General features: G+C 44.1%; 35 protein-coding genes, 2 tRNA genes and 1 pseudogene. 14 read left to right on the top strand and 24 right to left on the bottom strand.

Annotated elements, in window-relative coordinates; genetic code table 11:
• Positions 1-165: 165 nt before the first annotated feature.
• The 8 genes from HU824_RS13255 to HU824_RS13220 form a co-directional block, all read right to left on the bottom strand.
• Complete coding sequence (locus tag HU824_RS13255) at positions 166-1,002, bottom strand: LamG domain-containing protein (RefSeq protein WP_176469094.1); 837 nt, start codon at positions 1,000-1,002, stop codon at positions 166-168.
• 22 nt (positions 1,003-1,024) lie between these two features.
• On the bottom strand, positions 1,025-2,545 hold the full coding sequence (locus tag HU824_RS13250; protein ID WP_176469093.1) for a RagB/SusD family nutrient uptake outer membrane protein: 1,521 nt from the start codon (positions 2,543-2,545) through the stop codon (positions 1,025-1,027).
• A 19-nt stretch (positions 2,546-2,564) separates the two neighbouring features.
• Complete coding sequence (locus HU824_RS13245) at positions 2,565-5,567, bottom strand: TonB-dependent receptor (RefSeq protein ID WP_176469092.1); 3,003 nt, start codon at positions 5,565-5,567, stop codon at positions 2,565-2,567.
• 437 nt (positions 5,568-6,004) lie between these two features.
• A complete protein-coding gene (gene bglX, locus HU824_RS13240) occupies positions 6,005-8,296 on the bottom strand; it encodes a beta-glucosidase BglX (RefSeq protein WP_176469091.1) in 2,292 nt (763 codons plus the stop codon).
• A gap of 167 nt (positions 8,297-8,463) precedes the next feature.
• Positions 8,464-11,298, bottom strand: a complete 2,835-nt coding sequence (locus HU824_RS13235) for a triple tyrosine motif-containing protein (protein ID WP_176469090.1) — start codon at positions 11,296-11,298, stop codon at positions 8,464-8,466.
• A 118-nt stretch (positions 11,299-11,416) separates the two neighbouring features.
• The gene (locus HU824_RS13230; RefSeq protein ID WP_176469089.1) at positions 11,417-12,817 is read right to left on the bottom strand and encodes a DUF5723 family protein; all 1,401 of its coding nucleotides are present in this window, start codon (positions 12,815-12,817) and stop codon (positions 11,417-11,419) included.
• 231 nt (positions 12,818-13,048) lie between these two features.
• Positions 13,049-14,740 carry a S41 family peptidase gene (locus HU824_RS13225; RefSeq protein ID WP_176469088.1) on the bottom strand — a complete coding sequence of 564 codons (1,692 nt, stop codon included), beginning with the start codon at positions 14,738-14,740 and terminating at the stop codon, positions 13,049-13,051.
• Positions 14,741-14,762: 22 nt separating this feature from the next.
• Positions 14,763-15,746: an adenosine kinase gene (locus tag HU824_RS13220; protein ID WP_136011248.1), complete on the bottom strand. Its 984-nt coding sequence runs from the start codon at positions 15,744-15,746 to the stop codon at positions 14,763-14,765.
• Between the two features lie 81 nt (positions 15,747-15,827).
• On the opposite strand from HU824_RS13220, the gene HU824_RS13215 reads away from it, so the two are divergent.
• The 3 genes from HU824_RS13215 (at position 15,828) to HU824_RS13205 (ending at position 16,797) form a co-directional block, all read left to right on the top strand.
• Positions 15,828-15,901 (top strand) — tRNA-Asn (locus tag HU824_RS13215).
• 22 nt (positions 15,902-15,923) lie between these two features.
• Positions 15,924-15,997: transfer RNA gene (locus HU824_RS13210), tRNA-Asn, on the top strand.
• A 191-nt stretch (positions 15,998-16,188) separates the two neighbouring features.
• On the top strand, positions 16,189-16,797 hold the full coding sequence (locus HU824_RS13205) for an outer membrane beta-barrel protein (protein ID WP_217994202.1): 609 nt from the start codon (positions 16,189-16,191) through the stop codon (positions 16,795-16,797).
• A gap of 1 nt (position 16,798) precedes the next feature.
• On the opposite strand, the gene HU824_RS13200 is transcribed toward HU824_RS13205, so the two are convergent.
• The 3 genes from HU824_RS13200 to HU824_RS13190 form a co-directional block, all read right to left on the bottom strand.
• Positions 16,799-17,503, bottom strand: a complete 705-nt coding sequence (locus HU824_RS13200) for a ComF family protein (protein ID WP_176469087.1) — start codon at positions 17,501-17,503, stop codon at positions 16,799-16,801.
• 56 nt (positions 17,504-17,559) lie between these two features.
• Complete coding sequence (locus tag HU824_RS13195) at positions 17,560-18,033, bottom strand: hypothetical protein (protein WP_176469086.1); 474 nt, start codon at positions 18,031-18,033, stop codon at positions 17,560-17,562.
• Positions 18,034-18,325: 292 nt separating this feature from the next.
• On the bottom strand, positions 18,326-19,531 hold the full coding sequence (locus HU824_RS13190) for a hypothetical protein (protein WP_176469085.1): 1,206 nt from the start codon (positions 19,529-19,531) through the stop codon (positions 18,326-18,328).
• Positions 19,532-19,976: 445 nt separating this feature from the next.
• On the opposite strand from HU824_RS13190, the gene HU824_RS13185 reads away from it, so the two are divergent.
• The gene (locus HU824_RS13185) at positions 19,977-20,249 is read left to right on the top strand and encodes a hypothetical protein (RefSeq protein WP_347282812.1); all 273 of its coding nucleotides are present in this window, start codon (positions 19,977-19,979) and stop codon (positions 20,247-20,249) included.
• A 382-nt stretch (positions 20,250-20,631) separates the two neighbouring features.
• Here HU824_RS13185 and HU824_RS13180 read toward each other — a convergent pair whose 3' ends face one another.
• The 3 genes from HU824_RS13180 to mobV form a co-directional block, all read right to left on the bottom strand.
• A complete protein-coding gene (locus HU824_RS13180; protein WP_135959013.1) occupies positions 20,632-20,886 on the bottom strand; it encodes a hypothetical protein in 255 nt (84 codons plus the stop codon).
• An 11-nt stretch (positions 20,887-20,897) separates the two neighbouring features.
• Complete coding sequence (locus tag HU824_RS13175) at positions 20,898-21,572, bottom strand: hypothetical protein (RefSeq protein WP_176469084.1); 675 nt, start codon at positions 21,570-21,572, stop codon at positions 20,898-20,900.
• Positions 21,573-21,918: 346 nt separating this feature from the next.
• Positions 21,919-23,277 (bottom strand): MobV family relaxase, encoded by a 1,359-nt coding sequence (mobV, locus tag HU824_RS13170; protein WP_176469083.1) that lies wholly within the window; start codon positions 23,275-23,277, stop codon positions 21,919-21,921.
• A 33-nt stretch (positions 23,278-23,310) separates the two neighbouring features.
• On the opposite strand from mobV, the gene HU824_RS13165 reads away from it, so the two are divergent.
• The gene (locus tag HU824_RS13165; protein WP_176469082.1) at positions 23,311-23,688 is read left to right on the top strand and encodes a hypothetical protein; all 378 of its coding nucleotides are present in this window, start codon (positions 23,311-23,313) and stop codon (positions 23,686-23,688) included.
• On the opposite strand, the gene HU824_RS13160 is transcribed toward HU824_RS13165, so the two are convergent.
• The 10 genes and pseudogenes from HU824_RS13160 to HU824_RS13115 form a co-directional block, all read right to left on the bottom strand.
• Entirely contained in the window at positions 23,660-23,875 is a 216-nt protein-coding gene (locus HU824_RS13160; protein ID WP_176469081.1) for a hypothetical protein, read from the bottom strand. The two genes, HU824_RS13165 and HU824_RS13160, sit on opposite strands and share 29 nt — an antisense overlap.
• A gap of 290 nt (positions 23,876-24,165) precedes the next feature.
• Positions 24,166-24,549: a hypothetical protein gene (locus HU824_RS13155; RefSeq protein WP_176469080.1), complete on the bottom strand. Its 384-nt coding sequence runs from the start codon at positions 24,547-24,549 to the stop codon at positions 24,166-24,168.
• 21 nt (positions 24,550-24,570) lie between these two features.
• Positions 24,571-25,803, bottom strand: coding sequence for a site-specific integrase (locus HU824_RS13150; protein WP_176469079.1), 1,233 nt, complete (start codon positions 25,801-25,803; stop codon positions 24,571-24,573).
• A 434-nt stretch (positions 25,804-26,237) separates the two neighbouring features.
• Positions 26,238-26,510: pseudogene (locus tag HU824_RS13145) on the bottom strand (hypothetical protein); the annotation flags it as partial.
• A gap of 241 nt (positions 26,511-26,751) precedes the next feature.
• Entirely contained in the window at positions 26,752-28,215 is a 1,464-nt protein-coding gene (locus HU824_RS13140) for a PD40 domain-containing protein (protein ID WP_176469078.1), read from the bottom strand.
• An 11-nt stretch (positions 28,216-28,226) separates the two neighbouring features.
• Positions 28,227-29,702 carry a DUF6057 family protein gene (locus HU824_RS13135; RefSeq protein WP_176469077.1) on the bottom strand — a complete coding sequence of 492 codons (1,476 nt, stop codon included), beginning with the start codon at positions 29,700-29,702 and terminating at the stop codon, positions 28,227-28,229.
• Between the two features lie 72 nt (positions 29,703-29,774).
• Complete coding sequence (locus HU824_RS13130) at positions 29,775-31,406, bottom strand: RagB/SusD family nutrient uptake outer membrane protein (protein WP_136011087.1); 1,632 nt, start codon at positions 31,404-31,406, stop codon at positions 29,775-29,777.
• 26 nt (positions 31,407-31,432) lie between these two features.
• Positions 31,433-34,453 carry a TonB-dependent receptor gene (locus tag HU824_RS13125; RefSeq protein WP_255260521.1) on the bottom strand — a complete coding sequence of 1,007 codons (3,021 nt, stop codon included), beginning with the start codon at positions 34,451-34,453 and terminating at the stop codon, positions 31,433-31,435.
• Between the two features lie 423 nt (positions 34,454-34,876).
• On the bottom strand, positions 34,877-36,007 hold the full coding sequence (locus HU824_RS13120; protein ID WP_176469076.1) for a Gfo/Idh/MocA family protein: 1,131 nt from the start codon (positions 36,005-36,007) through the stop codon (positions 34,877-34,879).
• 42 nt (positions 36,008-36,049) lie between these two features.
• Positions 36,050-36,541 (bottom strand): 3'-5' exonuclease, encoded by a 492-nt coding sequence (locus tag HU824_RS13115; protein ID WP_176469075.1) that lies wholly within the window; start codon positions 36,539-36,541, stop codon positions 36,050-36,052.
• A 313-nt stretch (positions 36,542-36,854) separates the two neighbouring features.
• On the opposite strand from HU824_RS13115, the gene HU824_RS13110 reads away from it, so the two are divergent.
• The 9 genes from HU824_RS13110 to HU824_RS13070 all read left to right on the top strand — a co-directional run bounded on the left by HU824_RS13110 (position 36,855) and on the right by HU824_RS13070 (position 49,736).
• Positions 36,855-37,394, top strand: a complete 540-nt coding sequence (locus HU824_RS13110; protein ID WP_136011084.1) for an NUDIX domain-containing protein — start codon at positions 36,855-36,857, stop codon at positions 37,392-37,394.
• 104 nt (positions 37,395-37,498) lie between these two features.
• Positions 37,499-40,543, top strand: a complete 3,045-nt coding sequence (locus tag HU824_RS13105; protein WP_176469074.1) for a tetratricopeptide repeat protein — start codon at positions 37,499-37,501, stop codon at positions 40,541-40,543.
• Positions 40,544-40,584: 41 nt separating this feature from the next.
• Positions 40,585-42,216 (top strand): TonB-dependent receptor, encoded by a 1,632-nt coding sequence (locus HU824_RS13100; protein WP_176469073.1) that lies wholly within the window; start codon positions 40,585-40,587, stop codon positions 42,214-42,216.
• Between the two features lie 145 nt (positions 42,217-42,361).
• Positions 42,362-44,740 (top strand): type I DNA topoisomerase, encoded by a 2,379-nt coding sequence (topA, locus tag HU824_RS13095; RefSeq protein WP_176469072.1) that lies wholly within the window; start codon positions 42,362-42,364, stop codon positions 44,738-44,740.
• Between the two features lie 325 nt (positions 44,741-45,065).
• Positions 45,066-46,640: a lipopolysaccharide assembly protein LapB gene (locus HU824_RS13090; RefSeq protein ID WP_255260520.1), complete on the top strand. Its 1,575-nt coding sequence runs from the start codon at positions 45,066-45,068 to the stop codon at positions 46,638-46,640.
• A 162-nt stretch (positions 46,641-46,802) separates the two neighbouring features.
• Positions 46,803-47,162 carry a DUF3244 domain-containing protein gene (locus tag HU824_RS13085; protein WP_176469071.1) on the top strand — a complete coding sequence of 120 codons (360 nt, stop codon included), beginning with the start codon at positions 46,803-46,805 and terminating at the stop codon, positions 47,160-47,162.
• Between the two features lie 17 nt (positions 47,163-47,179).
• Positions 47,180-48,127, top strand: coding sequence for a glycosyltransferase (locus HU824_RS13080; protein WP_176469070.1), 948 nt, complete (start codon positions 47,180-47,182; stop codon positions 48,125-48,127).
• Positions 48,128-48,144: 17 nt separating this feature from the next.
• Complete coding sequence (locus HU824_RS13075) at positions 48,145-48,387, top strand: hypothetical protein (protein ID WP_176469068.1); 243 nt, start codon at positions 48,145-48,147, stop codon at positions 48,385-48,387.
• A 56-nt stretch (positions 48,388-48,443) separates the two neighbouring features.
• Positions 48,444-49,736 (top strand): radical SAM protein, encoded by a 1,293-nt coding sequence (locus tag HU824_RS13070; RefSeq protein ID WP_176469069.1) that lies wholly within the window; start codon positions 48,444-48,446, stop codon positions 49,734-49,736.
• Positions 49,737-49,857: the final 121 nt, after the last annotated feature.

The following is a 49,857-nucleotide window of genomic DNA, read 5'->3' as shown; positions in this document are numbered from 1 at the left end:
TGACAAAACGCACTTGAAAGACCTCTTCGACAAAACTAAATTTCAATATGACAAAGACCGTTTCGGACCAAATGGGCCAAATTTATTTAATGTTTAACTAGTCCCTATTTTTTATGGGACACTAATGATAATACTTTCATCTTAGCATCAGATTAAAGTGTAGCTTCATTCTTTTCCAGAGCAAATACTCTGAATTTCGGTTGCCGTCAACACCTTGTCATATAAGCGGAACTGATCAAGCTGACCGGGAAAGTTCTTTGCCCAGGTTTGTGCTCCTGCACCCGAAGTAAGACTCGGAGTAGTGCTGAACTGAAATGCACCAACAGCCAAAGAAGCGCCTACATTATTAAACTTCAATTTCCCACAATCAGGCAATTCTTTGGTAAAGACCCCCTCACCATTACGATAAACAGTAATGGTAGAAGTATTGCCATCATACACAAAAGCCAGATGCACCCATTCGCTACCAAAAATATCATCTATTTTTGTCTCAACCCATCTTTCATCATTCTCTTTTGCTGTCTGATTGAAGATATGAACCTTGAAAAATGCCTGAGTCTCGCTATTATTATTCTCCAAGAAGATGTCGAAGTTGCCCCAGAATTTAATAGAGTTAGGGATAGAGAACAAACCTTGCGCAGAAGTATTCTTAGTGGTTCTCATCCAAAAAGCTACAGTCAAATCACCGATAGTGGGTATGTTATTTTCCAAAATAGAAGGAGTTTTGGCCAAAATGTAAGCATTTTCAGCACCTTGATAGGCCATACCAGCGATTCCGTCTTCCACAAACTTGGCATTCCCGTTATCTGCTACCAAAAATCCCCATTCACCTTTATCCCGAATGTCCTCTTCATCAAAAGGAAGATACATCTTCAAAGGGGTAGTAGGTACTTTACCTGTACTCTCAGGGTAGTCGAAAGCAGGATGATCCATATCCTGAAAACAAGACTGCATACACAATGCAAACAGGCAAGAAGCCACAGATACTATATATTTTTTCATAAGCAGTTAGTACATTTATAGATTAATAATTGGGATTTTGAACCAATACACCATTCGACTTGTCGATTTCGTCTTGCGGAATGGGCAACAAAGCATGTCTGTCTTGATAACCGGTCTTGCCTGCCGCATGAAGTACCTCTTTAGCAATACCCCAACGAACCAAGTCGTAGAAGCGGTCAAATTCCATACCCAACTCAACACGTCTTTCATGACGAATGGCCTCACGCAGTTCATTCTGATTGTTGGTCGTCACTTCCGGTAGGATTCCGATATTATTGCCACGAGCACGAGCGCGCACCATCTCCAAATAGTTACGGGCAAAAGATAAATCACCCAATTCACAAGCAGCTTCGGAAGCCATTAATACCACATCAGCATAACGTATCAGACGAATATTTACCCAATATCCTCCCTTTGTAAATTTCAAACGCATCGCCGGGTCCGTATATGCCTTTTTGTTAAAGTATTTAGCTATAACATCAGCATTCGAAATAGGTTTCTCACCATAAGGCTTGTTAGCAGGTATGGACTCCGGATCGTCCTTGCCGTTGCGTATAAAATAAAGCAGGGTTTCGTCTTTTCTCGGATCTCCCTCTTCAAAAGCATCTGCCAATTCTTGAGTAGCGGTGTGTTGCCCCCAACCGAGATTCCACTCGCCTGCACCACGTACACCCTGAACGGAAGCAAACTGGCTTCCTATGTCATTAGAACCTGGTTGTGATTCTGTTGCCGTACATTGCAATTCAAAAACAGATTCACTACAGTTTTCACCTTTTTCCCGGAATATGTCTTCATAAGGTGTTTTCAGATTATACAAACCGGAGTTAATCACTTCTTCAGCAGCAGCCTTCATATTCCCCCAGTCGTTACGCATCATGTATGTGCGTGCATGAAGAGAACGGGCAGCTCCCCAAGTGAGACGACCTACATAAAGTTGCTCCCACGTTCTGGGCAGACTGTTTTCGGCTTCCGTAAGATCAGAATCTATTAATTCATATATCTTTGCCACAGAAGACTTTGGAACATTTGCCTCAGCTGCATCATAAACTTTAAAGTCAATCAAAGGCACTTCACCAAAAGCGCGTACAAGGTTGAAATAACAGAAAGCACGTACAAACAAAGCTTCCCCCTTATTGACGAGGTCACCTTCCGTCAATGACGGGTTCCGGCTCATTTCATCAAGCAAATCGTTTACCTTATGTATCAATGAATAGTTTTCATTCCAGTAGCTCTTAATCATCCCATTACTTGCCAAATATTCAAAGTCATCGAACATCTTGCCGGTGGCTGCTCCATCGGACAATGTACTTCCTTTCTCTGCGTCCTCAGAACGCATACCGTGGATTGCCAATGCAGTATTGCCGCTTGTCAAATGAAAACCGCGCAACTTGGCATACATATTAAAAACCTGTGTTTCATAAGTACCACCAGTCAAATCATCCTCTGTCTGTTGTCCAAGCGGTTTTCTATCAAACATATCCTCACACGAAGTTAGTGCAAAGCTTACCGCTAAAAATGCTATATAATAAAATATCTTCTTCATAGTCTGTCTTTATATAATTTTAGAAAGTCAAATTAAAACCAATCGTATAAACTGTAGGCATAGGATAGCCTCCACCATCAATACCAAACGAAATAGCACTTCCGCCCACTTCCGGAGTATATCCTCCATTACGGCTCCAAGTCTTGGGATTCTGCACATTAGTGTAAAGACGCAGTGACTGTACCTTGATACGATTCAACAGTCGTTTGTCAAAGTTATACCCCAATTCGACATTACGGATTCTGAAGAAACTGCCATCTTCGATGAAATACGTGGAAGCCTCCTGATTTATTTTGTGTGAAGGGTCGAGCAAGGGCTCCCAATTGGAAGTGCCCTCTCCATGCCAACGATTCAATTGCTCTGTGCGATAATTCAGTTGTGCATAGCTACTGCTTCCCCAATTACGGTAAATCTCGTTTCCATAAACACCCATCATGTCAACAGTCAAGTCCAGATTCTTCCAACCCAAATTAACATTAAAACCGTAAGTAAAATCAGGAGTAGGGTTACCTATCATTGTACGGTCATTATCAGTAATTTTGCCATTACCGTCAACATCAGCGAATTTCAAGTCACCCGGTGTTACCAAGCCAACCGAGTTAATCGGAGAGAAACGAATGTCGTCTTCGTTCTGATATACACCCTCAACCTTGTAACCATAGAAATAGCCAATCGGATAACCTTCGGAAACACGTGAGGGGCCACTGATAATATTATAGTCTTTGTTTACCAATGAAAGCACCTTGTTATCAATAGTGCTCAGATTAGCACCTAATCCATATCTCCAATCTTCCCCAATCTTGTCGTTCCAAGAAGCGCTGAGTTCAAAACCTCGGTTGCGAATCTCACCCACATTCTGTAATCCGGGAACAGTACCTGCAATCCCCGGAATGGAAGTCAACATATCTTTTGTTGTTTTGTTATAATAAACCGGAGAAAGCTGCAAACGATTATTGAACATGTGCATGTCAAAACCTACTTCCCATGAATAATTACGTTCCCATCCCAAAGTAGGCGAAATCAGTTTGTTAGGGCCTTTACCCGCAATGATATTGTCACCGAATACAGCTGATCCCGAACTAACAATGGTAGCGTATGCCGGATAACTGGAACCGGTATTCTGACTGCCCAACACACCCCAAGAGCCTTTCAACTTCAAGAAGTTAATTACATTCTGATTCTGCATAAACTTCTCTTCGGTCATTACCCAACCGGCACCGAAAGAGTAAAAGTTGTCCCAAGTATTACCTGTCTTATAGAAAACAGATGAGCCGTCCCTACGGAAAGAAGCATTAAATAAATAACGATTCTTGTAGTTATACAATGCTCTGAACAAATAAGACATGGTAAATCTGTCACTTTGAGAACCGCCATTAGTTGCCGTAGATACATCGTCGATGGTAGAGAGCCACCATCTGTCCGGGTCGTCGCCCACCAAAATGCCGTAGCCCGCAAGCTGACTGCGTCCACCACTCAAACTGGAAGACTCATTGTAATTGGTTGTAAGACCGGCAGTCAATGTCAATCCATGATTGCCAAACTGTCCGAGATAAGTCAACACATAGTCAGACTGTGCAGCAAGAGAAGTAGACTTGCTTTGGTTCACACTTTCTCTTTCAGTCAACCGTTCTTTCCCCCCCTCCACATCGGGATTATAAACATAAATCAGCGGAGAATATGAACGTCCCTGACTGGAAGCATAGTCCATAGAGAAAGTTGCTTTGAACGTAAGGTTCTTCAGAATATCTATCTCTCCGAACACATTACCTGCCACACGATAGTTTTCAGACTTGTTGTGAGCACCGCGCAGCTCTGTTTCAATGAGAGGATTCCACACTTGTGCACGCTGGAAGTCGGGCAGCGTATGTATCAGTCCCGATTCAAGGTCATGAGTAGGAGCAATAGGAGCAGCCTTCAAAGCACCATCCACACCCTTTGCATCAGGATACCTGGCACGAACTCCATTAAGCTGAAAACCAAAACGCAGGAAATCGGTTACGCTATATTCACTGTTCAAGTTTACGGTAAACTTATTGAGCTTTTCCGTTTTAATGGAACCTTCTTCCATGACGTAACCCAAACCCAAATAAAACTTGCTCTTATCCGTTGCACCCGTAATACTCACATTGTTATTGGTCAGAAAACCTGTCTGGAATATCTCATCCTGCCAATCAGTATTACCAGTCCATTGAGTATAATCATAAGGGTCGCTTCCTTGAGACATCAACTGCTCGTTGTACAGCATCTTAAACTCTTCGGCATTCGTCACACCTACACGGTCATAAATAACCTTCCAACCCACTGAAGAGTTGATGTTAACCATCGTCTTCCCTATTTTTGCTCTTTTAGTAGTAATGATGATTACACCATTGGCACCACGCACACCGAAAATAGCCAAAGAAGAAGGATCTTTCAAAATTTCCATAGATTCAATATCCACAGTGTTCAGATAATTGATATTGTCCGTAAACAGTCCATCTACCACATAAAGGGGTTTGAAACCGTTAATGGAGTTCGTACCGCGAACACGGATTTCAGGGTCTTGTCCTGCACGGCCCGTATTCACCACCTGTACACCGGCAACCTTACCCTGTATGGATGCCAGTGGATTGGTAGAAGGCTTAGATGCAATCTCATCCGCTTTCACAGTAACGATAGAGCCGGTCAAGTCGCGTTTCTTAGCACTACCATAGCCAACTACAACCACCTCATCAATGAGCTGGCTGTCTTCTTCCATCTTCACATTAATAGTTGAACGCCCATTTACGGCAATCTCCTGCTCACGCATACCTATATAACTAAAAATCAAGGTAGCATTAGATGCCACATCAATAATCTGATATTTACCATTCATATCAGTAATACTACCTTTACTCTCCTGCCCTTTTACACGAACAGAAGCACCGATAACAGTTTCGCCTGTCTTGTCCGTAACGACACCCGAAATCGTAATTTTGTTCTGTGCCATCGAAGTAATGGCAAACAATAACATCACACATGTAATTAGTAGATTTTTCTTCATTTTGTATTGATTTAAAATTCTTTTGCAAACATACCGGAGAAGTTTATGTACGTCAAAAAAAATAAACTACCATAAGAATACCACAGTTCACCGGAGGGGTACATCATTGCTACTACTGCATCACATAAACAACAGATTATAAAGAAGATAGAAGTACAATAAATATTTAGGTAGTATTCATATAATAGAGCAAGAAGATAGAAAAGAAAAGGAGTTCTTATCCTATTCTAAATAACTTTATCCCATTCAAGAACGTCATACCTTTCACTGTTTCAAATCCGACCACAAGATTTCCATAACCGATTGCAATTATACGATAGATTATATATCAAGCAAATACTGCAAAACGTTTGCAGTGAAGATGTAGACAATATGCAGCAACAATGCCATCTCAACGCAGTGGATCGAATGCTGCATATTGCCGCCTCGGGAATCAGTTAGAGTAACTTGAACGCTGCTTTCTTTATGTCCCGGCTACTTCTGCCAATCATCACCTCAAAGCCACCCGGCTCGCATACAAAATCAAGATTGTAGTTGTAGAACTTCAGCAATTCGGGGGTAATCTTGAAAGATACTTTTTTAGATTCTCCGGCTTTCAGGAAAATCTTCTCAAAGCCTTTCAACTCTTTCACCGGACGGGTTACACTTCCCACAAGGTCACGAATATAAAGTTGAACCACTTCTGCACCGTCTCTCTTGCCGGTATTGGTCACAGTCACGGTAGCAGTCAGTTCACCCTTATCCGTCATGCTAGTCTTGTCCAAAGCCACGTCGCTATAAGAGAATGTGGTATAGCTCAAGCCGAAACCGAAGGGATAAAGCGGTTCATTGTCTATGTCTATATAGTTGCTGCGGAATTTCTGGAACCATGCACCGTCGGCAAGAGGGCGGCCCGTATTCTTGTGGTTATAGAACAAAGGAATCTGTCCCACGCTCTTCGGGAAAGTCGTAGTCAGCTTCCCACTCGGATTCACATCACCAAACAGTACATCACCGATGGCAAAACCTGCCTCACTGCCCGCAAACCATACATTCAGAATGGCCGGCACGTTTGCCTGCTCCCAGTTCAGTACCAGCGGACGACCGGTAAACAGCACCAGTACCACAGGTTTTCCCGTTTTCAATAATTCCTGTAACAGTATGCGTTGGGTGTCCGTCATTTCAAGATTCGTGCGGCAACTGCTCTCTCCACTCATTTCCGAAGACTCACCGAGCGCAGCCACAATAACATCCGATTTGGCAGCCACGGCAAGAGCCTCGTCCAGCAACTCCTTGTCCGAACGATTGTCACGGTGTAAAGAACGTCCGAACATAGTGGCACGTTTCTCATATTCGGCATCACTCATCAAATTACAGCCTTTCGCAGTCAGTATTTCGGCTTTACCACCTGCTACCGCCTTCAAACCTTCAGCCAAAGAAGTTGCATTCTTCAATACGGCAGCCACACTCCAAGTACCCGGCATATTACTGCGGCTGTCTGCCAACGGACCTACCACAGCAATAGTGCCTTTTTTGGTCAGCGGAAGCACATTACCCTCGTTCTTCAGCAACACCAAACTCTCCGAAGCAATCTTACGCGCAACGGCACGATGCTCTTTGGTAAAGATTTGCTTCTTAGCACGCTTCACATCACAGTATTTATAAGGATTATCGAACAAGCCCAACTTGTACTTAGCTTCCAAAACACGGCGACAAGCCGCATTAATTGCTTCTTCTGTCACTTTTCCTTCTGTCAATGACTTTTTGAGCGTACCTACAAATGCATCGCTCACCATATCCATATCGACACCAGCATTCAGCGCCAACGCGGCAACAGTCCGCATATCGCCCATGCCATGGTCGGTCATTTCTGTAATTCCGGTATAATCTGTCACTACAAAACCGTCAAACCCCCACTGCTTACGCAGTACATCCGTCATCAACCACTTGTTTCCGGTAGCGGGAATGCCATCGACCTCATTGAAAGAGGCCATCGCACTGCCCACACCGGCATCAACCGCCGCTTGATAGGGCAACATGTATTCATTGAACATGCGCTGATGACTCATATCTACTGTATTATAATCACGTCCCGCCTCACCGGCACCATACAAGGCAAAATGCTTTACACAAGCCATGATTTCATCCTCGCGGCTCATGTCCTTTCCCTGATAACCACGTACCATGGCCTGCGCAATGGCTGCTCCCAGAAACGGGTCTTCACCGTTGCCCTCGGACACACGCCCCCAACGGGCATCACGGCAAATATCCACCATCGGACTGAATGTCCAGCAAATACCGTCGGCACTGGACTCAATGGCCGCAATACGCGCCGATTCTTCAACCGCCTTCATATCCCATGTACACGACAATCCCAAAGGAATGGGAAACACCGTTTCATATCCATGAATAACATCCATACCGAATAAGAGAGGAATACCCAAACGACTTTCTTCAACCGCCTGCTTCTGTACATCACGGATACGTTCCACACCTTTCAGATTGAAAAGCCCGCCCACTTCACCGGCACGAATACGTTTGGCCACATTACTACTTTTAGCCTGACCGGTCGTAATCTTACCGGTAACCGGCAGATTCAACTGACCTATTTTCTCTTCCAGGGTCATCTTCTTCATTAAATCGTCGATGAAACGATTCATATCGACCGGAGATTTCTGCGCATACGCACTAACGGCAGTAAACACCAACAAGACTAAGAATGATTGTAACTTGAAAAATAAATGCTTCATGTCTTTCATGCTTTTAATTTATAGAAATATTATCTTGCTGCAAATAAAAGGAAAGCATGCGACAATCTCCACATCCCGCACTACAATAAAAGTACATCCATCACTAAAAAACAAAAGAGGAAGTACAATACTAGTACTTCACCCATTAATATTTCGCTGTAAAACAGTTATTTAAAATTTATAAGAAAATCTGTCAGACTTTCTTCCGGAAGCAGATTGAATTTCTTGCGCAACCGGTATCTTGCAGCATCAACCCCACGCGTGGAAATGTTGAGCAACTTCGCTATCTCCTTTGTCGGCATATTCAAGCGGAGCAATGCGCAAAAGCGCAAATCTCCTGAAGTCAAATCAGTATATTGAAGTTTCAGATTACGGAAGAAATTCTCGTGTATACGGTCAAAATTAGCTTGAAACATTATCCAGTTCTCTTCATCAGACACTATATTATTGTTGACCAAAGCAAGAAGCTTATCCAAGTTCTTACGGCCATACTGCCCTGACAACTTTTGCCGCTGTATCTCTTCTTTCAAGGAATTCAGAAATTCCTGATGAGCGATATTTGTCATTACCACACTGGACAACTCCTTGCTTTTAAAACGCAAATCGGCCTCAAGCTGCTCCTTTTCCAACTCGATAATCTTCTTCTCCTGCCGTTCAAGCTCTGCCTGATGGACTACACGCTGCTGCTCAATCACACGGTCCTTCTTTTTCTTCACAAAACGATAAACAATATATTGCAGCAAGGCCAGCAGGCACAACCCTATCAGAATATAGCCTCCCACAGCCCAATAAGACAAATACCACGGAGACAAAATCTCAAAAGGCAACTCTACTGATGCCAAAACCCTGTCGGTATCATATATCTCCGCCCGAAAAACATAACTTCCATAAGGAAGACGGGCATACTTTTGCTGCAAATCGCGTCCACCGGATACCCATTGATCGGAATAGCCTTCCAACCGGTACCTCACCTTATAAGTATAATCGTTATAAACAGGATAGCACAATGTAAAACTCACCGTATTAAACTCATGTTCGACCTTGACTCCCGGTTGCACGACCAATGTCTTCCGCTTATCACTGAATTCCTCAGTAACCTGCATCTCTGAAATCCATAAAGAACGTTTGACCTGGGATTTATATAACGAGGAACTATCTGTTTCAATACGGGCAATGGCATTATTCAAGCAAAGATAGGAATGATTATTTCTCTTGTCATAAACCACGCTTCCCCGCTCTTCCACTGCCAGACCGTCAAACAAAAAATATGGAATCCGGAGTTCTATATTGAAAGTATTTATCGCACACTTCACCAAATACACAGTCCTGTCGCCCACAAACCAATAACAATCTCCGTTCGCATGACTCACAGTCTTTATTCCCTTCAATTCCACCAATTGTTCATTCATTGTTTCATAAGGAACAATCGAATCAGTCATATCTTCGTAAGTATAGAAATATTCCCCATTAGAAAAAACTACCCGGCCATTGATTTTGAACAAAGTGAAACTCCCACCTTTCACTTCTCCCAAACTCTCATACTTCCGTACATCCTTTACCTGCTTCATATCCGAATCAATCCGAAAGCGATACAAACCATTCCTCAAATGTTTCGCCCAAATATTCCCTTGATAGTCCACTTCCATATGGCGAATCATGTGGCTGAACCCGCGTAAGGACCGAGTAAAGCAATACTCTCCCGAAGCATTTTCCGTATATAAATTCAAAAGTGCATACGCTCCTTCCAACAAAAAAGATTGCTCCTTCGATTCAATCTTTTCCATACACATTCCTCCCTTTCCGTCAGATGCCAACTTCGATTTCAGCCCTGATATAAGGAAAGTCCCCTTGTTGTGCCCGCAGAAAATCTGTTTTCCCCATTCATCGACGAACCACGCTTGTTCTTCCAAACCCGGAACCAATTCTGCCTTTCCGTCCTTAAGCCAATAGAGTCCTTGATTAGAAGCAATATAAGCTTCATCTTCCCTTACCAGGACATCATATACCATGCCTATTTTACGAAATGGAGGTTCATAATAATAGATTAGAGAATTGTTGTGTATATAGGCAATACCTTCATCCAAAGCTGTCCATATATTGTTGTCATCATCACAATACAACTTCAAAACAGTATTGTTCTGTAGTTTATTGTCCGTATTGATCTTCCAAATCAGCTTCCCTCCTTTATCCAACGCATATATGCCATCGGATATCGTACCAACAACGTAGCAACTGTCCTTAGTCATCACCGCACGATTAATGGTATGCTTCTTGAACACGCCGTCACATTCAGTCTCCCATTTTTCGACCCTCCCATCCCGATAGAGAAAACCTCCCTGATTACGGGTAAGCATTAAAACCGCATCATCATAAGGAAAGCCGGCCAGGACATCACTATCTCCAAATTCCTTTCTGGGAATAAGTTCTTTCATTTCCCTACCGGAAAAGACATAAAGTCCACCGTCTATTCTTTGAGAATAAGAAGTATTTCCTACCTGAAACAAGTTCAGTGGAAGGTTCTTCATCCGAATACCTTCTACCGAATTTCCATCATAAAAAAAGAGAGAGCCGAATGATTGAAATACAATTTCTCCTTGGACGCAAGCAATATCCCAGATTTCGTCATTATGAAATGTAAAATCTTTCACTTCATTTTTCAGCGAGTGATATTCAAGGGTATCATAAGGAGTACGGATAAAATAACCGAACTCTTCGTAAGAGCCTACATAAATTTTTCCATCTTCACTGATATATATAGCACGCACAATTCCTTTTGTCGGTAATTCATACAGCCGCCAAGCACTTCCATCAAATTCCAACAACCCACTGTTATTGCCGAAATACATCACCCCTCTTTCGTCCTGAGCAATGGCCCAATTCTGAATACCGGCATTATAATCCGACACCGAATAGCTCCTCACTATAGGAGAAAAAGGTATGGGTGAAGCTTGTAGCAAACTACTGAAAACCAAAGACAAGAGAAACGTTATTGCAATTCTCATGAGTACTGTTTATAGGTATTTACCAGCAAAGATAAAGCTTTTTGCGTTTTCGTAAAAACAAAATCGCAGATTATCCCCCTTTATAGAAGAGACAACCTGCGACAACATATAACTCATTTTATAAGATTTCAGCTTTCTTCTGTTTTCCCAAAGGAATGGAAATACCCAAGTAAGCATTGACATTCTTCGTATTCTTGCCAAAGAACATATAATCTGTTCCTGCGAAGAAGGAACCCAGCTTCAATGCCAGACCGAAGGTTTTACCGGCTCCTTGAAGTACGGAATAGCTGGCAGCCACATTGAAAGCATTCGTCGGACGGATGCAGGCAGAGAAAGTCAGCTCATTCAAAGTTTTCGGCTTGGCAAAACGACCGGTATACAAGGCACCCACTACCAGCCAATCATTCAGCAAGGCATATTCAGCGCCAAGAACCATTGTAAAAGTCAATCCACGGGTACGGCTCTTCTCAGAAGCCTCCTCCGTCTTGAGCTTCAACATGTCATAGTTAAGAATCTCGCCGCTGTTCACAATATTCATGAACTCCTGCTGCGAGGCCGAGTCAAGAAAATCATAAGTCTGCTCTGCATCGGCTCGCGCTATACTGGTATTCGATTTAGACCATTTGATAAAACCCAAATCAAGAACTGAAGCAGAAAGTGTCAATTTATCCAGTAACTTGTAAGATACTCCCAAATCAACAGCCCCACCATATCCGGCAAAACCGAAACTGCCAAAATCGATTTCATCGATATAATCGCCATTCCCGTTCTCGGGAAGCTCCAACAGCTTTGACGAGTTCTCCAAAGTTGCATCCACTTGAATGGAAGCTTTACTCGTCGCTCCTGAAGAGCCGACAGAAGGAGTTTCCACATGAATCCGGTTGATGTTCAGCTTTAAGTTACCGATACCCAGCAGCATCTTCACCTTACCGCCTACAGCCAGCCGGTCTGTTATGTTCCTTGCAAAGCCAAGGCCGACTTCCGCATAGGAATTTATCTCAAGCTTCTGTCCATTAATGGTTTCGTTAATACCCAAATAGTCAGAAATATTGTCACCAAGCTCCCGGCTGCTCATGTTATTCATAAACTGGAACATGGTTTTCGGTATGGCAGCACCGATATCATTACGTAACCCCATATTGACTGACCAGAAGTTCTTTCCTTTATACCACCCGGCCGACAGAATGTCGGTACTCAAATTCACATTCAAGTTATTGGTAGCATCCAGTCGGTTCATAAAGTCATTGCTCATGAAATAGTCGCTATCATCACTATTCTCAATAATGTCCATAATATCCCTATACCCCAGAGAACCGGAGTTGACGGTAGCATTCAACGAACCTATCACGGGAATATTCAGATAACCATGTCCCGGCATCAAGGCCGGATTGAGTTGCATACGCTGGTTACTTCCTTCCATAAAGTAGGAAGTACGTAGGAACTGGGCTTGTCCGGAAAGAGAGAAGCAAAGCAACAATACCACAGACAGCCACACTTTCAGAGAATTCAATTGTTTCATAACCTTGTCAATATTTTCATTATCACCTGCAAAAATATAAAACAAGTTAACACCCAACAAACAACTTAACCGGATAGTCGTGTATAAAAAGCTGATACAGGGACTATCCGGTATAAATTAAGGAGCAAACAAAAGAATCCTCTTAAGAGCGTCCTTATACTATTTCATCATAAACATGCTCATTTGCCCTCGTAAGCAGTATTCAAAAAAAACGAGGCTGTCTCCTTATCTTTATTGCAAAGACATTGACGTCACTGCCGGAGCACTCAGCATTTCCTTGTATTTTACCGGAGCAGTCAGTATTTTCACAGCCTCTTTCAAGTCATCATCATCTTTCAGCTGCTGGATAATGCTTCCACGCTGGAAATAATAACGCTTGATGATTTCTACCGCAATCATGCTCTTGATGTCCTTGGAGAAATGGTCAAGGTCACGGTCCAGATTATGCGACAGTTTCTTCTCCAGCGCTTCAAACTCTTTCGAGGCATCAGTCAGATAGCCCTCGAATTCGGCCATCTCCTTCAGGTTCCTCAGCATCTTCTCTGTCTGCTGGTCGTATTTGAAGTCCGCCTTTTTCACCATCGCCTTGAATTCCGCATAATCGGCATCTGTAATTTCAAACTTCTCTGCTGAAGGGATAGTAGGATGTTTCAGGCAATAGTCCGTAGCATAATTGAAAATAAGATTGTCATTGACAAGATAGAACAGAATGTTGGGCAGCTTCTCCTGCTTCACCACAATATCCGGAGTCACGCCTCCGCCATCACGCACTTCACGTCCGGCAGCCGTATGAAACACGGTAGTAAGGCTGTCCGGAATACGTCCCACACTGCCATCCTCATTCCGGTGCTTGTAGTCGATAGCCTGCACACAACGGCCGCTGGGAATATAATATTTGGAAGTAGTCAGCTTCATGGTACCACCGTATGGCAACGGACGGGTGGTCTGCACCAATCCCTTACCGAATGTACGGTTACCAATAATGACAGCACGGTCGAGGTCTTGCAAGGAACCCGCAAGGATTTCTGACGAAGAAGCAGTTCCGCCATTGACCAGAACAGCCAAAGGAATTTCCAAATCCAGCGGTTCGCGCAATGTCTTGTAAGTGTTGCTGGCTTGCTTGATTTTGCCTTTTGTCGTCACAAGTGTTTTACCGCGAGGCAAAAAGAAGTTGGCAATCTCTATTGACTCATCCAACAAGCCGCCTCCATTATTCCGCAAGTCAATCACCAAAGAAGTAATGCCCCGCTTCTTCAAGTCCAGAAAAGCCTGCTTGAACTCTTTGGAAGGATTTCCCGAAAATGTACTAAGGTTGATATAGCCTATATTATTATCCAGTACCGTATAATAAGGTATGAACGGCAATTGGATGGAACGGCGCACAATGTCGAAATCCAACGGTTTCTCTGTACCGGGACGTTGCACTTTCAGCTTGAAGCTAGTGCCTACTTGTCCACGAAGCATCTCGCTGACCTCCTGGTTATTCTTTCCGGCAAGGTCTTTTCCGTCAATCTCCATCAAAATATCTCCAGCTTTCAGACCTACATCGGCAGCAGGCATATCCTCGTATGGCTCGGATATCATGGAACGTTTCAGTTTCGGGTTCCAGGTAATCACAGAGCCTATACCACCATAGGAATTCTTCAACATCTGTTCCAGTTCGCTTTGGTCATCTTCCGGATAATACTCCGTGTAGGGGTCGAGCGAGTAGAGCATGGCGTCAATGCCTTCACGGATAGTCTTGTTCGGATCAATCGTATCCACGTAAAACATATCCAACTCTTTCACAATAGAATTGAATATATCCAGATTCTTTGCTATTTGGAAACTGCGGCTATCACCACTCTTAAACCCCCAAAAACAAACGGCTCCCGCTGCAATCAGCAAAGCAACCATCCAGCGTATCTTTAAAATTCTTCTCATAATATGTCTATGTGATAATATGCTAATTAATTAATAAAATTTCTTCCTTGATTTTTTCCCATTGTGCAGCCTGAAGCTCCGTACCCACTACCTGTATCACATCTTTGGAAAGAAGGGAGCCTATCTTGCCACATTTCTCCAGCGAGTAGCCACACGTCAGTCCATACAAGAAACCGGCAGCGAAATAGTCACCCGCTCCTGTGGTGTCCACCACTTTCTCTACCGGAGCTGCTTGTACCTGTACCATCTCTGTCCCTTTACGAATCAGAGAGCCACGGGCACCCACTTTTACAATGGCTATGCTACACATTTTGGCAATGATACCCACAGCTTCCTCCGGTTCTTTACCCGTAAAGGCCTTTGCCTCTTCCTCATTGGCAAAAACAATATCCACATATTTATTGACCAACAGAGAGAAAAATTCATGGTCTCCTTCTACTATATTGTAGCTCGCCATGTCCAGACATACTTGTAAGCCGGCCTCCTTAGCCAGCTCAATGGCGCGGAGAATCATATCATGGTCTTGCACCAGATACCCTTCTATAAACAAGCAAGCATATCCTTTGAACATATCCAGCGAAAGATCTTCTGCCTTCAATGTAGAAGCCGCCCCCAAATAAGTGCCGAAAGTACGTTCCCCATCAGGAGAAATGAAAGTAGAGGCTACACCGGACGGAAGGGTAGTGGAAAGCAATAAATCCGCCTCTGTCCCATGCTTCAGCAGGCTATCTCGGAAAAAGTTACCATAAAAGTCATTGCTCACTTTTCCGATAAATCCCGTACCTGCACCAAGGCATGCCATTGCCCGAATTGCGTTTCCGGCAGAACCTCCGTTAGCCAGGTGCGTCTTCATCCGGCTGAAATACTCACTAATTTTCAGGAACTTATCTTCATCAATCAGCGTCATGCTTCCTTTCGGAAGCTGCATCTCCGTCAAAATATTATCATCCTCAATGATTACCAGCGCATCGACCAAAGCATTGCCCAGCCCAATTATTTTATCCATCTTCGATATTTTTTTTGCAAAGATATTGCATATTTCAAAATATCCTATTACTTTTGCAGCGCATTTGAGAAAAAACAACATTCTTCCTTAGCTCAGTCGGTTAGAGCATCTGACTGTTAATCAGAGGGTCCTTGGTTCAAGTCCAAGAGGAAGAGCGAGAAAAGCTTGAATGTATATTCTTCCTTAGCTCAGTCGGTTAGAGCATCTGACTGTTAATCAGAGGGTCCTTGGTTCAAGTCCAAGAGGAAGAGCAGAAAGGTTCGTCAATCAAGCGAACCTTTTTTGTTTTCTACATCGACCGCACTGAACGAACGGGAATTTTTCAGAAAAATCTTTCATTTTTCATGGAATTAACATACATTTGCAGAATACCCATAGGGAGTTTATCCCAACCTTCTGTCTTTATTTGCAGAACCATGAAGTTTAATTCCAAAATACGACTATGATAAGAACAACCCTATTCTTTTTAATCATCGGATTGACGGTATGTACATTTTGCAAAGCACAAGACATGCCCGTTCTGCCCCAAGAAAAGTTCCGGCACCACGAATTCTCCGTCGGCTATGGCTTCCTGCCCATTACCGATGCCAACAGCATAGCTGAGGAGTGCTTCGCTCCGGCACTGAGTTTCGGAGTCTATACACGCAAAAAGACGAACTACTACGGCGCCCTAAACATCAGCTACATCTATAGATTCAACCGCAAAATAAGTCTGGGAATAACCGGAGGAATAACCGGCAACAAAGGGACAGCCGGCAGCTTTTACGAAGCTTTGGATGAAAACATCAAAGACAACCGAAGGTATCTGTATGTTCTTCCCACCTTCCGGTGGCACTGGTTTACCCGACCCAAATTCTCTCTCTATTCCTTAGCAGGTCTCGGTGCCTACTTCCTCCGGAACAGTTTTGGCGAAGAAGTCTTTCACAAGACAAAATTCGCTTATCAATTCAGCTATCTAGGCATCGAATACGGAAGTCGGTTTGCTTTCTTCACAGAATTCGGAGTAGGATATACCGGGACAGTCGCAGCAGGCGGCCGCTATCGGTTCTGACTCATGAGGCCGCCACCGCCAGTGTCAATACACTGATGCGCACACCTTCCACTTCCTTGAGCGCATCGGCACAAGCCGTAGTGGTGGCACCGGTAGTCAACACGTCATCTATAATCAGCACATGCTTCCCTGCAAAAGCGTCAGCACGACGCAGGCAGAAGATACCATCCACATTCTCCCAACGTTCATAAGAGGATTTACGGGTCTGCGTTTCCGTATGCCTCATACGTGCAACAGAAGCAGTATCCATGGGAATACCGGTGACAACGGAAACGCCGCGGGCTATACATTCGCTCTGATTGTACCCGCGCATTTTCCGCTTACGCGGATGCAGAGGAACAGGGACTATGACATCCACATCACTGAAGAAGCCGATAGCCGACAACTCCGCTGCCATAAACCGCCCCATCACTTCGCCAAGGTCTTTCCTCCCTCCATATTTCAACTGATGGAGAATGCGGCGGAAATCACTCCCTTTATGGTAAAAGAAACAAGATGTGGCATGTTCCAGAGGTATCTTCCCCCAGAACATACGTTCCACCGGATTGTCCTTACGAAGATGATAGTTTGTCCGAGGCATATCCATATTGCACTTCATGCAGATGCCCTCTTCACCCTCTTGCAAGATAGCACCACACACGGCACACTGACGCGGGAAGAAGAGATGGACAAAAGAAAAGAACCAGGTTTTAACTATGTTTTTCATCGTATAGTATTAAAAAAAAACGGCAACAGAGCAAAAACCCTCCACCTATTTACGTATTATTTTCCCGCAGCCTCTTCCGTCTGCCGGTAAATAAGCCGACCACGCTGGCTAACCGTCCATTTCCCATCTTCCAGACGCACATTCTTCGTATCATCATCTTCCACGTTCCAAGCATATCCATCCGAAGGAAGGCCACGGCGTTCCAGAATCTCGTTCGGCATTTCCTCTTCCGAAAAGAACAGTTCCACTTGAGTAGAATCGGGACTAAACACCAGAAACAATATCTTTTCCGTATCATCCACGGCATTCATACGCACTCCTTTTTCCCACAAACGAATACAGTCCTTCCGAACCTCGCTCCAGGTATATCCGGCAGATGCAATACAGCTATGCTTATCCTTATCACTACCGAGGACATGTACCGTATCAGCTTGTTCAGTAACCTCCACCTTCTTTCCACTCTTGCTACCACAAGCCACAAACAGTGCTCCGGCACATAGTAAGCACATAGATATTCCTCTTACATTCATCTTTCAGTCTGTTTATTAATATTCTGACTGACAAAGTTAAGAACAAATCGTCAATTTAAAAAGTTTCTTTTTCATTATCATCATTGCTCCGACAGTATATTCCAAGCCCCTACAAAGGATAGCCCCATAAAACGAGGAATCTACTTTATGTTATGACTTTATCGCACATTCCACTTGCATAGAGATATATAGCAATCTACTACACTTATCACGTCTGCCACCAGTACGTTGGGACGGAGGTCGAAAAAACTGAGTATTTTTCAGGACTCTTCATACTTCACGTTCCAACATCTTATAATCCCGTCCAGTCCTCCCAACTTGATTTCTCGAGATTGTATTTTTTGCGCAGCTCCCTCATCTGGTTCTGAATATTTCTACGTTCCGAATCATTGTATTGCATAGTACCGGCCTGCATATTTATTAATTGCCCCTCCAAATTTCTATAAGTTCTATCATTTACATTTCGATGATATACATCCGACGGTTTCGAAGTTTTGGGCGTAGAACTATTCACCGTACCTTGCCCTCCTCCATTTTTCAACCGGTTTATTTTATTTAAGCACGCCTCAATCCGTTTGTCTATATTTCTCAATTCAACTCTAAGACCGGCACTTGTCTTTGCATTCCGTTCGGCCGCTCCCGAAACGTAATTTCCTTGCCCTACACGATATTGACCGCGATTTGCTTTCAGGGAAGCACCTGCTTTTCTGACTTGTTTGCTACCGGCTCTTGACACTTCCCTATTATTAATCCTTTGCCTATTCAGTATCCGTTCCCTTTCTACATAAAGCAGCTGCAACTCCCTTTCAGCCGCCGCCAACTCGGAATTATTTGCATAATCTGCTCCCTGATTCCCGTAAGCAGGCACATCTGCTACATAACCGGCAGATTGATTGCCTTCCAACTCCCGTCCTGCAGCTTCCAATACAACACCTAAATCGTTTAGATTACTCCAGAAACGATCCCATTTTTCCCTTTTTTGCTGTTTCTTCAAGAGTATTTCAGGCGACTCCTCTACCACCGCTTCGCTCACATACAATCCTGCACCGGCATTTTGCGACACATTATAAACCTTTTTCTCATTCAATATGCTGGCATGGTCAAAAAAGAAAGTCAGCGGAAGAACCACATCAGCCAGCATAAGAGCATTAAATTTCCGATGCAATCTAAACCTCGTAGGTTCACACCCTTCTTTTACTGCATATACCCATTTGTCACTCCTTTTATACTCTTTAGTCGAAAGTTGCAAAATGCCTTTACCCTTTTCGTCTGTAGTCCCGATACAGACAATATTTTCTTTCGGTTCATAATTCGCCAAAGCCTCCGTTTTTTTGCCATTGACACTCTGTCTACTCTCTTTTTGATTCACCAAATAAAAGTCAGTCCCCGGCTCGCCTTCTATTTCTATATTACGTGATGCCCTATAAGTAAAAGTACCACATGAACTAAAACAAAGAATGATTGTTCCCAAACAAAATGTAGCTACAAACTTATTCATGATAGATGAGTATTTTCTGGCCCCTTCCCCTTTGACCGAACTGTATATATACAAAAGACGCGGGAATCTGTGCTTGTCACCCGTCCCGCGTATATAGGCTCTCGCATTGCCCTTTGTAGTAGAACGAGCAACGCAAGAAGCCCACGTCAATGAGAATATAACGTTCCCCTTGAAGAGTGTATACATCATCATCATGCATATACCCCCAAGGAGATGCGTATAAACACACATCACGAGGACATCTACCGTTGCCTCATCTCCGACTACAAATTTGAACTTGCGAGATTCATATACGCCAAAGACAAGACGTAAGCAAACGTCTTTTCCAAAATATAATCCTTCCTACCTTTCCACTCCATTCTAAAAAGAAGCATCAACGCAAGAATGATATTGCAAATGTATACAATAATTTTCTAAGGAAAAAAAAGTCACACAAAAAAACGGTATCGAAAAAGACGAAAATTATTTCGGAAGCATCCGACCGGGATTGAACGGTAAAAGTCAAGAGGATGCAAAGTCCGTTACGGCTGATGTAGTGTACCGGCAGAAACTGATTTTCGTGCCGGGACAACGGTTGAAGAACATGATGAAGCAATCGGGCATCACACGGTTGGTGACCGGAGCTGAAATCGTGCCCGACGGTGAAGAAAATCCCGGAGGAAACGAAAGCGGAAGCGGAGGTAATGACGGCGACCAAGGTGAAAACCCATTAGGATAAACCGATAAAGTCTTATCAAAGAAACAAATAATTCCACAGAGGAGGCCTCTCATGACAAGCCTCCTCTGTTTGCCTCTTAAAATCCCTACTATTGTTCCAAGCAGAAAGAAATAGACTATATGGTATATCTTATTTGAAGTGATTTGAAATAATCGTTCATATAATATGTATTTTAGATTTTCAACGGTTTGACACAACCATTTGAGGAATAAACATTTAGCGAATTATTTGAGAAGTGGCGGTAACGAGTTGGCAACCGTGCGAATTTCAGCGTTTTGTGGGGTTATGCTGTCAAATAACTCTTTGCAGATACAAAGGTAGCCATTTTTTTTGCTGAATCAAAAAAAATGGCTACCTTTAAACCTTGAGAATCACAACAAAACTATAAAGTAGTTTGTGAGAAATCTAAATCGTAACGGACTCCTCCATCTTTTTCTTTAGAAAAATTGCCGATGCAGATAAGTTCAGGAATGTCAACAGTCCAAAAAGCAACAGAAATTGTGGATTGAGAGGAAACGTCTATTGTTTTCAACAGTTTATCAGCCTCTTTTTTGCATAACAATTTTAATTCCTCAAAACTGTTAGTTGTTTTTCCACATTTAATGGAAAGTTCTTGATTTGAATTATTCATTTTCATTGTTATTGTTTTTATAAGTCTTCGCCATTTGCACGATTGTATTCATTATCGTAGAACATTGTAATATAATATTTCCCATAATAGTCAGATATCATAAACCAAACAGGTCTTTTTGAATAACTTTCCATTACATATTCTATAGAGAGTTTGATAATTTCAGATTGAATTTCTTCAGTTGGATTTTCTAATTGTTCTTCCGTATATTTAGACAATAAGATAGACTGTAATTTTTCTTTAATGGCAACAGTATCTGTTGCTGCTGACTGTTGATAAAAAACAGCTTCATAACGTTTCTTATGAACGGTTATTTCATAGGAGATGTTTTCATCTTCGGGTATTGTGTAATCTTGTAAAGATATATACTTAGGATTATTTGCAAATTGCTCACAAAGCCTATTAAACCTTATTTGAATGGCACGTTCATCAACATTATTGGCATCAGCTACCATAATACGGCAAACTTTATTATTGTTAGTTACGACAAAAACATTAACCTTTGCGCCATTAAATTCTCCAACCAAAGCATCTGTCGTAGGGTCATTCCGATAACCTTTTTCTTTCAGTTTACGTATCATCTCAGTCTTACTTCCATCAATAGGAATTCCAAGAAATTGGGTAACATCTTGTTGCGCATGTACAATTATTGAAAACGTAAGCAACATTGTAATTGATAGTAATTTTTTCATATTACCAAGTTTTTTTGTTCTCCAGTTGCCATGAGAACCTTTATTAAATCACGGAAGCGTGGAACTGCAATGCCACGTCTTTGAATGATGGTCGTAGGAAACCGTTGTGTACAGATGTAGTAATAGCAGCCCACGCTATAGCGTGAGAACCACTATGCTATCCTTGTACACGGTTGAAAATTTCCTACGTTTTCATTCGCACGAGATAAGCATAACGCTTCTTTATTTTCTAATATGTCTTGGAGAGGGGTCTCCCCCAATCCAAACGCAAAAGTAATAAAAAAGCTGCGATAATCACTTATCTTGTAATGGATTTCTTTGCCTGCCTCAATGGAATAGAGGGCTTTTACAGTTTCATTCCCCTGTCTTTCCGTTGCGGTATAACGGGTTGGCGTATGGTCTGCCGCAACCTCTCGAACTGCTCCTTGAACCATTCGCCGATGGGTCGCAAGTCAATCGTAAGGATAAACCTTCCATTGTCAGAGAATACTTTGGCTTTAACGTCTTTTGCCATGAATTTCCGCTTGTGTTCTTCCGAGTACAACTCGCCGTTGTACTCAATGGGTCTACCTGTCAGCAATGTCGCAGTCTGCTCTTTGTTGAAACCTACAGCAAGGCACAATCTTTCAATGTTAATCATGTCCTTGATTTGCGGAAACCATTTCAATGTCTTATTTAACAACACCGTAAGTCGTGAAATCTCACGTTTGAGATTCGTTTCTGTCTGTGCCAGCTCGTTGATATGCTTCTGTTGCATATCCAACAGTTGACGGCTGTGGTCTGCCTGCAAGGTCTGTATCCGGGTTTGCAGGGCTTCGATGGTTTCCTCGTGGTCGGCTACCTCACGGTGTAGGGCGGTGTTCTCCCTCTCCAGCGTCTTGACCTTGTTGCTCCCGAAAATAGAGCCGACACTCTCGGCGATGTTAGCGGCTGCGGTCGTCGCCGCCCCTTTCAGCCGCTCGGTCTGTATCTCCTTTTTCGCCCGTGCAAGTTCCTCACGTGCCGTATCTTTCTGCTCCTGCAACTCCACCACCTCCGCTTTCAGTTCTTCCGTCTGACGCTTTATGTCACGGTAGTACTGTTGCGTGGAAACGTGCCGTGCTTCCGAACCATCAATCCCCCTTTGCAGCCCGTATTTCGCCATCGCTGCGGCATAGCTGTCCTGATAGGATTTCAGTTTCAGACGGCTCATGATGTCATCGGCGCACAGCCTCACGCTGTCGGCTGGTTTCTTGCGGTAGCGTTTCTTAGCCTGCTCCTCCCGCTTCCTGCGCTTGCGTTCCCCCTTGACTATCGGGACGAGCGTGACGTGCATGTGCGGCGTTTTCTCGTCCATGTGCAGGTGAGCCGCCACGATGTTCTCCTTGCCGAACGTGTCGGCGAAGTATCTTAGGTTGTCGGCGCACCACTCGTCCAACCGTCCCTCCCGTTGGATGCGCTCCATGTCTTCGTGCGTTGCCGACACGTTGATGCGGATAGCCCGTACTTGGTTGCTGCCGACTTTGCGTGTCAGTCCGGCTTCTTCCAGCCTCCTTTGGATAGCCGCCGAACGGTCTTTCACCCTGTCGGGATATTCGATGAGCCTGCGGTTAAGATGCGTGCGTGTGGGGTCGGCGTTCTTCGGTATGATGGAACGCTCGATGTGGGCGGTCGTTCCGCTGTCGGAACCGTGCGCCTTTTCCATGTGTAAGACTACAAATCCCATATAAAAATCCTTTCTTTTTTAGCTTGTGAAACAATGATTCTTCGTATCTTCGGGGACGGCAAAAAGCCGTTCCCGATGGGGTGTGCAGAGGGGCTTGCCCCTTGCCTTATTGGGGAATTTTCAGCGTTGCTTGCAATGCGGCTCGGAAAATTCCCTAATAAGCTATGGTATTTTCTGTCTGCAAATACCCGTGCGCCGTCCGTCCCTGCCTGCTTTGCTTACCTGCTTTGCATACATCACAATGTGAACATCATGTCGGCAGTCCGTGAGTATTGCTTCTGTCACAAACTCCCCTTGTTGTTTTTCCCTTTCGTCATCGGTTGCCGGGGCGGTCGGTTCCGTTTGCGGAGGCTCTTTTGCGTGGGGCTGTCAGACGCAAGGTTCATGGGAAGAATACTACCCGAAGCATGAGGGTAGTATTCTTCCCATGACGGCGTAGCCGCTTGACCTTGCTGCCGACATCGAAGCCCCATGTTACCTTTGCCTCTGAAAACGGAAATGACTGCTCCGGTTGCAGCAAATGGGAACTCTCTCTATTATCCCATTTCCCAGCCGGGTTGATGACGGATGAAAATCCGATGATTTGATGAAACGGCATATAAGCATCTGTATATTAGCGACATGTATGCTCATCAACTTCTCATCGGAATACTCGCCAAAAGAGAAACGACATGGTAAGACATACTTTCCGTTCATCGACAAATATCCGTTGATGAGAATTTGATGAACATATATATATCTTATAATCATATATTTACTATATGTATTCATCATTTCATCAGAATAACGGTTTCATTTCCGTACTTGCATTCCATATCGGTAAGCAATTAAGCAATGATGTGTAGGCTTGACGATTTGAACAATTGGTGATTTGGATATTCAACGGTTTCATGACGGCATGACGACATACTTACCGATATGCAGCGTCAGAAAATATTCATCTTTTTCTTTTCGCCGGTACATCCTCTTTAACAAGGCATTGCGCAGCCTCTCCGCACCGCATGAGCCTATACGGAATGCGAGTGCGACAACCATTTCAAAACTGTAAACGTCTAACCCGTAACCGTTCTCCAAATGCAGATAACGCTTCGTGTCGCACTCTTTCAGAACTCCGCCCTTGTAAACGGCTCTGATTCCTGCTCGGACTGTCTGGGCAATTACCCCGAATAGCCCGACAAGTTCCGGCTCGGACATCCACACATTGGCTGTATCGGTCGGCATGATGATATTACCGTGTTCGTCCATCGTGATAATGTTTCTTTCTTCTTTCATCGGTATTCGCTTTAAGGGTTACTAAATGGCACGGCAGATGTTCTTCTCCATGTCCTCCAACTTGTGCGACAAGGCTTCCATGTCCTGACTTATCTTTTGAGCGGTGATTTTGGCGTATATCTGCGTAGTCTTGATGTTCGTGTGCCCCAACAGTCGGCTCACGGTTTCAATGGGTACACCGTTGGATAAAAGCACGGTCGTTGCGTTCGTGTGGCGTGCAACATGATAGGTCAAGCGCACCTTGAAACCGCACTGCCTGCCTATCCCTTTCAGTATCTTGTTGCAGGTGGTATTGCTCGGCATGGGGAAAACATGACCGTCCCGTGTCATTCCCTTGTACTTCTCTATTATCCTTTGTGGAACATCCAACAGACGGATATTGGATTCCGTATTCGTCTTCTTCCGTCGGGTGATAATCCATAGGTTGCCGTCGAAGAAGGTTTGCAGACGGTCGGTGGTGAGGTTCTTTACATCGGAATACGCCAGCCCCGTGAACACCGAAAAGACGAACAAGTCCCGTACAAGCTCATGCTGTCCGTTCTTCATCGGTGCATTTATAAGCGTCTGTATCTCCGCTTGGGTAAGGTAGCCCCTATCCACGCTTTCGGGGGAGTTGATATACCCGGCAAAGGGGTTGAACGGCAATCGCCCGTCGTTCCTCGCTATCGAGATGATGTGTTTCAGCACAATCATGTAGCCCCATACGGTATTGGTGCGGCATTTCTTCTCCGTCCGCAGGAAATACTCGAAGTCGTTGATGAAGGAGAGGTTGAGTTCCTTTAACGGGATGTCTTCACGCTTGTAGGTATGGGGCAAGAACTCCCGGATGTGCTTGCAGACGGTCAGATAACGGGTAAATGTTCCCTTTGCCCTGCTGTGTCCGACTTTCTTTGCAAATTCTGCATTGTGCTGCTCGAACAGCTTTAACAAGGTTTCCTGCTTGACACCGATACCGAGATAGGTGTCTTTCAACTTGGCGGCGGTAACATACCCGTCCGTCTGCATAAGCTCTTGATAGCGGCGGTTCACGTCCACACGGATTTTATCGACGGTACGGTTGATTCGCTGCGCCTCGATGCTCTTGCCCGAAGCACGGCTGTTTTTCACATCCCACAAGCGTGGGGGAACGTCCAGCTTGCAGCTGAACTGTTTAATCTCGCCGTCCACTGTAAGACGGCACATCAGGGGCAGGTTGCCGTTGGGCTTCGCACTGCCTTTCTTCACGTAGAATAAGACTTTGAATGTACTTCGCATAACTCACACTTTTTGGGTTACAAAATTAAGTTACAGTGAGTTACCGACAGATATGCAAACCTGCGCAAATCGAAGAAATAGAAGCCTTTAACTAAAAACTTTCATCCGTTACAGTAGTAATGGGGTGGTAACTGAACTCTTGCCGCTTTTGGCTTCAAAGTGGCTTTTAGTTGCTTCCTTACTACGTAAAAACGAAGTGTAACGAACACTGTTCCAGTGCTATTCGCTACGCTTCGCTCAAATTTGTTATTTCGCTATGTGTTTATTTTAAGTTACGACCAATGGCTAAACGGGGAGCGCTGTTTAAGCATTATCTCGCTTTGTTATCAATTTTCATTTCATTTTTTAATCCGGGTTGGTTACTTTCCAAATTAAAAGAGGAACTATACAATGTCATGTACGGTTCCTCCTAAACGATATATAGAGAAGCTATATTATAGTTTTTCAATCTCTTCTTCAGATAATCCGGTAGCTTGTGAAATAACATCAATAGCTACTCCTAATTTCTTAAGATTGCGAGTGCTTTCTTTTTTCTCTTCAATACGTCCTTCCGCTCTTCCCTCTTCACGTTCAGTGTTGATATTATCACGGAGAATAACAATATTATCCAAGTGACGGTATTAGGCGGCAAGCTCATCCTTGGTCATGCTGTCCTGTTTCAACCTTTCACGGGCCTCCTTAAGACCGGGGGCAGGAGCGGTGGAAGGAGAAAATGTAGCTATTTTATAGCGGAATTTTCCAAGGTGAAGATGTTGTTTAATACTCCACCGATGTATGATCAAGGAATACACTATAAAGGAAGCCGAAGACAAAAACTGGAATGAAGAATGGGATGCGGCACTTCCATTCTTGCCATACTTGCCTCCATGCGCGGAGCCAACCCTGTGACAGCCTGGGCAACTGTGAAGTTCATCATGAAGTAAGAAAAGATTTTATACTGATAATAGGCTATTGTTTTACCTTTGTCTGAAGTGCAGATTGCCCTATTGCTTTCAATAATTTATCCCCATTTTCTACAGGTTTCTTTATTAACTCCGGTAAATTATAAGTATATGTGAATGTATCATAAAATTCAGGATCTTTCTGAGGCAATAAGAAAGGCTTACTGAAATATCCAGTTTCCGGATCAAAACCTGCAAAATACGGACGAGCCCATAAGCCATCTAAACGTTTACTACTGAAAACAAACCAGTTACCTATATAAGACCAAGAATGAAAGCTATCCACATGATCACTATTTACTTCCGCAATGTTTCTCACATCGCCAGTGTTCAGATTGAGCAAATATAAATCACTTTCAGGGTGCCAGATAGAAAAATTACCATAATCAGATTGAGTGAACATCAAGAACTTTCCATCCGGTGATATTTTTGGAAAAGAAACACTCTTATGAAGGGCTGATGCTTCATATACGCACTCCAGTGTATGCAGTTTAGCTTGTTCCTCATCAAAATGTATCCGATATAAATCATATCGGATACTATCCAGCGACATTCCTTGCCGATATCCTTCAGCCCGGCAAAAATAAATCATTTTTCCATCCGGAGTCCATGTAGGAAATGTTTCCATATACTGCTCTCCATAGACTAAAGAATCAGTAAAAGTTTCATGATTCTTCACATCATAAATCATTAAATCGGCAGCCAAATCCGACACCTCTATCGGTTTCTGTCCTGAAGAATGAAAAAATTGTTGTATCTCATTAGCAGAAAAAGCAAGATATCTGCCCGAAGGATGCCAAGAAGGATAAGTAGCACCATTCTTATATTCTCCAGGCTTAGGATCAACTTTCTCTATTTCTCCATTATGACAAATCAAAGTCCCTCCCTGCTTTCCACGTACATGAATCATCATTGTTTCAGCAGAGTTCCGGTTAAAAGTGTGACAATTAACACATTGTTTTCCAAAATTTTTATTCTCCACTATTGAAGTCTGTTCATACGTTGTCAGGTCACGCTGATAAATACCCATTTCATTCCAAAGTTCATATCCGGGATAAAGCAATCGATATGCCAGAAATGAATCTATCGGATGAACAGATATACTATCTTGAATATCAGCATAACGCACCCATTTACCCTGTTGTTTAATCGTTATCCTGAAAAAAATCTTATTTCCAGCAGCTTTTTCCAACAATGCACTCCATTTGCTTTCTGGTATGCGAACTATCGGTTCGGTATCTTGAATAAGGATATCAGCTTTTCCATCCCCATATCCTATTTCTGTCTGAAAGGCCTCCCCTTGCTCCTGTATTTTAAAATTAGGGGGAGCAATATTAACAGGAAAAGTCACATCTATATAATCCGGATAAATTAATGGCAATTTTTCATTCTTACTATCAACCTGATGATATGATGTACACCCCAACAGGAAAATTATGAATGTATAGTAAAGTAGATCTTGTATTTTCATATAATTTCTTATTAATTAGCTATCACTTTATTACCATAAGGACTAATGTAATTCAAATAAAACCAATATGTATTTCCAAATTCTTTTTGCAAAGTTTCTATTTGTTTACTTTCTACAAGTTGATAATATCGCTTGAATCTTTGTTCAGTTTCCGGTTTTATCTTGATTCCTACCTTTGAAAATTCTTCATTCCCCACACCTAATTTATAAATATAAAGAGCCTCTTCATAAACCGGCGGAAGCTCCGTATAAGGAAATGATTTCATCAATTTTAAATTATTAACAAAACGAACCACATGATTACTAAGTAATAAATTACTCATCAGATATTCAAAAGCCATTTTATTAGTACTGTCACACTCACATAAATATTGTAATTCCGGACCAATATTCAAAACATTGGCAAATCTTGCCGGAATATCTACTTTTCCTTCTAATGCGTTTCTCAATCCGGGAACTTTCCCTCCATGCACCAATTTTTCTAATTGTAATGCTTCTTGCCGATAGAAAAGAGACTGCTTTAACTTGTTAATAAACCGTTGTGCCACCAACGGACGGTGATTAACAATATTATATCGCGTCAGATTGATGAGATGAGACGCTGTTTCTCCCCATACCACCATTGATTCAAACTCCCAACGTTGCGCTTCGTTGATATATCCAAGTTGTTCATAAAGAATATGTCCGTATTCACTTTCACGACTGTCACTGTTCCAAGGAAAATATAGCCCTTTAACTCCCTGCTTCTGCGGATAATCCAGTAAATGATAAGAAAGTTTTCCAGTATGATAAAGGGCTAAATGATGAAAATAAGAAATGAGCTGATTATAACGTCCGGTATCTAAATATTTTTTAGTATACTCCAACGCACCATTCCAATCCTTGGCTTTCACCAACTGCTCGGCTTTCAGCATTATACGCTCACTTTTATTGTAATTAGTAAAAAAGTAGTAAAAACCATATCCTGCATATCCCAGTAAAAAAAGGGAAGTTAATAAAACACGTATTTTTTTATTTGATATATCAGGTAAGCCCAAAAGAGGAAATAATTTCCAGTACCACTGAATAAAGAAAAGAAATAAATAAAGCAGCAATAGGCATAATAGACTTCCTGACAATATAGAAAGAGAATGGTCTGCCTCCATCGTATAGAAAAAAAGAGCAAGGGAAGGAATAATGGATAATTGCAACACATCATTCTTTCCGGTTACAATTTTTATGATGCTATTTATAAGCAAATAAACCAATGCCAAAAGTAATGCTAGAATAGCACTTCCTAACATAGGATAATAGAAAAATTGAATAATAAAGTTGGTGATATAATTCAGCCAGCCCTCAGTCTGAACACATTGCACAAAATAAGATTTAGAGAAAAGGAAAAGATGATGTTGCTCATGATAGTAAAGGATGTGCGACAGTGCCCCTTGATAACATATATAATAAAGGACAAATAAAATTCCGAATAAGGTATAAACGAGCCGTTTCATATTTATATAAAGTAAGTGAGGACATTCCCACTATAGCCAATGTCCTCACTTAATTATCGCTTGCAAATATATTTAATATCCCGGATTCTGAGTCAATTTAGCATTCAAATCTATTTCAGTCTGAGGAACAGGCAACAGATAGTTGTGATCTTCATAATGGCTACCTGACAATTGCACGTTCTCACCTTCATAAAGAATATAATCCACGATGACCTCTTTGCCGTCTTCATTAACCTCTTTTACCGGTTTCATCTTCAATCCCAAGAACGGTGCATTCAACACCTCTTTGGCAATACCCCAACGACGAATGTCCCACATACGTTTTCCACCTTCCATTGCAAATTCCACACGCCATTCATTTTGAATACGTTTGCGAAGTTCATCTTGAGTTGCGCAATAGGTCGGTTTCGTAGCATCGGAATTTTGCAAACCGGGCATACCTACACGCCTACGAATCTGATTGACTGCATCAAAAGCGTCCGCACTCAACGGATGAAGTTCGTTCATCGCTTCGGCATATGTCAGCAAGACTTCGGCATAACGAATAATCACCCAGTCTTTACCCATATTCCAACCTGTACTCTGAGGGTCGATACTCGGGTCTAACCACTTCTGACCATAATATCCGGTAGCAGTAGCATCACCGTGTTGTTCGATACCGGTATTTCCGCTCGATTTCAACGGTTTGACTTTGATGGTTACACCATACATTTCTTCACCATCGTGCAAAACGTTGACTTCCAAACGCGGGTCACGATTCTTGAACGGGTCTTTTTCATCGTAAATTGCAGATTTGCTAATGGGAGCACCATCTTTGTCTTCAAAGGCGTCGACTAAGCTCTGAGTGGGGTTCATACCTCCCCAACCCTTTGTGGGGAAACACTCCCAACCAATCAAGTAGTGGGTTTTATCAGGATAATCGAATTGCACATACAAAATGTTCTCGGCACATCCGTCAGTCTTTTCCCAAAACAATTCTTGATACTTACCGGTATTCTCCGCATCATAAAGTTCATATTCACCCAAATCAATCACAGCTTTCGAAGCATCTGCCGCCGTTTGCCAATTACCATAATACAAAGCAGCTCTCGCTTTCATCGCCAACGCAGCTCCTTTAGTTACACGAGGTGTGTTTGCAGCATCCCATTCTACAGGCAAATACTCTATTGCCTTGTCAAAATCCGCCATAACTTTGCTATACACTTCATCGCGCGATGTACGGGTGATATCTTCTACATCCGACAAATTGAGAGGCCTGTCGATATAAGGAACATCACCATATGAACGAATCAAATCAAAATACAGATATGCACGAAAGAAATAGGCCTGCCCTTCAATTTTTTTACGCGCTTCATCTCCCATCTCAATCTCCTTTGTTTTTTCCAACACCAAGTTGCACTGGCGAATAGCAGTATAGCTACCTGACCAGCTTTGGTCTATTGGGTCGTAAACACCTTTGGACATATTTCCGGCAGCCCATTTAATGCCCATCACCGCATTGTCCGAATTGATATCCAAATCCTGATCCCAAGTAGGAAGGCAGCCATAAATATCGGTTACGGCCATCATTGCGTCGTCTTCTGTTTTCCAGAAACTCTTATCAGACAATTCATCCAATGGATAACGGTCTAAAAAGTCGCTACACGAAGAAGCGAATCCCGTAAATAACAAAGCAATTACTATATGTAAAATATTTCTCTTCATGTGATTTATGCTATTTTATATTAATATTAGAATGAAAGTTTTACCCCGAGAGACAATTTCTTGACATTTCCATAAGACCATCCACGTTCATTTCCCTCTTCCGGATCGATGCCACCGTCAAGTCCTGTGAAGGTAAGAAGGTTTTCACCAGTCAGGAAGAATTTCGCACTGGAAATTCCTGCGCGGGATAACCAAGACTGAGGCAATGTATAACCGATAGTCAGGTTCTTCAGACGAACGTATGATGCATCTTGAATCCAGAAAGAAGAGGTCACAAAGTTAGTTTGACTGGAACGTGTCACACGAGGATAAGAAGCATTATGATGCTCTGGTGTCCAACGGTCCAAGTGTCTCTTCAATGCAGTCGCACCATTATAGAATGCATAAGCAGCCTCAGCTGTATAGTATCCATCTACATCGAATGCTCCTTGAAACAAAGCAGAAAGATCGAAGTTTTTATAACCTACACTCAAATTCAATCCTCCCGTCCAGCTAGGGAAGTTTTTACCAATTACAGTCCGGTCTTTTTCTGTGATTTTGCCGTCACCATCCAAGTCTTTATACTTAATGTCGCCTAACTTTTCCTGACCAACAGCCAAACGTTTCGGACATTCGGCAAGATCTTTTTCTGTGTTAAAATAGCCATCAGCCACATAACCGTAATAAGAACCTATAGGATATCCTTCCAAATTCCAAACTTTACTATTACTTGTAGGACCATCTGTGTCTGCCATATCTGTTATCTCATTTTTCACATAAGAGACATTAAGAGACACCGAATAATTCCAATCCTTATTAATCTGCTTGCTGTGGTTGATTAAGAAATCGAAACCAGTATTTTGAACACTACCTATATTCTGTGCCGGAGCAGGCATACCAATTACTCCCTGAATAGGAAGATACAACAACATATCGTTCGTTTTCTTCTTATATACGGACAATTCAAAATTAATCAGATTATTCAGGAAACCAGCTTCCAAACCTAATTCATAGTTGGTCACTGTAGCCCATTTCAGTTGATCGTTCACATAACGAGCTTCATATATTGCCGAATACAATGTGTTATTAAACAGATATTTTGTAGCATTGTCCGAGATATTGTATGTATATGTCGGCACTGCCGGATAGATATCGTCGGATTTCAATTCCTCGTTACCGGTTTTACCATAACCCAAGCGCAACTTCAAGTTGCTCAACCATGCAACGTTATCTTTAATGAAAGCCTCTTCCGAAATACGCCATCCCGCCGAGAAAGCCGGGAATACGCCCCAACGGTTATTCTTCGGGAAACGTGAGGAAGCATCACTACGCAAGTTTGCCTCAAACAGATATTTGCCTGCATAATCATATTGAACACGTCCGAAGTAGGACAAACGTGCCATTTCATATCCTCCGTCTTTATTCTTTTGTGAAGCTTGGTCCAATGTGTTCAAAGATTCTGTCAATTCATTGCTACCACCACCCTGACGACTTGCTTCCGTATATTTATAGATGTGTTCGTAAGATTCGAGTCCGGCCAGTGCTCCTACATTGTGTTTTCCGAAATTCTTATTGAAATTAATCAAAACCTGTCCGGTGTAGTAATTGTTGTTGTAGTATTTATCATATCCTTCACGTAGACCGGAATCAAAAGCATTACTGCCATCACCGTAAGTAAAATGTTTCTTAAATCCATCTTGATTGCTGGTATAATTGCGCACGGAATATACACCTTTCACGCTCAATTCGGGCAAAATCTGTACGGTTGCATAACCGGTAAGGTTTATCTCTTGTGACGTATTACGTGTAAAACCTGATTTGTCTCCTTGAATAGCGACCGGATTGTCGACACCGGAATAAGCATAAGAACCGTCTTCGTTATACACCTTATTGGTCGGTTTTTCACGAGTCACCCCTTGGAAAACAGAAACAAATCCATTCCATGCATCCTTGGCAACTCCTCTGTATCCGGAAGCATTGACACCTACTTTGATATATTTATTGATTTCCGAATTCAAATTCATACGGGCATTGAATCGGGAATAATCATTGTCGGCTGTCAAACCATCTTGATAAATATAGCCTAAAGAAGCATTGTAGGTTGTTTTGTCAGTTCCCCCGTTTATAGAGATATTGTGCATGGTTTCGATGGCACTACTTTTAATTGCTTCTTTATACCAATCGGTGCTTGACAACGCTCCCGTGCGATACCCCTCAATCTCTTCCGGAGAGAACATCACCGTAGCGTTGGGATTTTCATTTAAAGTCGCTTCATTATACAAAACAGCATACTCGTATGCATTCACCAAGTCACGTTTTGCTACTGGCGATGACCAAGACACATTGCCCGAATAATTTACACGTGTTTTCTCTCCTTTCTGCCCCTGCTTGGTAGTAATCAAAATGACACCATTGGCAGCCTGCACACCATAAATGGCAGCAGAAGCCGCATCTTTCAAGACCGTGAACGATTCGATATCATTCGGGTCAATCGTATTCATGCTGCCCGGCACTCCATCTACGATAACCAACGGGCTTGCAGCATTGATAGAGTTCTTACCGCGAATGGTTATAGATGCAGCCTGACCACCCGGCGCACCAGAAGTCTGAATGGCAGTTACACCAGGCATTTGCCCTGCTATGGCAGCAGAAACACTAGATACTGGACGAGTTTCCAGTGCCTTTGCATTTACTGTAGCAACAGCCCCCGTTAAGTTAGCTTTCTTTTGGACACCATACCCTACCACAACTACCTCTTCCAAAGCTTGACTGTCTTCCTTTAAGGTAATATTTATCAACTGCCCATCAAATCTAACTTCTTGAGTTACATATCCCACATACGAAATAACAAGAGTACTTCCTTTAGACACTCCATTCAAAATAAAATCACCATCAATACCAGTGATTGTACCATTAGTCGTTCCTTTCACTACTACAGATGCCCCGATTATAGTTTCACCCATGGCATCTTTAACAATTCCTTTACAGGTTTCAGTCTGCTGTTCAATAGCTTTGCTTGCTGCTGCAGGAAACGAAACAGCATTCATACTACCTGTAAATGCTGTCATTAAGAATAGCAACATACTGACTGACTTGACTTTTTTCAACATAAAGTATTAATTTAAAATTAATAAATAATTTATCAAGAATATAGTTCTCATGCAAATCAACTATATAAATAAACGGCGCAAATTTATAATATTTTTTAAAAAAACGACAATCGATTTAAAAAATATATTCTTTCTCCTTCCAATTTTAACAATTAAGCAGTAAACACATCAAGAAACTGCTTAAAGTTTGCCAAAACATTTTTGATACCTATTTGATATATTTCCGATTTTTATTATTACTTTTACATCAAGACGAGTGACATTAACAGCAACGCACAGCAGAACGTAGAAATAAACATTGTTGCCAATTCATTACCTCTATATTTACCCTTTCTTTTAAACCTATTATAAATAGGGATATTCAGTAAATGTCCCTACTTATTACAAATCCACCTTTCGTCCTTCCGCAATAGATAACTTCGACCACGGAGTGACGGATGTCCACAGCGCCAAGTCACTGAGCGTTGCCGGAAAAGAAATTTCATCCTTCAAATCAGCCTCCAAGGCCTTCAGCATGATATAATCCATGCCTTGGTGATGTGTGTCCACTTTCAGGGCATCACTTCCCCACTGCTGCCAATAGATATGCTCATAACGGTCCACGTATGCACCGTCCGCCTCCCAGGTTTCGTCCGGGCTGAGTCCTTCGATATAAATCATCCTCCGGTCTCCCTGCCAGATGCCTTTTGTTCCCTGCACTTCGAAGTCGAGGCTACGCGGACGCGGCAGGGTGGTGTCGTGCGTCAGAGAAATGAGAATACCGTTTTCCGTTTCCAGTTGGGTGACGACGACATCGCCCAGCCGTACCTTCACATCCGTGTTTCCTCCCAAATCCTTTATATACTGATAAATTCCTGCCGGTTTGGAAGCAAACGAAGTCAGGCTCTTTACCCGGTCTTTCCGGTTGATGCCCGCCATCATGCAGAGGGGGGCCAGGCCGTGCGTAGGATAAAGGTCGCCATTCTCCTCCTGATAGAACTTGCTCCGCCAAACACTTTCCGTCTTCTCCCGATTGCCGATGTTTCCGGCATCGTCCAGTAGCAGACGGCGCAAATCGTGCCGATAGCCGCCACGCATATATACAATCTCGCCCAACAAACCGGCAGCCACCATGTTGCAGACAGAGAGATTTTCGCGCATGAAAAGCGTATTCTCCAAAGGATAAACCCGACAACCGCGCCGGTGTGCCAGCTCTATCAAAGGCCGGTACTCGTCTATATAAAGTCCTCCTTTTATCTCCAAGGCCACATGGCATCCCCTCTCCACACAGCACAAGGCATGCCGCACGTGGCACTGCCAGGGAGAGGCGACAAACACCAGCTCGGGCGCATGTTCGGCAAGCATGTTCAAATAGTCATCCTCGCCATGATTGTAGCAACCGATGCCCGGAAAGCCGGAATCATCGAGTCCCGGATCGGCAAGCGCCACCACCTTGAATGCAGGCAGATGCTGCAACAAACGAAGCAACTGCCTGCCCCGATAACCTACACCAATAAAAGCAACTTTCATCATAACCTGTTCTTTCAACTCTTCACTCTTCTCTTCCAAACTTAATCATAAAACTCTTCGGGCTATCCATGCACAAGCCTCCGCATCTGCCAATGCGTGATGGTGCTGCTCCAGTTGGTAGCCACAACAAGCTGCCACTGTATGCAACTGATGATTGGGCAATCCCTTCAGAACACGGCGTGATGCCTGCAAAGTACAATGAAACTCATAATCCGGATAATCCATGCAGTAGGTACGGAACACAGCCTTCAGACAGCTTTCATCAAAGACCTTGTTGTGCGCAACCAACGGCAAGCCTTCAATACGTGGAGCTATCTCCTGCCACACAACAGGAAAAATAGGAGCATTCCGGGTATCCGACAACGTCAGACCATGCACGCGGGTATTCCAATAAGTGTAATACTCCGGTTCGGGACGGATAAGGCTATAATAATGGTCCGCAATTTCTCCATCACGTACGATAACCACCCCCACACTACAAACGCTGGTACGTTGTTCATTGGCCGTTTCAAAATCAATGGCTGCAAAATCTTTCATCTTATAGCTATAGAGTTTAATGGTTCCCAAAGATAAGAATAAAATTCGTTCAAGAAACACAGTAAGTAAATAAACATATCACTAGTGCTAATTACCAATGTCTTACATTTACCGGACATTCACCTTGTTCGGTAAATGCCTTTTCCTTATAATGTAACAGTCGTTACCCGATAATGTAACAGCCGTTACCTGATAATGTAAACACCTTTACCATCTATTGTAAACGAAGCCTTAATATGAAAAAAGAATCCGGTTCTTTTCATACTCCCCCCGGTTTACACTATCTTTGTCCCCGGACAAAGGCTAAAATATCATGGAACATCCACTTTCTCAATTCAAATATTGTCCGAAATGCGGTTCAGCCCATTTCGAAGTCCATAACGAAAAGTCGAAGCAATGCGCCGACTGCGGTTTCGTCTACTACTTCAACCCCTCTTCCGCCACCGTCGCCCTGATTCTGAACCGGCAGAACGAATTGCTGGTGTGCCGCCGCGCCAAAGAACCCGCAAAAGGGACACTGGACCTTCCCGGAGGCTTCATTGATATGGCAGAGACCGGCGAGGAAGGTGTTGCCCGCGAAGTGAAGGAAGAAACCGGCATGAGGGTTACAAAAGCCGAATACCTCTTCTCCCTGCCCAACATTTATATCTATTCGGGCTTCCCCGTACACACACTGGATATGTTTTTCCGTTGTACGGTGGAAGACGCCTCACACTTCAGGGCGATGGACGATGCGGCATCCCTCTTCTTCCTTCCCCTGAAAGACATCCGTACGGAAGACTTTGGACTCAACTCCATCCGCAAAGGACTGGAGATCTTTCTGGAAGATATGCGCAAGAACAAAAGCGAATGATTATCCGTTCTTATTATGGTATATATCCTAAAAAAGCCAAACAAGTGTAACATTTTCGGGTTAAAACCCGTATTTTTGTAAAACACCTATTCTAACAAAAGAAAATGAAACATAAAATCTCCCGAATATTGTGCACAGCACTCTGTTGCACACCTTTACTCGCCTCAGCACAAACAAGCGAGAAGAGTACTTCTCCCAAGCGACTCTACAAGGAAGGACAAACGTTATTCCAGCAAAAGGCCTATGCTGCCGCCATCTCTCCGTTGCAAGCCTATGTACGCCAGATGAATGCAGACGGCAAGCCTCTGCCTGATACCGGCGAGCGGCAAGAAGCGGAATACATGCTGGTATGCGCCGCATACGAACTCAGAGCCCCCCAAAGCATAGACCTGCTCCGTGCCTTCATGGACGAATATCCCGATACTCCCCATGCCAACCGCATCTATGCATTGATTGCCTCCGCCTACTTCTTCGAAGGCAATCATGACGATGCCCTTGCCATGTTCAACTCCACCCGCCTCGACCTGCTGGGTTCCGAAGAGCGGGATGACATGACCTACCGCCTTGCCACCTGCTATCTGAAAACCGGTAATGTAAAGGAGGCGGCAATCTGGTTCGAGACTCTGCGCAGCACCAGCCGTAAGTATGCAGCGGACTGCGCTTACTACATCTCTTATATCCGATATACCCAAGGACGGTATGACGAAGCGCTCGGCGGCTTCCTGCCTTTGCAAGACAATGCCAAGTACAAGGATTTGGTTCCCTATTACATTGCCGAAATCTATTTGCTGAAGAAACAATATGACAAGGCTGAAATCGTGGCGCAGAATGCGCTGTCAGCCCATCCCGACGGCCTGAGCTACACGCATGCGGCAGAGCTGAACCGTATCCTCGGTACAGCCGAATACCATTTCGGGAAGTACCACGAAGCCGTGAAATCCTTCGAACAACATATAAAGCACAATGCCGAATCTTCCACTCATAGAAGGGATGCCCTTTACATGCTGGGAATGTCCTATTATCAATGTGGCGTGTATTCGCAAGTCCCCTCCGTCCTCGGCAAAGTGACTACCGAGAACGACGCCCTTTCGCAAAACGCATACCTGCACATGGGACTGGCCTATCTGCAACTGGCCGACAAGCCCAAAGCGCGTATGACCTTCGAGCAGGCCGCCGCTTCCAACGCTGATATGAAAATCAAGGAACAAGCTGCCTATAACTACGCCTTGTGCATTCACGAGACCTCCTATTCCGCTTTCGGCGAATCGGTGACCGTCTTTGAGAAATTCCTGAACGAGTTCCCGAACTCTCCATATGCCGAGAAAGTCAGCAACTACCTGGTGGAAGTGTACATGAACACACGCAGCTACGATGCTGCCCTCAAGTCCATCGGCCGTATCTCCCACCCCAGCAAGGCCATCCTGGAAGCCAAACAAAAGATTCTGTTCCACCTCGGAACCCAGTCTTTTGCCAACACACAATTCGAGCAGGCCATCGGACACTTCAACCAAAGCGTCGCGTTGGGACAATACAACCTCCAGACCAAAGCAGACGCCCTCTACTGGCTTGGCGAGTCTTATTACCGCCTGAACCGAATGAGAGAAGCCGCCCGCAATTTCAACGAATATCTGTCGCTCACCCGGCAGAGGGATACGGAAATGTTCGCCCTTGCCTATTACAATCTTGGTTACATCGCTTTCCACCAGAAAGACTACGCGGCGGCAGAGAACCGTTTCCGCAACTTCGTCCAATTGGAGAAAGGCGAAAACCCGACCGCACTGGCCGATGCCTACAACCGCATCGGAGACTGCAACCTGCACGCCCGCCGCTTCGAGGAGGCCAAGCAATGCTATGCCAAAGCCGAGAACCTGAACACTCCCGCCGGAGACTATGCCGTCTATCAATTAGCGCTGGTATATGGCATGCAGAAAAACCATACGGAAAAGGTGAACATGCTGAACCGACTTGCAGCCAAATACTCCAACTCGCCCTACGCCATCAACGCCCTCTACGAGAAGGGACGTTCCTACGTACAGAGCAACAACAGCGGCCAGGCCATCGCCACCTTCCGCGAACTGCTTGCCAAATATCCTGAAAGCCCTGTCAGCCGTAAAGCCGCTGCCGAAATCGGCCTGCTTTACTATCAGAACGATGACTATGACCGTGCCATAGAAGCCTACAAGCATGTGGTCACCCAATACCCCGGAAGTGAGGAAGCCCGCCTTGCCATGCGCGACTTGAAGTCCATCTACGTAGATGCCAACCGCGTGGACGAGTTTGCCGCCCTCGCCGCCCAGATGCCGGGCGAAATCCGCTTCGAGCCCAGCGAACAAGACTCACTGACTTACATCGCTGCCGAAAAGACATACATGAAAGGTGAGCCTGCACCTGCCAAAGACAGCTTTACCCGCTATCTGCAAAGTTTCCCGGAAGGCGCTTTCAGCCTGAATGCCCACTACTATCTGTGTGTCATAGGCAAAGAGCAGAAGGATGACGAGGCGGTATTGGAACATGCCGGAAAACTGCTGGAATACCCCGACAACCCATACTCTGAAGAGGCTTTGCTGATGCATGGAGAAATCTTGTTCAACCGCCAACAGTACGACCAGGCATTGGCCGACTACAAGAAATTGCAGGCCAAAGCCACCACGGCAGAGCGCCGCCAGCTTGGCGCTATCGGTGTACTGCGCTGTGGAGCACTGATGCACGATGACGCGGAAGTAATCAACGCCGCCACAGACCTGCTTGCCGAAGCCAAGTTGTCTCCGGAACTTCGTAGCGAAGCTCTGTACTACCGTGCCAAGGCATACCTGAACCAGAAAGCCGACAAGAAAGCGATGGACGACCTGCAATTGCTGGCAAAAGACACCCGTACCCTTTATGGAGCCGAAGCCAAATACCTGGTGGCGCTGCAATGGTACAACGCCGGCAACTATGCTTCGGCTGAAAAGGAAATCCTTAACTTCATTGACCAGAGCACACCGCATGCCTACTGGCTGGCACGCAGTTTCATCCTTCTGTCGGATGTATATGTAGCCATGAACAAGGAGCTCGATGCACGCCAATACCTATTGAGCTTGCAGCAGAACTACCAAGCTGACGACGATATACAAGGGATGATTAACGAAAGACTGGAAAAATTGAAGTAAGCCCTTTAAGGAATAAAAACAACATAGAAAGCGTGAAAGATATGAAAAAGATAACATACATCCTTGCAGGAGTCACCCTCGCGGTGCTCTCTCTGGAAGCACAAGCCCAGACACAACCTCAAGACACCACCATGAACCGTACGGTAATCGTGGAACAAGAATATAACCCGGACATCATGGATGCCTCCAAAGTAAACGTGCTCCCCAAAGTAGAACCTCCTACCGTCAGCAAGAAGGCGGTGGAATATGACGCCACCCTGATGCCGGCAACCCAAATCCCCGCAGGCATCATGCAAGCCTATACCGGGAAAGAGACGCAGACGAAAGCACAGCCCGGCTATGCACGTCTGGGATATGGGAACTACGGCAACCTCGATATACGCGCCAACTATCTGTTCTCCTTGTCTCCCAAAGACCGCCTCAACCTGACATTCGGCATGGATGGCATGGATGGCAAACTGGACTTGCCGAGCAACGGCGGGAAGTGGAACTCCTTCTACTATCGCACCCATGCCGGCATGGATTACGTACACGCCTTCAACAAAGTCGATATGAACATTACCGGGAAGTTCAACCAAAGCAACTTCAACTCCCTGCCCGGTTCTATCGCCGGCAAGCAGAAATTTGTTTCGGGCGACGTACATCTTGGGGTAAGCTCCACGAGTGAGGATATGCCTCTCCGATTCCGTGCCGAAACCAATTTGCTGCTCTACCAACGGCAACACGACCTCATGGTAAGCAACATCAAAGAAAACATCGTGCGTACGAAAGCCGATGTCACCGGCTCCATCTCCGATGAACAGACCATCGGTGTGGCGTTTGCCATGAACAACATATTCTACGGCGACGAACGGTTCGAAAGCCACACCAGTGCAGACTTCAACCCCTATTATCTTTTTCAGAATGACGACTGGAGAATACACCTCGGCGCACACGTCGACCTGGCTTTCGGTTTCGGCAAGCAGTTCCGCGCCGCACCCGACGTAGACATACAATACATCTTCTCGGACAGCTACATCCTTTATGCACAAGGCAAGGGAGGACGGCTGCAGAACGACTTCCGCCGTCTGGAAACCATCACGCCTTATGGAATAACCAACCAACAGCCGGATGACACCTACGAACAACTCAACGCTGCCATCGGCTTCAAGGCAAGCCCCGTCAGCGGATTGTGGTTCAACCTCTATGGCGGGTATCAGGATTTGAAAAACGATTTGATTGATACTCCGACTGTCAAGTCCGACGGGATAAGCAATGTTTACCTCACAGAAGATACCAAGAACCTCTACGCCGGAGCCGACCTGAGCTACAACTACAAGGATGTTTTCTATCTCGCCGCCAATGCCGTCTATCGCCATTGGACAACGGACTCAGACGGTTCTGATGTCGTAGTAAGCTTCAAACCGGCCGTAGAAGGCAATCTCAATCTCAAGGTACGCCCCATCTCCCCACTGCTTGTCGGCATCGGCTATCAGCACATCTCACGCCAGGGCGTGGAGGGCAACAAGGCGGACCCCGTCAGCAATCTCTATCTGAACGGCAGCTACGAACTCTTCAAAGGTATCTCCGTGTATGCGCGCGTGAACAACTTGCTGAACAAAGATTACCAGTACTACTGGGGATACCCTTCAGAAGGTCTTAGTTTCTTAGGCGGAGTAAGCTTCCTCTTTTAATAGGGGCAGCACAAGCCGGAGCTCTAAATTGAACAAAAAAGGTCATTTTTGCTAAATTCTCCTTATATTATAAGGTGGGAAGAATCTTTTTTTCCTACTTTTGCGGGCGAATTCAGTGGCGGGAGTCACTAAAAAACAGAAATTTATGCAGAAAAACCTTGTCATAGTCGAGTCTCCGGCGAAAGCAAAAACCATCGAGAAATTCCTTGGAAAAGATTTCAAAGTCCTTTCCAGCTACGGCCATATACGTGATTTGAAGAAAAAAGAATTCAGTATTGACGTAGACAAAGACTTCAAACCGCATTACGAGATACCGGCAGATAAAAAGAAAATCGTAACCCAACTGAAAGAAGAAGCCGAGCAGGCGGAAACCGTATGGCTGGCTTCCGATGAAGACCGCGAAGGGGAAGCCATCGCATGGCACTTGTACGAAGTGCTGAAACTGAAACCGGAACGCACCAAACGCATCGTCTTCCATGAAATCACCAAAGGCGCCATCCTGAAAGCGATAGAAAATCCCCGCGACATTGACATCAATCTGGTCGATGCCCAGCAGGCCCGACGCATCCTGGACCGTATCGTAGGTTTTGAACTTTCACCCGTGTTGTGGAAGAAAGTGAAACCCGCCCTTTCTGCAGGCCGTGTACAGTCCGTAGCCGTCCGCCTCATCGTGGAGCGCGAACGCGAGATACACGCATTCCGGAGTGAAGCATCCTACCGTGTTACCGCCGTATTCCTCGTTCCGGACACCGACGGCAAAACGGTGGAAATGAAAGCCGAACTGGCACACCGCCTCAAGACAAAGGCAGAAGCCCGAAAATTGCTGGAAAGCTGCAAATCGGCCACATTTACCATCAACGACATCACCACCCGTCCGCTGAAGAAAGGTCCTGCCGCCCCCTTCACCACCTCTACCTTGCAGCAGGAGGCTGCCCGCAAACTGGGATTCACCGTGGCACAAACCATGATGGTGGCGCAACGTCTGTACGAATCGGGATTGATAACCTATATGCGTACCGACTCCGTCAACCTTTCCGAGCTTGCCGTCAACGCCAGCCGTGAAACCATCTCCAACCTGATGGGCGAACGTTATGTACACAACCGCCACTTCGCCACCAAGACTAAAGGAGCACAAGAAGCGCACGAGGCCATCCGTCCCACCTACATGGAAAATGCCAAGATAGAAGGTACCCCACAAGAAAGAAAGTTGTACGACCTCATCTGGAAACGTACCATCGCCTCGCAGATGGCAGACGCCGAAGTGGAAAAAACAACCGTAACCATCGGCATCAGCAACGAGCCGGAAACTTTCACTGCAACCGGAGAAGTGGTAAAATTCGACGGTTTCCTGCGCGTCTACCGCGAATCGTACGATGATGATGTAGAAACCCAGGAAGATGAAGTACGCCTACTGCCCCCTCTGAAAAAAGGACAGAAGCTCGAACATGAAGGTATCACCGCTACCGAACGTTTCACCCAACACCCTCCCCGCTACACGGAAGCAAGCCTTGTGCGCAAATTGGAGGAACTGGGTATCGGACGTCCGTCTACCTACGCTCCGACCATTTCCACCATCCAGCAGCGCGAATATGTAATAAAAGGAGAGAAAACGGGCGAAGAACGCATCTACAATGTGCTCAACCTGCAAGGCAATGAAATAACGGACAACAACTATACGGAAATCACCGGAGCCGAAAAGTCAAAACTGATGCCGACTGACACGGGTATCGTGGTCAATGACTTCCTGATAGAGTACTTCCCTGACATCCTTGACTACAACTTCACAGCGAGCGTCGAAAAGCAATTCGACGAAATAGCCGAAGGCGACAAGCAATGGACCGCCATTCTGAAAACATTCTATAAGAAATTCCATCCTTCAGTAGAAAACACGCTTGCCGCGAAAACCGCCCACAAGGCAGGCGAACGGATTCTGGGAACAGACCCCGTCAGCGGAAAGCAAGTGTCTGTAAAAATCGGACGTTTCGGCCCAGTAGCACAGATAGGTACTGCCGAAGATGAGGAAAAGCCCCGTTTCGCCCAGGTAAAGAAAGAGATGTCCATCGAGACCATTACACTGGAAGAAGCGCTGGAGCTGTTCAAACTTCCCCGTACCCTCGGCGAATACGAAGGCAAAAACGTAGTTGTCGGTGCAGGTCGTTTCGGACCCTATATCCAGAACAACGGCTTGTATGCTTCGTTGCCCAAGACAATGGACCCGATGACTGTCACGCTGGAAGAAGCCATCGAACTGATACAAAAGAAGCAGGAAGCAGAAGCCCAGAAACATATCAAAAAGTTTGAGGAAGAACCGGAACTGGAAATCCTGAACGGGCGCTATGGCCCTTACATCGCTTATAAAGGCAGCAACTACAAGATTCCTAAAGACATCATCCCCCAAGACCTGAACCTTCAGGCTTGTCTGGAAATTGTGAAACTGCAAAGCGACAAGGAGACGGGCCAACCGAAACGGACTGCAAAGGCGGTGAAAGCAACAAAAACTACGAAAGCAAACAAGAAGAAATAGAGTAAAACCTCTTAATACTTTTTTTAGACGCGAATTACGCGGAATTCACGAATTCTGTTTATTGAATCCATGTCATTCCGCGTAATCCGCGCCTAATATTATAACAACACCACCTTACTCCAAACCTTCAGCAAATCCTTCTGTGAAGCTTGAGTAACCTTTAGCTTTCTTTAACCCCCAAAAAAACACCTTCCCTAATAGGAGATTTTTCTTTTTTATGCGTCTATTTTAATAGAGTCGGCATACTGTCTTCATTTATGGCACCAATGAGCCATACTGTTTCCAGTACCTGCCATTATTGATAAACTGAAAAAACAATGACACAATGAAAATATTAAAGTTGATATATGTATGCCTTCTGCTGTTATGTTGCCATGCCTGCCGCAACAGACCTTATCCATATACCCTGCAAGCAGCAGACACATTGGTCTACGACCACCCCGATAGTGCCTGCACATTGCTGGACAGGATGAAAGACAGCATACTTACAGAACCACAGAGCACACAGATGTACTACCAACTACTGTGCATCAAAGCCCGCGACAAGGCTTATGTGACGCACACCTCAGACAGCGCACTACTCCAAGTCCTGCATTACTATGAAGACAGAAACGACAAGAAACACTTGCCGGAAGCATACTACTATGCCGGACGGGTATATTCCGACCTGAAGGATGCACCGCAGGCTTTGAATTATTATCAAAAAGCGACCGAACTGCTGGAAGGCGGCTCTGACTACAGACTTATGAAAGTGATTTATAGCCAAATGGGAGAATTATTTTTCTATCAGGATGTATATGAGGAGGCGATGAAGGCTTTCAAGAAGGCTTATCTATACAATGAATTACTGGAGGATGACAGAGGGATGGTAATCAATCTCCGATTTATAGGGCATACCTTCATTGCACGAAATGATATTGACAGTGCGCTATATTATTATCAAAATGCCTATAAACTAGCTCAGAAAACGAATAAAGATTTTCTTATAGATATCTCCCAAAACGCTCTTTCTTCATTGTATATACAAATAGGCGAATATGCCCAAGCATTGAATCTGCTGAATGCACAAAAACACAAGAATACCCCCAATAACCATATCCTTCTTGCAACCATATACCAACAAACCGAAAAGTTAGATTCGGCTGCTTTTTATTATAATCTACTGTCAAATTCAAATAATATTTATACTCAACAAACGATTCATCGGGGAATGGCAGAAATTGCACAAAAGCATCATGATTGTGATGCTGCAATAGAACATACAAAACAATATCAAATTTTGACCGACTCCATACAGCGAATTTCTGTTAGCGAATCAATCCTCAAAATGCAATCGCTCTATAATTACCAATTAAGAGAGAAAGCCAACAACAAATTAATAGCCGACAACGTTAGACAGAGATTCTGGAATATCATTATATCATTAATACTAGTTATTATAAGTCTTATATTTATTGTATATTACATGCAGACAAAGCAAAGAAAGAAACAGTTACAACACAGTTTAAAAGAAATAGAGAAACTAGAACATACAATAAAACTCAACAATCAAGAATGTCAATCAAGAATTGCGAAATTCAAACAATCTGAAATTTATAATAAATTCCATACCATAGCAAGTTTTGAAGAATTAAAAGAAGAGGATTGGATAGAACTACAAGATGAAATTAACGCAACATACAAAAATTTCACCAGTCGTTTATATACACTTTACCCTATTAGTAAGATTGAATTACGAATTTGTTTATTGATAAAAGCAGATATATCAACCAGCAACATAGCACTTCTGACCGGACGAACAAAATCTACAATTACATCTGCCCGAAAAAAATTGTATGAAAAAGTCTATGGGCAGAAAGGTGACGCCAAAATGTGGGATGACTTAATTTTATCTTTATAAGACTGATATTTACGCAAAACCGTACAAAAACCGTACAGGAAAATGTTACTTTAGAAAGAAAACACATAAAAACCGTACAAAAACCGCATAAAAAATCAACAGGAAATAAGTGCCAGATGCCTACTTTTGCAACCAAAAAGTAACAATTATAAAGAAAATACCATGAAGCATTTGTCATTAGTAATTCTGTATTTATTATTCTTTCATGTAAATGGTTGGGCCGATAACGTACCTATCAATTTATGTAAACAAATTAATGGAGGTATCAATGACCGTTCCATGTCTATAGAACTTACCGCAAGTCACGACAATAACAATATCTATTTTTATTCAGATATACCATTAAGCAGCTTGCAGATTATTGTAAAGAATGGAAACGAAGAAATACTCTTATCCGAAATTATTACGATATTTCCCGAACTGCAAACCCCTATTTTTATAGGAAACCTCGAAAGCGGTACCTACATCCTAGAGCTGAACGATGGGAAACACAAGTATCAAGGCTATTTTGAAGTAAAATAAGAAATACCAGAACAAGCATGTCTGAAGATATGTCGAAGAAACTGACAGTAATCATTCCTTTCTTGAATGAAGGCATGGAAGTGGCACACACCGTAGCCAGCATACGGCAATATGCTGCGGATCGGGTGGAAATATTGGTCATCAACGATGCTTCCAATCATTTGTATGATTACGAAGAGATGTTGAAGCCCTATTCCGCCACCTATCTCCGAAACGAAGAGAGATTGGGGATAGCTGCCTGCCGCGATTTGGGAGTGAGTCTGATACAAACCCCTTATTTCCTGTTTCTTGACGCGCACATGCGATTCTATAGAGAGGGCTGGGCAGAACAGATTGCGGACTATCTGGACGAAGACGACAGACGGTTGCTGTGCTGCCAGACATATGCCCTTGTCAAGGACGAAAGCGATGAGGTGATTCCCCTCTCAGGACGGGGAGTCTCTTATGGAGCTTATATATCGTTTCAAGATGCCAACCTGCTGAGTCCTAAATGGATTTTTACAGAAGACTCGGAACCGGAGAAAGAGCTCATAGACATTCCTTGCGTATTTGGAGCTGCCTATGCCGCCAGCAAACGCTATTGGATTTACCTCCGTGGGCTGGAAGGACTTATCCGCTATGGCTTCGACGAGACTTATATATCACTGAAGGTATGGCTGGAAGGAGGACGGTGTCAGCTTATCAAGAATATCGAGGCAGGACATATCTATCGCACACGCTCCCCCTACCGGGTGTGCCAAGACGAATTAATGTACAACCGCTTATGGATAGCGGCATTGCTGCTTCCCGACGAACTGGAAGAAAAGGTCTTTTCCATCTGCCGACACCAGAACGAACCTTTGTATCAGAAGATGCTGCAATTGCTGGACGAACACAAAGATTTGCTGGCAGAGCTAAAGGAGCATTACAAGCAGATATTTACCGTAGACTTCGACCGCGTCAAGCGGCTTAGCAATATTTATTAATTTAAATCAAAATCATTATGAAAGAATTCATTACAGAAAAAGAAGCCCTGTTGCCATTGGATGGCATAGAGGTGCTGAAAGATGAACTGATGTTCGTCTTGGGTGGAGCAGCTGCCGGCGCAGCAGGTAGCGGATGCGGTTGCAGTTGTAACAACGGAAATGGGTGTGGATGTGACAGTGGAAAAGGCTGTGGATGTGAAAACGGAAGTGGTTGTGGATGCGGATGCAATAGTCCAGCAGACAATACTCCTGCCCAGTAAGATTTGATAAGGGTGAAGTGTATCACCCTTATCTTTATAATTTACGAAACATACTTATGAAAACAAGTCACTACAATATATACACCAAGAACAAAAATAACGTCATTTGCTACAACACCAAATACGATTCTTTTTGTCTTCTTTCTCATCCGGATGCCGAATTGTTGAAGCACGACCTGCAAAAACTGTCCGAACAATCCCCCAAAGCCTATGAAGACTTAGTGAAGAATAGATTCATCATAGAAGATGAAGCGGACGAGTACCAAGAATTGTGCAAAGAGTACGATGCAAGCATAAACTCACCTTACGTCTATCACCTCACCCTACTGCCCTCCTTGGACTGCAACCTGCGGTGCTGGTACTGCTTTGAGAAACACATCCAGGGCAGCCACCTGACAGCCGAGAATTCCCAAGCCATACTGGAACACGTAAAGCAACTGTTCGACCATAATCCGGATTTGAGCAGCCTTCGCGTAGAATTATTCGGTGGGGAACCTCTGCTCTATTTCAAAGAAGAATTATATCCGTTGCTGTCGCAAATCAAGCAGTACGTCACAACACAGCAGAAACATGTCTCCTTCTTCTTCGTCACCAATGCCGTTTGCATCACTCCGGACACACTCCCCCTGTTCGACGAGCTGAACGCCTCCTTCCAGATTTCCATAGATGGATATAAAGACCGCCACGACCGGATAAAGTACATGCCCGAAACTCAGGAGGGCACTTACGACAACATGATACGGACCATCTATGCACTGACGGAACAGCTGGGTAGCACCTACATCAATCTGCGCATCAACTACGATGACGAAACCCTGCCCTACATGAAAAACCTGATTAAAGACCTGATTGATGTAGACCGCCACAAGATAAGCATTCATCTGGAACGCGTGTGGCAGACAGGTACCTTCATGAACTACGACAACGAGGAACTGAAATCGGTCATCAACCTGTGGATGCTGAACGGCTTCAAGGTGTCGTACATGAACATGGCCCGAAGAAGTTATTCGTGCAAGGCATCTGTCAAGAACCAGTGCGTGATATCCTACGATGGAGCCGTGTATAAATGTTCCGGCCGAGATTTCACCACAGAGCATCAAGACGGGGTCTTGCTGCCCGATGGACACATACAATGGAACCAACCAAAACTGGACAAGCGCCTCGCCATCGTCACCTATGACAACGACATGTGTCGGACATGCAAATTCCTGCCGTTATGCTGGGGGCCTTGCTGCCAGAAACAACTGGAAACCACTCCGGATAATTTCAGAAGATTCTGCCAAAAACAAAGTATGGAATTAAATATAGCGGATTATATTCGTTATCGTTTTAATAATGCGTATCATTAGTGTCCAATAAAAATGGACGAGTTAAAAAATTAATCAAATAGTCCTTCAAAAAGGGGATAATCGAGTTCTTTGATATCGTTGAAATCAGTCTTATCGAACAGGTCACGTAAGTTCGTTTTGT

This window comes from Bacteroides sp. L10-4 (genome assembly GCF_013373675.1).
In the GTDB taxonomy this organism is placed as follows: Bacteria; Bacteroidota; Bacteroidia; order Bacteroidales; family Bacteroidaceae; genus Bacteroides; species Bacteroides muris.
The sequence above is the reverse complement of the archived record's forward strand: the minus strand, read 5'-3'. Positions and strand labels throughout refer to the sequence as shown.

Excerpts from the sequence above, each read along its gene's own strand:
- HU824_RS13120 (WP_176469076.1), bottom strand. The coding sequence starts at position 36,007 with ATGATGAAAGTTGCTTTTATTGGTGTAGGTTATCGGGGCAGGCAGTTG.
- HU824_RS13220 (WP_136011248.1), bottom strand. The coding sequence starts at position 15,746 with ATGGATAAAATAATTGGGCTGGGCAATGCTTTGGTCGATGCGCTGGTA.
- HU824_RS13090 (WP_255260520.1), top strand. The coding sequence starts at position 45,066 with ATGAAAATATTAAAGTTGATATATGTATGCCTTCTGCTGTTATGTTGC.
- HU824_RS13080 (WP_176469070.1), top strand. The coding sequence starts at position 47,180 with ATGTCTGAAGATATGTCGAAGAAACTGACAGTAATCATTCCTTTCTTG.
- HU824_RS13175 (WP_176469084.1), bottom strand. The coding sequence starts at position 21,572 with ATGAAAAAATTACTATCAATTACAATGTTGCTTACGTTTTCAATAATT.
- HU824_RS13155 (WP_176469080.1), bottom strand. The coding sequence starts at position 24,549 with ATGAAAGAAGAAAGAAACATTATCACGATGGACGAACACGGTAATATC.
- HU824_RS13255 (WP_176469094.1), bottom strand. The coding sequence starts at position 1,002 with ATGAAAAAATATATAGTATCTGTGGCTTCTTGCCTGTTTGCATTGTGT.
- HU824_RS13160 (WP_176469081.1), bottom strand. The coding sequence starts at position 23,875 with ATGCCGTTTCATCAAATCATCGGATTTTCATCCGTCATCAACCCGGCT.
- HU824_RS13200 (WP_176469087.1), bottom strand. The coding sequence starts at position 17,503 with ATGAAAAACATAGTTAAAACCTGGTTCTTTTCTTTTGTCCATCTCTTC.
- HU824_RS13190 (WP_176469085.1), bottom strand. The coding sequence starts at position 19,531 with ATGAATAAGTTTGTAGCTACATTTTGTTTGGGAACAATCATTCTTTGT.
- HU824_RS13205 (WP_217994202.1), top strand. The coding sequence starts at position 16,189 with ATGATAAGAACAACCCTATTCTTTTTAATCATCGGATTGACGGTATGT.
- HU824_RS13085 (WP_176469071.1), top strand. The coding sequence starts at position 46,803 with ATGAAGCATTTGTCATTAGTAATTCTGTATTTATTATTCTTTCATGTA.
- HU824_RS13070 (WP_176469069.1), top strand. The coding sequence starts at position 48,444 with ATGAAAACAAGTCACTACAATATATACACCAAGAACAAAAATAACGTC.
- HU824_RS13180 (WP_135959013.1), bottom strand. The coding sequence starts at position 20,886 with ATGAAAATGAATAATTCAAATCAAGAACTTTCCATTAAATGTGGAAAA.
- HU824_RS13110 (WP_136011084.1), top strand. The coding sequence starts at position 36,855 with ATGGAACATCCACTTTCTCAATTCAAATATTGTCCGAAATGCGGTTCA.
- mobV (WP_176469083.1), bottom strand. The coding sequence starts at position 23,277 with ATGGGATTTGTAGTCTTACACATGGAAAAGGCGCACGGTTCCGACAGC.
- HU824_RS13140 (WP_176469078.1), bottom strand. The coding sequence starts at position 28,215 with ATGAAAATACAAGATCTACTTTACTATACATTCATAATTTTCCTGTTG.
- HU824_RS13105 (WP_176469074.1), top strand. The coding sequence starts at position 37,499 with ATGAAACATAAAATCTCCCGAATATTGTGCACAGCACTCTGTTGCACA.
- HU824_RS13195 (WP_176469086.1), bottom strand. The coding sequence starts at position 18,033 with ATGAATGTAAGAGGAATATCTATGTGCTTACTATGTGCCGGAGCACTG.
- HU824_RS13100 (WP_176469073.1), top strand. The coding sequence starts at position 40,585 with ATGAAAAAGATAACATACATCCTTGCAGGAGTCACCCTCGCGGTGCTC.
- HU824_RS13130 (WP_136011087.1), bottom strand. The coding sequence starts at position 31,406 with ATGAAGAGAAATATTTTACATATAGTAATTGCTTTGTTATTTACGGGA.
- HU824_RS13225 (WP_176469088.1), bottom strand. The coding sequence starts at position 14,740 with ATGAGAAGAATTTTAAAGATACGCTGGATGGTTGCTTTGCTGATTGCA.
- HU824_RS13250 (WP_176469093.1), bottom strand. The coding sequence starts at position 2,545 with ATGAAGAAGATATTTTATTATATAGCATTTTTAGCGGTAAGCTTTGCA.
- HU824_RS13235 (WP_176469090.1), bottom strand. The coding sequence starts at position 11,298 with ATGAGAATTGCAATAACGTTTCTCTTGTCTTTGGTTTTCAGTAGTTTG.
- bglX (WP_176469091.1), bottom strand. The coding sequence starts at position 8,296 with ATGAAGCATTTATTTTTCAAGTTACAATCATTCTTAGTCTTGTTGGTG.
- HU824_RS13165 (WP_176469082.1), top strand. The coding sequence starts at position 23,311 with ATGATTCTTCGTATCTTCGGGGACGGCAAAAAGCCGTTCCCGATGGGG.
- topA (WP_176469072.1), top strand. The coding sequence starts at position 42,362 with ATGCAGAAAAACCTTGTCATAGTCGAGTCTCCGGCGAAAGCAAAAACC.
- HU824_RS13245 (WP_176469092.1), bottom strand. The coding sequence starts at position 5,567 with ATGAAGAAAAATCTACTAATTACATGTGTGATGTTATTGTTTGCCATT.
- HU824_RS13135 (WP_176469077.1), bottom strand. The coding sequence starts at position 29,702 with ATGAAACGGCTCGTTTATACCTTATTCGGAATTTTATTTGTCCTTTAT.
- HU824_RS13230 (WP_176469089.1), bottom strand. The coding sequence starts at position 12,817 with ATGAAACAATTGAATTCTCTGAAAGTGTGGCTGTCTGTGGTATTGTTG.
- HU824_RS13125 (WP_255260521.1), bottom strand. The coding sequence starts at position 34,453 with ATGACAGCATTTACAGGTAGTATGAATGCTGTTTCGTTTCCTGCAGCA.
- HU824_RS13150 (WP_176469079.1), bottom strand. The coding sequence starts at position 25,803 with ATGCGAAGTACATTCAAAGTCTTATTCTACGTGAAGAAAGGCAGTGCG.
- HU824_RS13075 (WP_176469068.1), top strand. The coding sequence starts at position 48,145 with ATGAAAGAATTCATTACAGAAAAAGAAGCCCTGTTGCCATTGGATGGC.
- HU824_RS13115 (WP_176469075.1), bottom strand. The coding sequence starts at position 36,541 with ATGAAAGATTTTGCAGCCATTGATTTTGAAACGGCCAATGAACAACGT.